Annotated in this window: 51 protein-coding genes (2 of these 51 only partly in view); 40 read left to right on the top strand and 11 right to left on the bottom strand. The window is 36.1% G+C overall.

Annotated features, from left to right (window positions below):
* Window positions 1-77 carry the start of a PA0069 family radical SAM protein gene (locus AC57AW_RS07210; RefSeq protein ID WP_496351345.1) on the bottom strand. Its footprint begins 970 nt before the window's first position, so the window shows 77 of its 1047 coding nt (coding positions 1-77); the start codon lies at window positions 75-77; its stop codon lies beyond the left edge, outside the window.
* 123 nt (window positions 78-200) lie between these two features.
* Window positions 201-395, bottom strand: coding sequence for a hypothetical protein (locus AC57AW_RS07205; RefSeq protein WP_047378034.1), 195 nt, complete (start codon window positions 393-395; stop codon window positions 201-203).
* Between the two features lie 175 nt (window positions 396-570).
* Here AC57AW_RS07205 and AC57AW_RS07200 point away from each other — a divergent pair, with 175 nt between their 5' ends.
* Window positions 571-921 (top strand): hypothetical protein, encoded by a 351-nt coding sequence (locus AC57AW_RS07200; protein ID WP_105702202.1) that lies wholly within the window; start codon window positions 571-573, stop codon window positions 919-921.
* Between the two features lie 113 nt (window positions 922-1034).
* On the opposite strand, the gene AC57AW_RS07195 is transcribed toward AC57AW_RS07200, so the two are convergent.
* Window positions 1035-3686, bottom strand: coding sequence for a hypothetical protein (locus tag AC57AW_RS07195; protein WP_496351344.1), 2652 nt, complete (start codon window positions 3684-3686; stop codon window positions 1035-1037).
* 31 nt (window positions 3687-3717) lie between these two features.
* A complete protein-coding gene (locus tag AC57AW_RS07190) occupies window positions 3718-4515 on the bottom strand; it encodes a DUF2797 domain-containing protein (RefSeq protein ID WP_496351343.1) in 798 nt (265 codons plus the stop codon).
* An 89-nt stretch (window positions 4516-4604) separates the two neighbouring features.
* Between AC57AW_RS07190 and AC57AW_RS07185 the strand changes: the two genes are divergently transcribed.
* The 10 genes from AC57AW_RS07185 to msrA all read left to right on the top strand — a co-directional run bounded on the left by AC57AW_RS07185 (window position 4605) and on the right by msrA (window position 20350).
* Window positions 4605-5633 carry a GDP-mannose 4,6-dehydratase gene (locus tag AC57AW_RS07185; RefSeq protein ID WP_496351342.1) on the top strand — a complete coding sequence of 343 codons (1029 nt, stop codon included), beginning with the start codon at window positions 4605-4607 and terminating at the stop codon, window positions 5631-5633.
* A 136-nt stretch (window positions 5634-5769) separates the two neighbouring features.
* Window positions 5770-5991, top strand: a complete 222-nt coding sequence (locus AC57AW_RS07180) for a DUF2795 domain-containing protein (RefSeq protein WP_002662059.1) — start codon at window positions 5770-5772, stop codon at window positions 5989-5991.
* A gap of 126 nt (window positions 5992-6117) precedes the next feature.
* Window positions 6118-9192 (top strand): preprotein translocase subunit SecA, encoded by a 3075-nt coding sequence (gene secA / locus AC57AW_RS07175; RefSeq protein WP_496351341.1) that lies wholly within the window; start codon window positions 6118-6120, stop codon window positions 9190-9192.
* A 150-nt stretch (window positions 9193-9342) separates the two neighbouring features.
* Entirely contained in the window at window positions 9343-11550 is a 2208-nt protein-coding gene (locus AC57AW_RS07170) for a TonB-dependent siderophore receptor (RefSeq protein ID WP_496351340.1), read from the top strand.
* Window positions 11551-11584: 34 nt separating this feature from the next.
* Window positions 11585-13744 (top strand): TonB-dependent siderophore receptor, encoded by a 2160-nt coding sequence (locus tag AC57AW_RS07165; protein ID WP_496351339.1) that lies wholly within the window; start codon window positions 11585-11587, stop codon window positions 13742-13744.
* A gap of 41 nt (window positions 13745-13785) precedes the next feature.
* Window positions 13786-14985, top strand: coding sequence for a PepSY-associated TM helix domain-containing protein (locus AC57AW_RS07160; protein ID WP_496351338.1), 1200 nt, complete (start codon window positions 13786-13788; stop codon window positions 14983-14985).
* Window positions 14985-17099, top strand: a complete 2115-nt coding sequence (locus AC57AW_RS07155; RefSeq protein ID WP_496351337.1) for a TonB-dependent receptor — start codon at window positions 14985-14987, stop codon at window positions 17097-17099. Before AC57AW_RS07160 ends, AC57AW_RS07155 begins: the two co-directional genes overlap by 1 nt.
* Window positions 17100-17149: 50 nt before the next feature.
* A complete protein-coding gene (locus AC57AW_RS07150) occupies window positions 17150-18361 on the top strand; it encodes a PepSY-associated TM helix domain-containing protein (RefSeq protein WP_496351336.1) in 1212 nt (403 codons plus the stop codon).
* Between the two features lie 79 nt (window positions 18362-18440).
* Entirely contained in the window at window positions 18441-19409 is a 969-nt protein-coding gene (locus AC57AW_RS07145) for an ROK family protein (RefSeq protein ID WP_496351335.1), read from the top strand.
* A 386-nt stretch (window positions 19410-19795) separates the two neighbouring features.
* Window positions 19796-20350: a peptide-methionine (S)-S-oxide reductase MsrA gene (msrA, locus tag AC57AW_RS07140; RefSeq protein ID WP_496351334.1), complete on the top strand. Its 555-nt coding sequence runs from the start codon at window positions 19796-19798 to the stop codon at window positions 20348-20350.
* Between the two features lie 188 nt (window positions 20351-20538).
* Here msrA and AC57AW_RS07135 read toward each other — a convergent pair whose 3' ends face one another.
* Together AC57AW_RS07135 and AC57AW_RS07130 are read right to left on the bottom strand one after the other, a co-directional pair.
* The gene (locus tag AC57AW_RS07135) at window positions 20539-22299 is read right to left on the bottom strand and encodes a RagB/SusD family nutrient uptake outer membrane protein (protein ID WP_496351333.1); all 1761 of its coding nucleotides are present in this window, start codon (window positions 22297-22299) and stop codon (window positions 20539-20541) included.
* A gap of 18 nt (window positions 22300-22317) precedes the next feature.
* Window positions 22318-25362, bottom strand: a complete 3045-nt coding sequence (locus AC57AW_RS07130) for a SusC/RagA family TonB-linked outer membrane protein (RefSeq protein ID WP_496351332.1) — start codon at window positions 25360-25362, stop codon at window positions 22318-22320.
* 329 nt (window positions 25363-25691) lie between these two features.
* On the opposite strand from AC57AW_RS07130, the gene AC57AW_RS07125 reads away from it, so the two are divergent.
* Window positions 25692-26768, top strand: coding sequence for a phosphatidylinositol-specific phospholipase C1-like protein (locus AC57AW_RS07125; protein ID WP_496351331.1), 1077 nt, complete (start codon window positions 25692-25694; stop codon window positions 26766-26768).
* Window positions 26769-26896: 128 nt separating this feature from the next.
* Here AC57AW_RS07125 and AC57AW_RS07120 read toward each other — a convergent pair whose 3' ends face one another.
* Together AC57AW_RS07120 and AC57AW_RS07115 are read right to left on the bottom strand one after the other, a co-directional pair.
* Complete coding sequence (locus AC57AW_RS07120; protein ID WP_496351330.1) at window positions 26897-28687, bottom strand: metallophosphoesterase family protein; 1791 nt, start codon at window positions 28685-28687, stop codon at window positions 26897-26899.
* A 74-nt stretch (window positions 28688-28761) separates the two neighbouring features.
* Window positions 28762-29568 (bottom strand): hypothetical protein, encoded by an 807-nt coding sequence (locus tag AC57AW_RS07115; protein ID WP_318847783.1) that lies wholly within the window; start codon window positions 29566-29568, stop codon window positions 28762-28764.
* Window positions 29569-29914: 346 nt separating this feature from the next.
* On the opposite strand from AC57AW_RS07115, the gene AC57AW_RS07110 reads away from it, so the two are divergent.
* From AC57AW_RS07110 to AC57AW_RS07050, 13 genes are all read left to right on the top strand, one after another.
* On the top strand, window positions 29915-30115 hold the full coding sequence (locus tag AC57AW_RS07110; protein ID WP_318847782.1) for a hypothetical protein: 201 nt from the start codon (window positions 29915-29917) through the stop codon (window positions 30113-30115).
* Window positions 30116-30171: 56 nt separating this feature from the next.
* On the top strand, window positions 30172-31809 hold the full coding sequence (locus tag AC57AW_RS07105) for a tetratricopeptide repeat-containing sensor histidine kinase (protein WP_496351329.1): 1638 nt from the start codon (window positions 30172-30174) through the stop codon (window positions 31807-31809).
* Window positions 31810-31819: 10 nt separating this feature from the next.
* A complete protein-coding gene (locus AC57AW_RS07100; RefSeq protein ID WP_318847780.1) occupies window positions 31820-32482 on the top strand; it encodes a DUF5932 domain-containing protein in 663 nt (220 codons plus the stop codon).
* A gap of 117 nt (window positions 32483-32599) precedes the next feature.
* A complete protein-coding gene (locus AC57AW_RS07095) occupies window positions 32600-33265 on the top strand; it encodes a response regulator (RefSeq protein WP_318847779.1) in 666 nt (221 codons plus the stop codon).
* Window positions 33266-33641: 376 nt separating this feature from the next.
* Window positions 33642-33980, top strand: a complete 339-nt coding sequence (locus tag AC57AW_RS07090) for a YegP family protein (protein ID WP_318847778.1) — start codon at window positions 33642-33644, stop codon at window positions 33978-33980.
* A 5-nt stretch (window positions 33981-33985) separates the two neighbouring features.
* A complete protein-coding gene (locus AC57AW_RS07085; RefSeq protein ID WP_496351328.1) occupies window positions 33986-35056 on the top strand; it encodes a type I restriction endonuclease in 1071 nt (356 codons plus the stop codon).
* A 13-nt stretch (window positions 35057-35069) separates the two neighbouring features.
* On the top strand, window positions 35070-35597 hold the full coding sequence (locus tag AC57AW_RS07080) for an SH3 domain-containing protein (RefSeq protein ID WP_496351327.1): 528 nt from the start codon (window positions 35070-35072) through the stop codon (window positions 35595-35597).
* A 16-nt stretch (window positions 35598-35613) separates the two neighbouring features.
* Window positions 35614-36240 carry a PH domain-containing protein gene (locus AC57AW_RS07075; RefSeq protein ID WP_496351326.1) on the top strand — a complete coding sequence of 209 codons (627 nt, stop codon included), beginning with the start codon at window positions 35614-35616 and terminating at the stop codon, window positions 36238-36240.
* 3 nt (window positions 36241-36243) lie between these two features.
* Window positions 36244-36459, top strand: coding sequence for a TM2 domain-containing protein (locus tag AC57AW_RS07070; RefSeq protein WP_496351325.1), 216 nt, complete (start codon window positions 36244-36246; stop codon window positions 36457-36459).
* A gap of 9 nt (window positions 36460-36468) precedes the next feature.
* Entirely contained in the window at window positions 36469-36870 is a 402-nt protein-coding gene (locus AC57AW_RS07065) for a DUF6804 family protein (RefSeq protein WP_496351324.1), read from the top strand.
* A gap of 5 nt (window positions 36871-36875) precedes the next feature.
* Entirely contained in the window at window positions 36876-37283 is a 408-nt protein-coding gene (locus AC57AW_RS07060) for a hypothetical protein (protein WP_496351323.1), read from the top strand.
* Window positions 37284-37289: 6 nt separating this feature from the next.
* Window positions 37290-38630, top strand: coding sequence for a beta-carotene 15,15'-monooxygenase (locus tag AC57AW_RS07055; protein ID WP_496351322.1), 1341 nt, complete (start codon window positions 37290-37292; stop codon window positions 38628-38630).
* 11 nt (window positions 38631-38641) lie between these two features.
* Window positions 38642-39541: a hypothetical protein gene (locus AC57AW_RS07050; RefSeq protein ID WP_496351321.1), complete on the top strand. Its 900-nt coding sequence runs from the start codon at window positions 38642-38644 to the stop codon at window positions 39539-39541.
* A gap of 61 nt (window positions 39542-39602) precedes the next feature.
* Here the strand turns inward: AC57AW_RS07050 and AC57AW_RS07045 are convergent, their stop codons facing one another.
* The 3 genes from AC57AW_RS07045 to AC57AW_RS07035 all read right to left on the bottom strand — a co-directional run bounded on the left by AC57AW_RS07045 (window position 39603) and on the right by AC57AW_RS07035 (window position 41498).
* Window positions 39603-40052 (bottom strand): GNAT family N-acetyltransferase, encoded by a 450-nt coding sequence (locus AC57AW_RS07045; RefSeq protein WP_047379976.1) that lies wholly within the window; start codon window positions 40050-40052, stop codon window positions 39603-39605.
* On the bottom strand, window positions 40045-40668 hold the full coding sequence (gene yihA / locus AC57AW_RS07040) for a ribosome biogenesis GTP-binding protein YihA/YsxC (protein ID WP_318847768.1): 624 nt from the start codon (window positions 40666-40668) through the stop codon (window positions 40045-40047). The genes AC57AW_RS07045 and yihA overlap by 8 nt, the downstream gene beginning before the upstream one ends.
* A gap of 68 nt (window positions 40669-40736) precedes the next feature.
* A complete protein-coding gene (locus tag AC57AW_RS07035) occupies window positions 40737-41498 on the bottom strand; it encodes an alpha/beta fold hydrolase (protein WP_318847767.1) in 762 nt (253 codons plus the stop codon).
* A gap of 272 nt (window positions 41499-41770) precedes the next feature.
* On the opposite strand from AC57AW_RS07035, the gene mraZ reads away from it, so the two are divergent.
* From mraZ to ftsZ, 15 genes are all read left to right on the top strand, one after another.
* Complete coding sequence (gene mraZ / locus AC57AW_RS07030; protein ID WP_496351320.1) at window positions 41771-42229, top strand: division/cell wall cluster transcriptional repressor MraZ; 459 nt, start codon at window positions 41771-41773, stop codon at window positions 42227-42229.
* A 47-nt stretch (window positions 42230-42276) separates the two neighbouring features.
* Window positions 42277-43170 carry a 16S rRNA (cytosine(1402)-N(4))-methyltransferase RsmH gene (gene rsmH, locus AC57AW_RS07025; RefSeq protein ID WP_318847765.1) on the top strand — a complete coding sequence of 298 codons (894 nt, stop codon included), beginning with the start codon at window positions 42277-42279 and terminating at the stop codon, window positions 43168-43170.
* A 62-nt stretch (window positions 43171-43232) separates the two neighbouring features.
* Window positions 43233-43598 carry an FtsL-like putative cell division protein gene (locus AC57AW_RS07020; RefSeq protein ID WP_318847764.1) on the top strand — a complete coding sequence of 122 codons (366 nt, stop codon included), beginning with the start codon at window positions 43233-43235 and terminating at the stop codon, window positions 43596-43598.
* The gene (locus tag AC57AW_RS07015) at window positions 43582-45573 is read left to right on the top strand and encodes a penicillin-binding transpeptidase domain-containing protein (protein ID WP_496351319.1); all 1992 of its coding nucleotides are present in this window, start codon (window positions 43582-43584) and stop codon (window positions 45571-45573) included. Before AC57AW_RS07020 ends, AC57AW_RS07015 begins: the two co-directional genes overlap by 17 nt.
* 57 nt (window positions 45574-45630) lie before the next feature.
* Window positions 45631-47091 carry a UDP-N-acetylmuramoyl-L-alanyl-D-glutamate--2,6-diaminopimelate ligase gene (locus tag AC57AW_RS07010; RefSeq protein ID WP_496351318.1) on the top strand — a complete coding sequence of 487 codons (1461 nt, stop codon included), beginning with the start codon at window positions 45631-45633 and terminating at the stop codon, window positions 47089-47091.
* Window positions 47092-47132: 41 nt separating this feature from the next.
* Window positions 47133-47510 (top strand): four helix bundle protein, encoded by a 378-nt coding sequence (locus AC57AW_RS07005; protein ID WP_496351317.1) that lies wholly within the window; start codon window positions 47133-47135, stop codon window positions 47508-47510.
* A gap of 44 nt (window positions 47511-47554) precedes the next feature.
* Entirely contained in the window at window positions 47555-48796 is a 1242-nt protein-coding gene (gene mraY, locus AC57AW_RS07000) for a phospho-N-acetylmuramoyl-pentapeptide-transferase (RefSeq protein WP_496351316.1), read from the top strand.
* Between the two features lie 82 nt (window positions 48797-48878).
* Window positions 48879-50216, top strand: a complete 1338-nt coding sequence (murD, locus tag AC57AW_RS06995) for a UDP-N-acetylmuramoyl-L-alanine--D-glutamate ligase (RefSeq protein ID WP_318847759.1) — start codon at window positions 48879-48881, stop codon at window positions 50214-50216.
* Between the two features lie 22 nt (window positions 50217-50238).
* On the top strand, window positions 50239-51477 hold the full coding sequence (locus AC57AW_RS06990) for an FtsW/RodA/SpoVE family cell cycle protein (RefSeq protein ID WP_496351315.1): 1239 nt from the start codon (window positions 50239-50241) through the stop codon (window positions 51475-51477).
* Between the two features lies 1 nt (window position 51478).
* Window positions 51479-52579 (top strand): undecaprenyldiphospho-muramoylpentapeptide beta-N-acetylglucosaminyltransferase, encoded by a 1101-nt coding sequence (gene murG / locus AC57AW_RS06985; RefSeq protein ID WP_496351314.1) that lies wholly within the window; start codon window positions 51479-51481, stop codon window positions 52577-52579.
* Window position 52580: 1 nt separating this feature from the next.
* Window positions 52581-53231: a hypothetical protein gene (locus AC57AW_RS06980; RefSeq protein WP_496351313.1), complete on the top strand. Its 651-nt coding sequence runs from the start codon at window positions 52581-52583 to the stop codon at window positions 53229-53231.
* Between the two features lie 12 nt (window positions 53232-53243).
* On the top strand, window positions 53244-54602 hold the full coding sequence (gene murC, locus AC57AW_RS06975; RefSeq protein ID WP_496351312.1) for a UDP-N-acetylmuramate--L-alanine ligase: 1359 nt from the start codon (window positions 53244-53246) through the stop codon (window positions 54600-54602).
* A gap of 29 nt (window positions 54603-54631) precedes the next feature.
* Window positions 54632-55603 (top strand): cell division protein FtsQ/DivIB, encoded by a 972-nt coding sequence (locus AC57AW_RS06970; protein WP_496351311.1) that lies wholly within the window; start codon window positions 54632-54634, stop codon window positions 55601-55603.
* Between the two features lie 88 nt (window positions 55604-55691).
* The gene (gene ftsA, locus AC57AW_RS06965) at window positions 55692-57077 is read left to right on the top strand and encodes a cell division protein FtsA (RefSeq protein WP_318847754.1); all 1386 of its coding nucleotides are present in this window, start codon (window positions 55692-55694) and stop codon (window positions 57075-57077) included.
* Between the two features lie 91 nt (window positions 57078-57168).
* Window positions 57169-57671 carry the 5' end (the start) of a cell division protein FtsZ gene (ftsZ, locus tag AC57AW_RS06960; protein WP_496351310.1) on the top strand. 1411 nt of this gene lie beyond the right edge of the window, so only the first 503 of its 1914 coding nucleotides appear in the window; it begins with the start codon at window positions 57169-57171; the stop codon falls past the right edge of the window.

The raw sequence follows: 57671 nt of genomic DNA, 5'->3' as shown, positions 1-57671 counted from the left end.
TCATAGGTATACCTGTCGAAACGATTGATAACGTTCCGCTGAGCTCCCTGACCTTTTATGAAATATTCGTTTTGCATTCTTGTGTAAAATTAGAATGGAATTTGTATAAAATAATGAGTTTTAACATTAAAGTTTTCCACAAAAAAAATCCAACACTTTCAAAAGCGATGGATTTAAACATAATTAAATATATTTTTTTACTACTTCAGTGCGTAAAATTCCACTCCATGAGTTTCATCGTCTTGATTCTTTTCATCAAAGTGTCTGTGATAGTCCGAATAGGAATCACTATATTTTTTATCTTTTTTAGTCAATATTTTTTTTATGCTGATTAAACTTAATACTGCCAAAAGACCAACTCCTCCTGCCAGTAAAACTCCAACTTCTTTTTTCATATTTTCTTTGATTTAATATTGTTACCATTGCAAAAAGTATACCTATTTATTTTTTTTAAATTATAAATTTTGTTAACATTAAACTTTATTTTTATGAAAATTATAATCTGCTATTTTTCTTATATTTAAAGATTGCAATGGTTTAATTATTGTACTTAACAAGAAAAATATTATTATGGAAAATCCAGAAAACATCGACAGAATGACGACCTTAAGCGAAGTCATGAAAACGCTTTCTGAAAGGGGAATACAGAGAGAATTCAGGATGAATGAGAATTGTGAAATGAAGTTTGAAAATTCTGAGAAAGTCTATCAGCCTGCAGAATTGGTGATTTTAAAAACATATCGTTTTGAAGGAGACAGCAATCCTGATGATAGCGCAGTGCTTTATGTAGTAAAAGATGGTGCCGGAAACCGTGGGATGATTATAGATTCATACGGAGCAGACAGCAATTATCCCGGGGAAGAGTTTGATAAGTTTCTAAGAGATATTCCTATATTGGAAAGTGATGAGTTCAATTTTTAAACTGAACCTATTCTATATTAATTCTTTAAACCATTATGCTTATTTTAATTAAAAAGACTGCTTGTGTCTAGATGGTCAGCAATCAATAGTTATATCTTAATGGTTTAAAGAAATTATTCTCCGGAATTTTCTTTTTTCTTGAATATATTGTTCAGAAAACCTTTCTTTTCCTTTTTTTCTACTTCCGGTTTCGGAGCCTCTTTTTTATTTTTGATCTCCTGCTTTATTTCTTTTACAGACTGTTTCATATCTTTCACGGAAGAAACAGCCTCTTTTACCTTTTTTTCTGCCTTTTCTACATTTTTACCAATGAGAGTTTTCTTCAATCCTTGTTCAATTCCTTTCCAGAACAGATTAAAGAAAGACTTTGTTGGGTCACGTTCTACATTTTCTACGGCAACAGCTTCAGGGAAACTGCCTGAATTTGATTTCAGAAAAACATTGGCAACGGCCGTGAGAAACCCTTTCTTCTCATGATTGTTTTTATTGAGTACCGCAATTTTCAGATCTTTATGTTTAAGATTAAAGGTTCCGTGTAATCCTGCAGGATTGCCTTTAAAATTAAAAAGCATTTCCTGAATTGTTCCTGCTGTAGCCGTCACATGAAGATAAGGTCTTATAAACGGATTGATTCCACTGGCGGGAAGATTTGTAGTTTTCCCTGAAATGGCAAAATTATCGTTCTTATCAGCAACATCGAAGCTCCAGTTTACGGAAAGGGGTGACAGATTCATGAATGAACAATTGATTTTAATGTCCACTTTTGTAGGGTTTCCTTTTATTTTAGCAGAATTCAGGTTTCTGACATTCATATTAAAGTTATTGAATATCAATTTTCCCGGCCCCATACTTTCCGGAGTATCTTCTTCATAGACCAATACCGAGTTTTTCAGATCAAGATTATTGATGGTCATCGGAATTTTAATGGATCGCAGCATTTTGGAATACAATGCTTTTATTTTTGGATCGTCTTTCGGAATTTTACTCCTGAAAATATTGGCATCTGCCGACTGGATCATAACATGGGAAGCGTTCACCATTTTATGATGAGAAAACAAATCCCACGTTCCTTCTGCAATTATTTGTCCGGCTTTTATATCATACAAATCTCTTTCAACGGGGATCATTTTGATAAACTGTACTCTCGAAACGAGAGGTTTCATTGCAAAATTATTGATCTGAACTTTATTTTTATTAAGCTTAAGAAGCCCTAAACTCATGTTGTAGAACTGTGTTTTGTAGGCCAAATTCCGAGTGGTGAGATAATAATCTTTAACCTTAAAGGATAACCCTGGTTGATTTGACTTGGGTGATAACTCAATAGCATTAAGTGTGGCATTCAAATCATGAAAAACCATGGGCTCCTTTCCGTTATCATAAGTAATATTTGAATTTTTCAAAGACATTTTCCCTATAACAACAGATTGTATGATGCCGGGTTCCGGAGTTTTATTTTGCTTCTTCTCCCCTGCTTTGACCGTTCCATTTACATTCTCTAGAAGAACATCTTTGAGATCCAGATTCACTTTTTTATTAAGAAATTCTAATTTATTAATATTAAAAGCAATGTGGTTTGTCTTTATATCAGCCGTTGTTTTTCCTGTTGACGGAGTTTCTGATGTCAGCAGAATATCCATGATTTCTCCACTTTTAGGGCTTAATGCAAAACTTCTTATGGAAATATTTTGATGATTGGAATACTGGATATCTTTTCCGGAAAGCAAAAAATCTTTATATCCGATAGGAATTACCTGTTGTGCGCTTTCTTTATTAAACATCAGCTGATTGATATTCAGATTAAGATTTCCTACAGACAAAAGTTTATTCCCATCCGGTTTATTGATCTGAACTATAGCATTATTCAGTTTTATATTTTTTAAATCAACCTCAAAACTGGAATTTTTATTAGCTTTTATTGCTTTTACTCCTGTATTATATACTGTAAAAACGGGATTTTGAAAGTCTGCATTAGTAAGTGATACTTTATTTTTTGTCAAAACCACATCTTTGAATTCCATTTTTGGAACATTAAATTCAAATAACTGGGGCTTTTTAGGATAAAACTTTTTAAACTGAGTGAAAGAAAGAAGCGGAGTCAGCCTGAAATTTTCAACTGACATCTGCCCATCACTTGTATTGATCCTACTAATGGTAATGGCATAAGTTTCATCGGGACGGAAAAAGAATTTCTCTCCTTTAATGCTGTATCTGTCAAAAACTATAGGAAGTTTATCTTCAACTGATTCTTCTGTCATCTGTAAGTTTTCTACAAACAGATCCAGTTGGTGCACAGATAAAAATTTCTGTTTGGTATGCTTAAAAACGGCAATCTTTCCTTCATTGATCCTGATATTTTCAAATAAAAACGGACTTCTTTTCTTTCCAGTTTTCCTATCAACCGGTTTTGCAAGGATGATATTTAAATTGGGTTTTGCCAGCAGGAGATCTGAAGAGCTTATTCTTTTATTAAAAATAGCATCATAAATCCCAAAACGGTTTATTTTCAGCGTATCAATAGTTCCCTGCAGTCCAATAACGTCGGTGTTTTGTGGATCTTTACTGTTGACAGAAATTCCGGAAGCAAAGATATTTCCGGTTCCTAAATCTACATCCAGGGTTTTATAAGAAACTTTATAATCAGTATTCTTTTTTATGTATTCCGGAAGCTGGGTTTTAAGCCATATATTCAGTCCGAAATTCGCAGCAAGAAGAATTCCTGCCAGGATTCCGAAACTCATCAATAGTCTTTTAACCCATTTTCTCATATTTTGTAATTTGGTTTTATTTTTTCATTGATCAATTCCTTATTTCAAGGTCAATCACATAGCCTTCATGTCCCCTTACATTGATGAAATTTCCTCCTTCAAATCCAAGATACTGTCCTTTGATTCCTGTAAGTTTTCCAGTAAATTCAGGTTTTTTATCTAATGTAAATGAAGTCACCTTTGCTGGTTTTTCAAAAGGGTAATCGAACATCCACAATTCCTCGCCCTCACTATAGAATTTCTGAAAATCTTCAGGGAAATATTCTTTTATCTTCTGTCTGAAGTCCGCAAGGTCTATTTCTCCTTCAAAATCATCCTGCAGCATTTTTCGCCAATTGGTTTTATCTGATAAATGATCTTTTAAAGCCACTTCTATCATTCCTGCTTCATAGCGGTTTTCTGTTCTTGCTATAGGTAATGCAAAAGTTGCACCCTGATCAATCCATCTCGTAGGAATCTGGGTATTTCTCGTAACTCCAACTTTTACGTCCCCTGTATAAGCCAGATACACCGTGTGCGGCTGAAGCTGAATCTGTTTTTCAACCTCCAGATCTCGTTCTGCAACTCCTAAATGTGCTGTAGAAAGCTCCGGACGGATAATGGTATCACTTGCATAAGGACTTTCAAAAAAACAGCTTTTGCAGAATCCCATCCTGTAAATAGGTTTATTTTCCCCACAGTTTACACACTGGAATCCGGTATGCCTGATACTTAACTCCTTTCCAATCAACTCATTCATATGAATCAGATCCCCTGAAAGATTGAGATAGTATTGGATTGGCTTTGCATCGTAACTTGTCATCTTTAAAATTTGCCCTTGAAACTGCATATTATATTTATATTACTTTTTTAAGTAAATTTAATGATTATATTTTTCAAAAAGTAAAATTTATATTTTTGTACTCATAAAAAATACAAATGGTTTATCTTGTAACAGGCGGTAGTGGGTTCATCGGATCTCATTTAATTGAACGATTATTAAGAAATGGACATTCTGTCATAAACATTGACAATTTTGATGATTTCTATAACTATCAAGTAAAAATTAAAAATACTTTAGAGTCAATTGGTAAAATTTCGGATTTTGAATACTCAGACAAAGAGACTGATATCCGCCAATTGATTTCACTTACTCATTCTGACCAATATTCCCTCTATTGGCAGGATATCCGAGACCAAAAAGGTCTTGAAAACATCTTTAAAAGCCACCATATTGATATGGTGATTCATCTGGCTGCACTTGCTGGTGTACGCCCTTCCATTGAGCGTCCTTTAGAATATGAAGAAGTAAATGTAAGAGGCACAATGAATCTTTGGGAACAGTGTAAGGATTTTAATATTAAAAAATTTATTTGCGCCTCCTCGTCAAGTGTTTATGGAAACAATGAAAAAGTTCCTTTTGCGGAAACAGACAATGTAGACAATCCTATATCACCTTATGCAGCTACCAAAAAAAGCGGAGAAATCATAGGACATGTCTATCACAATCTATATCATATAGATATGATCCAACTTAGGTTCTTCACGGTATATGGGCCAAGACAAAGACCAGACCTCGCAATACATAAATTTGTAAAGCTCATTTCAGAAAATCAGGAAATTCCTTTTTATGGTGACGGAAATACTGCCAGGGACTATACTTATATAGATGATATTATTGACGGTATTACCAAGTCTATCCTTTATCTGGAAACCAATTCCGAGGTTTATGAAGTGCTTAATCTAGGAGAAAATCAGGTGATCACTTTATCTGAGATGGTTGCCACTATAGAAAGTGTATTGGGAAAAACTGCCACTAGAAAAATTCTGCCAATGCAGCCTGGAGATGTCACAAAAACGAATGCAGATATTACCAAAGCAAAGGATTTAATAGGGTATAAACCGGCCACAGACTTCCAAAATGGCATAAAAAAATTTGTGGAATGGTTTTTGAGAAAACGACATTAAGTAAATTGCTGACATAGCTGCCATTCAGTTTGTGACAGTCGTTTATAAGAAAAAATTATAAAAAGAATTGAAAATCAAGTATAAAAAAGTTTATTATACAACCTATTTTTATACTTTTGCAAAAAATTAGAAAATTATGTACTGGACATTAGAATTAGCTTCATATTTAAGTGACGCACCTTGGCCAATGACAAAAGCAGAGCTTATTGACTACGCGATCAGAACTGGTGCACCTATGGAGGTAGTAGAAAACCTTCAGGCAATCGAAGACGAAGGAGAGATTTATGAATCTATCGAAGAAGTATGGAGCGACTATCCTACTGACGAGGATTTCCTTTGGAACGAGGACGAATATTAATAAAGCGATAAGCTTTAGGCTGCGTGCTTAGAGCTTTTTTGCCCTTTTTTATATATTAATTCACACGATAAGCGTGTCATTTAAAACGCTTAAAGCATCTTGCATTAAGCATAAAGCAAAAAATTTATGAGTTTTTTAAACAAAGTTCTTAAAGGGTTTTTGGGAGACAAAAAAGCGCAGGACCTAAAAGAAGTAAAAAAAGTTGTAACAAAAATCAAGGCTGTAGAACCTAACATCCAACAATTGACGGATGATGGGCTGAGACAAAAAACGGCTGAGTTTAAAGAGAATATAAAATCTGCAACCAGCAAGATCACAGCTCAAATAGAACAGACAAAAGAGCAGATAAAAAATTCAACGAACGTTGACGAAAAAGAAGCTCTTTTTTCAAAAATTGAGGTTCTAAAGAAAGAATCATACGAAATTGAAGAGAAAGTTCTTATTCAGGTTCTTCCCGAAGCTTTTGCATTGATCAAAGAAACGGCAAGAAGATGGGCTCAGAACGGAGAGATCCGTGTAACAGCAAGTGACTGGGACAGAGAACTGGCTGCTGCAGGAAAAGATTTCGTTAGCATTCAGGGAGACACAGCTGTTTGGAAAAACTCATGGGACGCTGCCGGAACTCCAGTAGTTTGGGATATGGTCCACTATGATGTTCAGTTTATCGGAGGGGTTATTCTTCACAGCGGTAAAATTGCCGAGATGGCAACCGGTGAAGGTAAAACTTTGGTAGGAACATTACCTATTTACTTAAATTCACTTCCGGAAAGAGGAGTACACGTTGTAACCGTGAACGACTACCTTGCAAAAAGAGACTCCGCATGGATGGGTCCTCTTTATCAGTTCCACGGAATGTCTATCGATTGTATCGACAACCACCAGCCGAACTCAGACGGAAGAAGAAAAGCATACAACTCAGATATTACTTACGGAACCAACAATGAATTTGGTTTCGATTACCTGAGAGATAATATGGTGACATCACCTTCAGAATTGGTACAAAGAGAATTGAACTTTGCTATCGTGGATGAAGTTGACTCTGTATTGGTAGATGATGCAAGAACACCATTGATCATTTCCGGTCCGGTTCCTCAGGGAGACAGACAGGAGTTTGATGTTCTTAAACCTTCTATCGACAGAATTGTTGAAGTACAAAAGAAAACTGTTTCTGTTATTTTCAACGAAGCGAAAAAATTAATCGCTGCAGGAAATACAAAAGAAGGTGGTTTCAAATTGCTTCAGGCATACAGAGGTCTTCCAAAAAACAGACAATTAATCAAATTCTTATCGGAAAGCGGAAACAGAGCATTGCTTCAGAAAGTTGAATCGCAATATATGCAGGACAACAACCGTGATATGCCGATCGTAGATAAAGATCTTTACTTCGTAATTGAGGAGAAAAACAATCAGGTAGACCTTACAGACAAAGGTGTTGAATACATGTCTCAAGGAAATTCTGATGCTAACTTCTTCGTTCTTCCTGATATCGGGACTGAAATTGCTGAAGTAGAAGCTAAAAATCTTTCTAAAGAGGAAGAATTTGAAGCGAAAGAAAGACTTTTCTCTGACTTTGCTGAAAAATCTGAACGTGTTCACACAATGAGCCAGCTATTGAAAGCATACACATTATTTGAAAAAGATGATGAGTATGTAGTAATTGATGGTGAAGTAAAAATCGTTGATGAGCAGACAGGGCGTATCATGGAGGGACGTCGTTATTCTGACGGTCTTCACCAGGCAATTGAAGCAAAAGAGAATGTAAAAATTGAGGCTGCTACTCAAACTTTTGCAACAGTTACGCTTCAGAACTATTTCCGTATGTACAACAAACTTGCGGGGATGACTGGTACAGCTGAAACTGAGGCTGGAGAACTTTGGGAGATCTACAAATTAGACGTAGTGGTAATTCCTACCAACCGTGTTATTTTAAGAGATGATAAACAAGATTTAGTTTTCAAAACTAACAGAGAAAAATACAATGCAGTAATTGAAGAAATTGAAAAATTAACCGCAGCAAGAAGACCTGTTTTGGTAGGTACAACTTCTGTTGAAATCTCTCAATTATTATCAAAGGCACTTCAATTAAGAAAAATTCCGCACCAGGTATTGAACGCGAAACTTCACAAGAAAGAAGCAGAAATTGTAGCAGGAGCAGGACAGCCGGGAGTGGTAACTATTGCAACCAACATGGCGGGTCGTGGTACGGATATCAAGCTTTCTAAAGAAGTAAAAGAAGCAGGAGGTTTAGCTATTATCGGTACTGAAAGACATGATTCAAGACGTGTTGACAGACAGCTGAGAGGTAGAGCGGGACGTCAGGGAGATCCGGGAAGTTCTCAGTTCTATGTATCTCTTGAAGATAATCTGATGCGTTTATTCGGTTCTGAGAGAATCGCTAAAATGATGGACAGAATGGGTCATAAAGATGGTGAAGTTATTCAGCATTCTATGATCAGCAAGTCTATCGAAAGAGCGCAGAAAAAAGTAGAAGAGAATAACTTCGGAACAAGAAAGAGACTTCTTGAGTATGATGATGTAATGAACAAACAGCGTGACGTAATCTACAAGAGAAGAAAGAATGCTCTATTCGGAGACCACTTGAAGTATGATATCACCAATATGATTTTTGATGTTGCCAATTCTATCGTTGCGAAAGGAAAAGCTAATGGAAATTATAAAGATTTTGAATTTGAAATAATCAAGCATTTCACAATGGCTTCTCCTGTTTCTGAAAGTGATTTCAGTAATAAGCAAGTTCCGGAATTAACGGATATCTTATTCAAGGCTGCTCAGGAAGATTACACAATGAAGTTGAACTTATTGAAAGAAAAATCATTCCCAATCATTGAGAATGTATATCAAAATCAAGGTTCAATGTTCAAAATGATCCAGGTACCTTTCACAGATGGACACAAAACAATGACTATCGTAGCTGATCTTAAAGAAGCTTATGATACCCAATGTGAAAGTTTAGTGAACGACTTCGAAAAGAATATCACATTATCAATCATTGATGAAAACTGGAAGCTTCACCTTCGTGAGATGGACGACTTAAGAAGATCTTCACAAGGAGCCGTTTACGAGCAGAAAGATCCGCTTGTTATCTATAAGCAGGAATCTTTCCACTTATTCAGTGAAATGATCGACAAATTGAACAAAGAAATTATTTCTTTCTTATACAAAGGAGAAATTCCAGCGTAAGAAAAAATTAACAATATTGTATAAAAACCGCTTCAGCAACAGCCGAAGCGGTTTTTTGTTATTCGGAATATATTAATTTATGATAAATATCAACTCCATTATTTATTTAGAACAGTTAAAAATAATATATTTGCAGAAAATTTGACTTTCATGAAAAATGTACTAATCTGTGCTTCTGTGCTGGGATCCGTAGTGACCTTTGCTCAAAAGAAGGATTCTGCTGATACTAAAAGCATTGATGAAGTAATTATCAACACTTATGTGAAAAAAGACAGTGAATACTCCAACAAGATGCCTTTAAAAGCAATAGAAGATCCACAAGTATATTCTTCAATTGACAAAGGAGTTCTGGAAAACCAATTGTTATTTACCGTAGATGATGCATTCAGAAATGTGGCAGGTGCACAGAAAATGTGGAGTGCAACGAACAGAGCCGGAGACGGAGGAATCTTCCTTAACTTAAGAGGTTTTGTAGCTGGAAATTCTATCAGAAATGGTATGGTAGCTCCTATTACCACTTCAATGGATGCTATTAATGTAGAAAGAATTGAAGTTTTAAAAGGACCATCTGCTACATTATTCGGAAGTAATGTAACTTCTTATGGAGGTGTTATTAACAGAGTCACCAAAAAGCCTTTTGAAACTTTTGCAGGAGCTGTTTCTGTAGCAGGAGGAAGCTATAACTATTACAGAGTACAGGCAGACGTCAATGCTCCTCTTACAAAAGATAAAAAATTATTATTCAGATTAAATACAGCTTATACTAATCAGGGAACTTTCCAAAGAACCAATGCAAAGAATTCTTTCTATGCTTTCACCCCATCTATTACTTACCGTCCTACAGATAATTTAGAGATCAATGCTGAACTGGAGATGTTTGAAACCAATTCATATCCTGAAACGGCTTTCTTCTTCTATGTTCCAAGTGCACAGCTTGGGGCAGACAGTATGGACAAACTGGAAAAATTTGGTTATAACTATAAGCAATCTTACACCGGAGAAGGCCTTAAAACTATTGGTAAAGCCAGAAACTTCTTTGGACAGGTTAACTATAAGATTAATGAACATATTAAATCTTCTACGAATGTAAGTACCTCTTATTCTTACTCTGACGGATTTAATCCATACTTCTATTTTGCTCCGAAAGGAATGGTAACAGGAGTTCCAACAGATACAGAGCTAGGAATTGTAAGAGCTGATCAGTCAACCAAAGACAGCAAAAGAACTTATTTTCAGGTTCAGCAGAACTTTAATTTTGATTTCAATATCGGAAGTGTAAGAAACAGAACTGTTGCCGGTTTCGATTATATGAGACTTAATGACAACCAATACTTTATGTTCACTAATTTCGACTGGGTTCCTTTCACAGGTACAGACTATTCTAATATGAACGGACAGACATTGGGTGCTCTATATGACAACCTGAGAAATCAACCTGATTTTGAGAAAAACAATACCTATATAAGTGCTGGTAAAAAAGACACCTATAGTGGTTATATTTCTAACGTTATTACACCGATAACTGGTCTTAATATTCTTACTTCATTACGATATGAAACGAATAACTACAAAGGTGGCCAGGTTGGGCAAAATAAAACAGCTGAATACAAGCAGGGAGCATGGTCTCCAAAGTTTGGAGTTGTTTACCAAATTCTTCCTGAGAAATTATCCGTATTTGGAAATTATCAGAACAGTTTTACTGTAAATGGATATTATACTTCAGATAAAACCGGAAACGTAACACTTTCAACTCCTGAAAGGGCCAATCAGTTTGAGGGAGGTATTAAAACGAACCTGATCAAAGGAAGAATTACTACAACTTTAAGCTACTATAATATTCAGGTAAAAAATACACTTCTTAATACTGGTGAAATGACAGGAACTGGACAGGCTGTACAAAATCAGGCAGGTCTATTGAGAAGTCAGGGAGTAGAATTGGAAGCAAACGCTTATCTGATCAAAGGGTTCTCTGTAATCGCCGGAGTAAGCTACAACGATATGAAATATACTGAAGCGGATGAAACGGTAATCGGAAGAAGACCCGCTACAGCATCATCGCCATGGTTGGTTAATTTCAATGCAAGTTATCAGTTCCTTGATGGAAAATTAAAAGGTCTTGGATTCGGAGTTGGAGGAAACTATGCCAGCGATAATAAAATTGTAAACTCTTCAACAATGGGAACTTTTATCCTTCCAAAATATCTGGTATTGAATGCTAATGCGTTTTATGATACTAAAAAATTCAGAATCGGGGTAAAAGTAGACAACTTTACCAACGAACATTACTGGAGCGGATATACCACAGCCAATGCTCAAGCCCTTGCCAACGTATTAGGAAGCTTCACTTATAAATTTTAAACTGTTAAAGAATAAATTACTCCCCTTATAAACAATGAAAAGAATAACAATAGGAGCTGCATTATTAACATCTATGTTAAGTTTTGCACAGGAAAAAAAAGACACCATCAAATCCAACGATATTGAAGAAGTAATTGTTAACGGAAGGTATTATCAGAAATATAAACTGAATGAAGTATCGGGTTCACTAAGAATTCAGACACCAATTCTTGAGCTTCCTCAGAATGTACAGTCTGTAAGTTCGCAGGTTCTTGCTGATCAGATTACATTGAACATGTCTGAAGGAATTGTCCGTAATGTTAGTGGGGCGAGAAAAGTAGAACACTGGGATAATGTGTATTCTAATGTATTCATGAGAGGAGCCAGTATTGCTACTTTCATGAACGGAATGAATGTTTCCTCTACATGGGGACCCATTAACCCTGATGCGTCTATTATAGACAGAATAGAATTTGTAAAAGGACCAGCCGGATTTATGGGTTCTATGGGAGATCCTGCCGGGTTTTATAATGTTGTAACAAAAAAACCTACCGGAAAATTTGCCAATAGTGTTCGTTTCACTACAGGAAGCTATAATCTTTTCAGAGGAGAAGCAGATCTTGACGGGGTTCTTGTGAAAAACGGAGTTTTAGATTACCGCATCAATTTGATGGGAAGCTCCAACAATTCATGGGTGGAAAATGATAAAACAAGCAAAATCATTGTTGCTCCATCTATTACTTTCAGACCTACAAAGACGACTGTATTTACAGCTCAGTACAACTATCAGTACTTAAAATTTAATCAACCGGGAGCTTACCTGATGTCTAACGACGGATATGCTTCACTGAATGTACATACTAACTTTAATGATCCCAACTTCAAAAAAACTGAAGTAAAAGATCAGAGTTTATTCTTAAGCTTAGATCAGAAACTTTTTAAAGATTGGATTTGGAGTACACAATATGCTTATATGGATCTGAATTATGACGGAGGTTCATGGTGGGGAACTTTTGACCCAGCCAATAAAAATGTTTTAAACAGAACATTAAGCAACTGGCAGGCAAAAGGAAAAAACCACATTTTTCAGACGTATGTAAGAGGAAAACTTAATACAGGAAATATTGTTCATAAAATAATTGCAGGGTTTGATTATGGAGACAGAAAGTATAATGCAGACTTTTCATCTTTTGCAGGTGGACCTTTCCCAATTGACATTTATAATGTAAATTATGGTGTAGACCCTTCAAAGCTTCCTTCTTCTGACTTTTATAGCTTAAACACCTCTGCCCCATTTTATAATGACCAGGGCGTAAAGTATACTTCTTATTATGCTCAGGATCAGATTGAAATGTTTGACAATAAATTGAGATTAACATTAGCAGGAAGATATACAAGCGGTAAAACCTATTCCGCATATCCTAACCTGAGCCCAGGGACACCTATTGTACCCGATACAGCTGGTGAGTTTACACCAAGAGTTGGAGTGAGTTATTCTATTAACGAAAACTTCTCTGCTTATGGGATCTATGACAAAACTTTTACACCACAATCCGGAACTGGGATTAACCAAACTAAAATTACAGATCCTTTCAGAGGGCAGAATATTGAATTCGGACTGAAGAAAGACTGGTTCGGAGGAAGATGGAACACTACTTTTGCCGTTTACGAAATCAGAAGGCAAAATATTCTTGTATCAGGAAATGCAAACGAAAACAATGGAGTTGCTTTTCAGGTTGCTACGGGTGAACAAAGAGCTAGAGGATTTGAAACTGATATCAAAGGAGAAATCATCAAGGGGTTGAATATTATTATCAACTATGCTTATACAGATGCAAAAACCATCAAAGACACAGACCCTACAAGAATTGGAATTCAGTCTCCCGGTAATGCAAAAAATGTACAAAATACATGGGTAAACTATAGGTTTGAAAACGGTCTTATGAAAGGCTTTGGTATTTCAGCAGGTTATCAGTATCAGGGAGGAAGACAGTCCTGGTTTGGTGTGAGTGCCACAAAAGATCAAAGTCTGCCGGATTATTTTGATACCAACTTCGGAGTTTCCTATACTGCTAAAAAATTCGATGTTAACTTTATGTTGAATAATGTTCTTAACAAAAAACTTTACAGCGGATACAGAGGAGATGGAGGAGAATACGCATGGATCTATAATGCTCCGCGCAACTGGAGAGTATCAATAGGATATAAATTTTAAAAAAATCAAAGGTTAGCCCCTCACGGGGTTAACTTTTTGCTATGAAAAAGCATCACCATAAAAAGAAGGTTTCTTCAACAAAAAAATGGTCTGCCAAGCTGCATCTGTGGTTTGGTCTGTCTGTTGGCATCATTATATTTATAGTCTCTTTTTCGGGGACTTTATATATTTTTAAGGATGAAGTACAAAACAGTCTGCGTAAAGAAGCTATTTATGTAAAAAAAGAAGATCTCGGGAAAAAGGCGTTATCCCTTAATTTACTTCGTGAGAAAGTATCACTGGAACTTAACGAAAAACATCCGCTAAGCTCGGTAGAAATCCCTTTAGACAAAAGCAAATCCTATCGTTTCCTTTATTATGATAAAAGTAAAAAAGGCTGGAATTATTTTCAACAGGTTCTCATCAACAAGCAGGCATATGTAAATCAGTATACCGGAGAAATCATTGCGGTGTATGATGAAAAATATGATGTATTTAATATTCTGAAGTATATCCATTGGGGGCTTCTGCTCAATTCCGAATGGGGGCCATTTACTGTAGGAATCCCGACCGTTCTTTTTATTATAATGCTGATTACGGGAATCATCTTATGGTGGCCCAAAAATAAAAATGCCAGAAAAGGACGTTTTTGGTTCAATTGGAAAAATGTAAAAAACTGGAAACGTAAAAACTATGACCTTCACAATGTATTAGGTTTCTATGCCTCATTCATTGCCTTATTGATGAGTGTTACAGGAATTTATTTTGCTTATCCGTATGTGAAAAATACTTTTAACCTCGCTATATCCGGTTATTGGGAAGCTCCAAAAGAAAAAGAAATCAAGTCTCCGGATTCATTGATCGTGAAAAATGAAGCTGTTTTTGATCTGGCCGCCGCACAGACAGAAAAATTGTATGCAGGCTCATCCAGCTTCAGAATCAATTTAAACGGAAAAAATAAAAAAGGAAAAGAGCTGAAGAACCTTCCCGTTACCATCTACGGACAAGACGGAAGATTCAGCGAAAGAAACCTGCTGACATTCGATAAATACTCAGGAAAGCTACTCGCCAACAAACCTCATCAAAAACTGAGCAACGCCGAAAAATATGCCAATGCTAACTATGATATCCACACAGGATCCTACTTTGGACTGTTTGGAAAAATCATCTGGTTTATTGCCGGCCTCACGTGTACATCACTTCCTGTAACCGGATTTCTGGTCTGGTGGGGAAAAAGAAAGAAACAAGGAAAGAAAATATAATGAAAAAAGCGCTTTTATCAGCTGCCTGTTTAGGAACTACTACCGTTTTTGCCCAGGTAAAAGATACATTACAAATCAAAAATGTGGATGAGGTTGTTATGACTGCCTCAAGAAAAAAAGAAAATATAAAAGAGGTTCCAAGCTCTATCACCATTGTCGGAGAAAAACAGATTCAGTCTCAGCTGACTGTTAACTCTGATATTACGAGCATCCTGCAGTATACCGTTCCCAGTTTAGGAACCAACTCAGGACAGACTTCCAATTCGGGACAGACTTTAAGAGGACGCCAGGTTTTGGTTTTGATTGATGGGATTCCACAGTCTACTCCACTTCGTAACGGAGCAAGAGACCTAAGGACTATAGACCCTTCAGCTATCGAAAGAATTGAGGTGATCAAGGGTGCTTCTTCCATCTATGGAAACGGTGCAGATGGTGGTATTATCAATTATATCACGAAAAGAAGCAAAACAGATAAAAAAATCTCTGGAATTTCACAGGTTGGTCTTACAGGACAGTCTTACGGAGGGACTTTAGGAGTAAGAGCCAGCCAGCTTTTAACCGGAAAGATCAACAAATTTGATTATACCCTTTCACTGGCTTACGAAAGAACCGGATATACAAAAGACGGAGACGGTGTTTTGATAAGCCCTACCTACAGCATTGCCAAGATGGATAACTACAACGGATTGCTGAAAATAGGATATGATATCAATGAAAACCAGAGGATCGAGGCTTCTTATATTGGCTATTCATCAAGATCAGGGCTGAATGTAGGATTAAAAACAGGAAAATACGGTATCACTCCTACCATTGGTGAAGGAGTAGGAAAAGGATTGGAAACAACTCCTCAGGGAACTCCGAAAAACCACAACATCAGAGTGAGCTATGATAATAAGAACCTGTTTGCAGGAACTTCTTTAAACATTAATCTTTATTATCAGGACTTTAAAACCGTTTACGGATACAGTGATACTTTCTTCAATGGTGGACAATCCAATGTTATTTCCCAGAAAAAAGGAGCAAGAATCAATTTGGATACCCAACTATGGAATTCTCCAAATTCTCAGGGAGAAATCATCTATGGAGCTGATATTCTAAATGATCAGACCGTACAAAAGCTGGAAGACGGCCGTTTCTGGACTCCTAATATGAATATGACCAATATAGCTCCCTTTGTATTGGCAAAAATTGATCTGTTCAAAAAGTTTACCATCAAAGGAGGTTTCCGCTACGAAAATATCAAAGTGAATGTAGATGACTTCAATACACTTTCGTCTATTAAAAGTGATGGAACATTTACTAAAAGTATTCCTGTTGAAGGTGGAAAGTTAAACTATAATGCCCTAGTAGGAAATATTGGTGTACGTTATAATGTAGAGCCTTATATCAATCTTTTTGCAAGTTTCTCCCAAGCCTACTCTATCAATGAATTAGGAAGAATTCTAAGAACCTCAACTTCTGAAACAATTAAAAACCTGGAAACAAAACCTATCATTGTCAACAATTATGAATTGGGAGCAACAGGACAACTTTCAAGCTGGCTTAATTATGAACTGACTTCTTACGTAAGTACATCCAAACTAGGGGCGTCATTCGTACAAAGTCCGGACAGAGCATTGATGATTCAGAGATCACCGGAAATTGTATATGGAGTGGAAGGATTTTTACACTTTACTCCTGTAAAATGGGTTCAGTTTGGAGGAAGTTACAGCTGGATGGAAGGGATCACTTCTATAAAAGATGACGGAGATTATTCTGCAAAAATCAACAACAGCAGAATTTCTGCGCCAAAAGTTTTAGCTTATGTTCAGGCAAGACCTGTTCCGGCTTTGTCTGTTGGTTTTGATATGCTTCATTCTTTCCAGCAAAACAGATTCGAGCCTAATGCGAAAACAGGATTGTATGCTTATGGTGAAGGATATGTTCCAGAATATACTGTCTTTAATTTCAAATCAAGCTACGAAGTGAACAACAACTGGAGAGTATCATTAGGGGTTGAAAATATTTTCAACAAAGTATACCAGCCTGCCATTTCATGGTGGACAGCAAGAGACAGTGACTTCACCAATGCATTGGGAGCGAGAGGAACCTTTATGATTGAATATAAATTTTAATTAAACTAAATAAAAAGTAAAACATATCTTTGTTTCACTTTTAGCTGTATATGAAGAAAAATCATCATCAAAAAAAGAAACCGGGATTCTTTAAAAAATGGTCTGCCAAGCTTCACCTTTGGTTCGGACTGGGAATAGGGTTTCTGATCTTTATTATCTCAATTACCGGAGCATTGTATGTTTTTAAGGATGAAGTGGAAAACTTTACCCGAAAAGATGTCATGTACCACCATGAGCAAAATATTGAACAGAAACAGGTGCTCCCTATCAGAGTCATGGAAAAAGCTGTTGCAGAACAGGTCAAAGAAAAATATCCTATTCACTGGGTCAATGTCCCTATTGATAAGAAGATGTCTTATATGTTCTTCTGGTATGAACATAATACGGATGCCTGGAATTATTTTGATGAATTTCCTATCTATAAACAAGCTTATGTAAACCCGTACACCGGGAAAGTACTGAGAGTATATGATGAGAAAAACGGTTTTTTCAATATTGTAAAAATGATCCACTGGAGCTACCTCCTGAAACAGGATTGGGGAACATATGTCGTAGGAATTCCGGTAATCATCTTTATTATTATGCTGATCTCAGGGATCATTCTATGGTGGCCTAAGAACAAAGCAGCAAGAAAGCAGCGTTTTGCCTTCAAATGGAAAAATATTAAAAGCTGGAAAAGAAAGAACTATGACCTTCATAATGTATTAGGTTTTTATGCTTCTATTTTTGCTTTAATCTTCTCCATTACAGGACTTTTTTATGCATTTTTTGTCGTTCAGGCGATGATCTATGTCATCTTTTCAGGAGGAGAAACAAAATACCCGGACTTTTCACATATCAAGACAAAAGCTCCTATTGAGCTGAGAACAGAGGGAACACTGGATAAAATTATCAATACTGTACAGACAAAATATCCGGATTCCTATGGTTTTGCTATAGATTTAGGACACCCACATATGGATGACCACGAGCATCCCAATTTTGAGGTGTATGTGAAACATCTTTCCTATTCTTATCATAAAAGCAGCAGCTTAATCTTTGATGAAAATTCGGGAGAATTGCTTCACACTCATGATCCGAAGGACAAAAACTTTGGAGAAAAGGCTGTGAGTGCCAACTATGACATCCACGTAGGAGCTATTTTAGGCCTTCCTACCAAGATTATTGCTTTTATTGTAAGTCTTATCTGTGCCTCTCTTCCGGTTACCGGATTTATGATCTGGTGGGGAAGAAAAAAGAAAAAACCGTTAAAAACAGCTTAACATATTAAATAAAACCCAGTTAATAATCCATTAATACAATCTTTTTTATAATTTTAGCCCCTAGAATTTAATAATAGAAATGTCATTAATAGATTTATCAAAACAAGTTGCCCTTGGAGTTGACATCGGCGGAACCAATACTAAGTTCGGAATCGTAAACCACCGTGGAGAAGTTCTGGATAAAGGAAACCTGAGAACTGATGCTTATGATAAAGTTGAAGATTTCATCGATGCTTTATATGAAAGTGTTCGTCCAATGATGGAAAAATATGGTACTGAAGCACACTTTGACGGAATCGGAGTAGGAGCTCCTAATGCGAACTACTATAAAGGAACCATAGAACTAGCTCCCAACCTTCCATGGAAAGGGGTAATTCCTTTCGCCGAGCTGATGACAGCAAAATTCGGTCTTCCTTGTACAGTGACCAATGATGCAAATGCTGCTGCCCTTGGGGAAATGCTTTTCGGAGCAGCCAGAGGAATGAAAGATTTTATCATGATTACCCTGGGAACAGGAGTTGGCAGCGGAATCATTGCTAATGGAAGTTTAATCTACGGACATGATGGATTTGCAGGAGAATTGGGACATACGATTGTAAAACCAGGCGGTAGAAAACACTGGAGTACGGGTTCTGAAGGAAGTCTGGAAGCCTATGCTTCTGCTACCGGAATTACCATTACAGCCAAGAAAATGAGAGCTGAATTCCCGGAATCTATGCTGAACCAGTATCCTGAAGACGAGATCAATTCTAAAACGGTATATGAATGTGCCATGAAAGAAGACCCAATTGCTATTGAGGTTTTCAGATACACAGGTCAGAAACTGGGAGAAGCCATCGCAAATTTTGTTATGTTCTCTTCCCCGGAAGCAATTCTTTTATTTGGTGGAGTAATCAAAGCAGGAGATTTTATTTTAAAGCCGGCTAAACTTCATATGGAAAGAAACCTTCTTCCGATCTTTAGAAATAAAGTAAAACTGGTATTCAGTGAACTTGACGAAGCAGATGCTGCCATCCTTGGAGCAAGTGCTTTGGTTTGGGAAAAATAACTGAAAACTATTTATATCATATAGAGCATCCTTTTTTAGGGTGCTTTTTTTGTTCACAGATTGCACAAATGATTAATCGTATTTTCTTGTGTTTATTTGTGAAAACATTCGTGTGGTTTGTATTTAAAATTCAGCATAATTGAAATGCTTCGACCCTGCTCAGCATGACATAGCTAATACTAACTGCTTTAATTATCTCCTTCATTTACCTTCAACATTTAGTTCCTAACCGTGTTTAAAATCATTTGTAGCATCTATCATTGTAATTTGAGTTTATGAGGTTAAAATCATGTTCAAATGAAAAACTTTTTCATACTTTTGATTGTCTTTTTTCTCAATATACAGAATGGAAAAAGAATTTTTTAAATAAAATAATCAACCTTAGAATGGATAATAATAATTTAGAGCAAATTACTTTTGGTGGCGGATGTTTCTGGTGTGTGGAAAGCTGCTTCAATATGCTTAAAGGGGTAAAATCTGCTATTTCAGGATATTCAGGAGGTCATAAAGACAACCCAACATATCAGGAAGTTTGTACAGGAGAAACAGGACATGCAGAAGTGGTACAGATCACTTATGATTCTTCTATTATTTCTTACGAGCAGCTGATGGATGTATTTTTCTTCCTTCATGATCCTACTCAACTCAACAGACAAGGAAATGATATCGGAACCCAATACCGTTCTGTGATTTACTATAAAGATAAAGCTGAAAAAGCAAAGGCTGAAGAAGCTATCAAAGTATCTCAGGAATCGGGAAGATGGGCAGGAACTTATGTAACGGAACTGACTCAATTCGATAAATTCTGGGCTGCAGAACAATATCATCAGGGGTATTACAATGACAATCCTACTCAACCCTACTGCAGCGCTGTTGTAGGTCCAAAAATCCAGAAGTTTAAAAAATACTATGGAGAACTGGGAATGCTGAATGCAGAATAAAATTGACCAATTTTTAAATTTTGGCTAAAGCCGGGTTGATTGTAAACATTTTATTAAACGGTTAAACGGACTAAAGTCCGTTCCTATTGATATCAACCGAATGGCTACAAACCGATATAAAATAACAGAAGCGAAGAGGAAATCTCTTCGCTTCTTGTTTACGCAAAAATAATTGTTATATGAAAAAACTAATATCCAGGGTTTTGACTAAAATCTTTTGAGGCATCAAGGGTTGCCTGAGGAATCGGGAAGATTCTTCTGTAAGGCTGGGTAGCTGCTTTGGCAGTTCCCGGCAGATCAAATTTTTCAAACCTGATCATCGCCTTTCTTCTGTACATTTCCCAATACAATTCGTATCCTGATTCTTTAAAAAGTGTATTAGCATCCAGAGAAGCAAGCGCAACTCCTGGAGCATTGTTCTTTAAAGCATCATTCGTTCTGCTTGTTCTTAATCTGTTAACATCAGCCAAAGCTCCAGATACGTTTCCGTTTCTGAAAAAAGCTTCTGCTCTCATCATATAGATCGTTCCAAGCCTGTATAATGGAACATCCATTCCGCTTGTTCCGTTGTTTCCGTAACCGGGATCGAACTCAAATTTGAAGTTTCTTACCCCTCTGTTGATCTGAGCCTGTGTAAATACCGCTTCTGAAGGATTGTCAAAATTAAGTTCCGGAGTAAAATCTGCGGCAAGCGTTGTGTTTTTTTCGGTGAATAATTTATAGACTTTAATTCTTCCGTCCGAAGTCAGGTCAAAATTACCACTGGCAAGAATTTTAGGTCCATATTGCTGACCAACCTGCAATCCTCTGTTGAAGTGAAACCATGGTTTTCCCGTTCCTTCCACTTTACTTGTTGACGGTACACTCACATCCGTTCCATCATTTCTGAACCAAGTTCCATCCTCATACTGATAGGTTCTCTGAAAACGCGGGTCGTCATGATTTCCGTTCCATGAATAATAGAATTCCGGTGTAACGCAAGATGCATTGGTTCCTCTGTTATCCGGCGAAGGTTTCTGGATTCTTTCCATAGACATATACGCCAGGTCATTATCAGCATTTCTGTTTGAATTCTTTTTCTGGACAATGGTAAAAATCATTTCCTTACTTGTATCGTTATTGATATCAAAATTGTGAAAGTAGTTTGATTCTAAGCTAAAAAAGCCTCCATTAATCAACATATCAGAATACTTGATCACCATATCCATATCATTCCCTCCTCCACTTACAGCCTGTTCCTTGAAGTTAAAAGTACCTGCTGTCTTGTTTTTTAAAACAGCTCTGTTTAGATACATATCAGCCAATAACGCATACGCTGCCTGTTTTGTAAACCTTCCTGCGTGGGTATTCTGGGTTTTAATATCTGCTAAGTTTGGGATAAGACCTTCCACTTCAGTAATTAAAGCATCAATGGTAGATTCCGCCTTTCTGATCTGAATGGGAGCGTTTAAGTTATCAGGATCTCTGTAAGGAGCCTGCCCATACAAATCGATTGTTGTATACGTATAAAACGCCAATAACCCTTTTGCTTCTGCCAAAAATAAAGTCTTATTATTGATGTTACTCTTGTTGATACTTCCTATAGCAAATATGGATTTCGTAATTCCTGAATTCAACTGATTCCAGGTATTTTTTACCACATCATTATTGGCGTCCCAGGTAAATTCGTGCATCGCTCTCCATTTTCCACCATCTCCCCAGTCACTTCCTCTTGTTGGTAATAGGGCTTCATCAGTAGAATATTCCTGTAACGCAAACACACTTCCATGGTCTACAAAAGTTCCGTCGCCAAGTTGTCCGTAAGCAGCAGCAAGAGAAGCTTCAGGATCTGCGTTTTCAGTTCCCATTACCTCATCAATTACTTTTTCATCCAGATTCGTACATCCCACTAAAGACATCACCGCGATGGACAAAACGATTTTATTTAGATTTAAAAATTTAGATTTCATGTTTTCTTTTAACTTAAATTAAAACTTAATAGTAGCTCCCAAAATGAACGTTTTTGCAGACGGATAGGTTGTGTAATCAATTCCCAACGACTGATTTCCCTGCACTTGCTTGTTGGTGTCAACAAGCGGATCGTAACCAGAATAACTGGTAATGGTCAATAGATTCTGTGCACTTACATACAGATTGATACTTTTCAAAAATTTCAATTGATTCATGTCAAAAGTATACCCTAGTCTTACATTGCTTAAACGAATAAAGTCTGATTTTTCAAGATATAAAGAAGATAACTGCGGCTGATTGGCAAAGCTTGCCCCTGAATCATAATATTTCTTCAATACGTTTCTGTCTGAAGCTAAATTGTTGATATTCAAATCCAACGCAGTGTTATTTACTAAGTACCCTCCCGTTTGACCAATGAAAGAGAATGCAAAATCAAACTTCTTGTATTTCATATAAGAATTGATCCCGAAAGTGAAGTTAGGAATAGCACCTTCGAAAATCTTTCTGTCATTCGGGTCAATCTTTCCGTCTCCGTTCAAATCTTCATATATATATTTTCCGTTGGCATCAATTCCTAAGTAATTGTACATGTAGAAAGATCCTGCTTCATACCCGTTTCTGTAGATATTGGCGGTAACGCCTGAGAGTCCTGGCCCTGAAACTTCACCGGAATTAATTCCTGAAACCGGAAGATCTTTCACCACATTATTTACTGTAGCTCCATTGATATCAAGATTCCATGTAAAGTTTTCGTTTTTAATAATTTCTGAACCTAAAGAGAATTCAAAACCTTTATTAACGATCTTTCCGTCAGCATTCAGCCAGACAAAATCTGTAGGACTTAACGGAGTGGAAGGAATAAACAATATTGGGTTTTTGGTTGTCTTGTTATAATATTCCAATGAACCGTATAATTTATTACTGAATAGGCTGAAATCCAAACCAACATTCGTTTGTGCTACAATTTCCCACTTCAGATTAGGATTGGGTGTTCTCACCACCTGAACTCCATTGATCAGATTTAAGTTATCATATAAATAATATCCTGCACTTTGTGATAACAGATAACTTGCTTTTGTAATTTTGTTGAGAACTTCCTGATTTCCGGTTTCTCCCCAGCTCCCTCTTAGTTTCAACTCGTTGATAAATGAAACATCTTTCAGAAAGTTTTCTTTTGAAATGGTCCAGCCTGCAGCAACTGATGGGAAATATCCATATTTATTGTTATCTCCAAAACGGGTAGAACCATCAGCTCTTAATGAAGCTGTTAAGAAATATTTTTTATCAAAATTATAATTTACCCTTCCGAAGTAAGACTGCAGTTCATTTTCCTGAGAAGTTCCCGGCTGCGGAATAAACACATCTCCGGAATATCCAGGGTTAATTTCCGGCGAAATCCCCGCTCCCTGATTAACAAAGTTTCTTACACCAAGATACGTAGCAGTAGCTTTAAATTTCTGATAAGAAAAACCTCCTAATACGCTGAAATTATGCCTTTTTAAACTAAGATCATAGGTTAAATAATGCTCCAAAAGAATATTATAAGAATCCAGATTGGCCTGTGAATAGATTCCTTTCGGGCTTCTGTCTGTAATGTTCGGGAACATGGTTGTATTTCTTTCCGATAAACTTCTGTCAACCCCTAAATTAAATTTATAATTCAATCCTGGTAAAATTCTCAGCGTTGCCTCAGTATTTCCTAATACTCTGAAAGTATTCGTTTTATCTTCGTAAACACTCAATAAATACAATGGATTGTAGTGAGCGTTCATATTGAAATTGGTATAATTTCCGTTTTGATCATAGACAGAACGCGTAGGATTCGCCATTAAAGCATGGATAATAAGCTGCCCGTCAGACCCGGCATTTCCTCCGTTTGGAATTCCTGTTTCTCTGATATCACTGGCAGTAAGATTTAACTTAACCTTTAGTCTTTTGTTATCAAAGAAAGACTCTTCAGCATTCAGACGGGCTGTAGTTCTTTTAAAACTGCTGTTCAGGACAATACCATCCTGGTCCATATGAGAAAGAGAAGCAAAATAATTTCCTGTTTCTGTAGCTTTTGAGAATGAAACGGAATGATTGGATGAAACGGCATTCCTGTAGATTTCGTCCTGCCAGTCTGTATTTCCGCCATGGTCATAAGATTTATCTATGCCTGCAGCTCTGTATTGATCCGCAGTCATTAAGTCTAATTTCTTAATCACTGAAGAAAAGCCCAGATACGTATCATACGTAAACATTGGCTCTCCCTTCTTCCCTCTTTTTGTTGTTACCAAAACTACCCCGTTTGAACCTCTCGCCCCATAAATGGCCGCAGCAGAAGCATCTTTCAAAACCGTAATGGATTCGATGTCACTTGTATTCAAAAAGTTAAGCGGATTCTTTGCGGTTGTATTCCCAAGTCCTACATTTGGACTTTGTGCACTTACAGGATCATTATTCAGAGGAATGCCGTCTACAACGAATAAAGGTGTACTTCCGCTTCGGATGGAACCGATACCTCTGATGGAGACATTTACTCCTGCTCCAGGTTCCCCACTCGACTGAACGATACGGACACCGGCGATTTTTCCCTGCATCAGGTTATCCACGGAAATATTCATTCCTTCTTTGAAGTTTTCGGCTTTCAGCTGGCTTACCGCTCCCGTTAAATCAGATTTTTTCTGAGAACCGTATCCTACCAGAGTTACCTCTTCAATGGAAGTTGAACCTTTTTTTGATTCTAATTTTACGGAAACCGAAGTACTGGAAATTTTCACCATCTGCTCTCCATGTCCGTCATAAGAAATGGATAAGGTCTGCCCGATATTGGCCGAAATTGAAAAATTCCCCAATGCATCGGTAGAAACAGTATCTCCGGTTTCTACAACCGTGACTTTTGCGCCTTCTACCGCTGATCCGTTCTGATCTGTTACATTTCCGGAAATGGTTTCGTTTACCTGCGAAAACACAGGATAGTTTGAAGTAAATCCTTTAGCATCAGCTTGGTGGGCCACCAAAAAAATTAATGCAATCGGGATTAACTTTTTAAACTTAAAAAAATTAATTTTGTGGTACATATCAATAAGTAAAGTAATTGCAAGACGTTACATTGCTTATCAAAAAGCCGCTGTTGTTCCCGCAACAGTGGTTTTCTTTTCAGGCAACGGTTAGTTTTTATTTCGGCATACAAAGTAAAAGGATCTACCACAAATCTATTTTAACATAATATTATCTTAAGGTCAACAAAATATAAATATCTCAATTTGAGATATTACAAACTCACTATATATCAAATATTTATACGCCTCTATTTTTTCAATATTCACAAAATTTTAAAAATTACTTAACATAATATATAAATCATCCCAACAAAGACTCCTTAATTTTGCATGTAAAATGTATCGAAATGAAAAAGGCTGTTTTTCTTGGAATCTGTTTATCTTCATTCAACCTGTTTTGGTCACAATCTCGGCAATTTGATGAATTAAAAATCAATGAAATTCAGGTTATTGGCTCCCACAATTCTTATAAAAAAGCCATTCTGCCTGAAGTTTACGCTTATTTGTTACAAAAAGACACTCAGAACTCTTTACCGAAGATTCAATATGAACACATTCCTATTCCTGAGCAGCTGGATCTTGGACTTAGAAATCTGGAAATTGATGTCTATGCAGACAGTAAGGGAGGAAAATATGCCCATCCTAAAATTCTTGATCTTGTAAAGACCAACGAATCTTTTGATCCTGAAGGAAAAATGAAAAAACCGGGTTACAAAATGATTCACATTACAGATATTGATTATCAGACATGGTATTATACCCTGGAAGAATGTCTGAAGGATTTGAAAAAATGGTCTGACAAACATCCTGATCACGATCCTGTTTTTATAACGCTCGAACCTAAAGATGGAAAGGCCAATCAATTCGGAACCGAACCGGAGCATTATACAAGTCCACTTTTTGATGATCTGGACAATGAACTGAAAAAGTACCTCGGAAAAGAGAAAATTATTACACCTGATGATATCAGAGGATCTTATAAAACGCTGAACGAAGCCGTTGTAAAGAAAAACTGGCCGAAAGTAAAAGACGTAAAGGGAAAATTCCTTTTTGTAATGGATAATAACGGAGAAAACAGAGATCTGTACGCCAAAGATCATCCTTCATTGAAAGGCAGGATGATTTTCACAAATTCTGCACCGGGAACTCCTGAATCGGCTGTTTTGTTCATGAATGAACCGAAGAAAGATGATACAATGATCAAAGACCTGGTAAAAAAAGGATATATCATCCGTACCAGAGCTGATGCAGATACAATGGAAGCCCGAAGCGAAGATTATTCAAGGTTTGAAAAAGCAAAGGAAAGTGGTGCACAGATCATTACAACGGATTATTATTATCCCAGCAAACTATTTAAGTCTAATTATAAGGTAAGTTTTGACAACAACACTTATGAAAGAAAGAATCCTTTGACAGGAAAGTAGTCCTGTTTTGCTGTTAGATTTATAATTGAGGAGGCTGTCCATGGACAGCCTTTCTTTTGTTTAAACACTAATTCTTTTCACAAATGCCACAAATATCTCATTGAATCCAAATGGAGGGTTATGAAGTATTATAACTTTATTATTTCCTTCTTTTTCAAATCTATTTCAAAATGATCTGCCGGATCTCCGTTAGAAAGCAGTGAAAGGATTTTAAAAACAGATTGCAATTGCTTAATAAATAAGTTGTCTTTCGGGTCATTCTCCTGATATAGTTTCTCCAATATCTGATACTGCTCTAGCCTTTCTTTGGGAATATCTCTTTTCGCCAGCTCATCTGCAGATTGAAATTTATATAAATCCAACAGCAAGTCATCAAAAGACCATTTTTTAAAGGATTCGGGCCTTATTCTTTTTTCTTTGAGCTGATCTTTATTTTGAATAAGCAGCAGGAGACCTTCTCCATTTAAATTTTTAGTTTTATCAATAAAATCTACTGGCCAGTCATCGGGAATCATTCTTAGCCGAACCAATTCTTTTAAATGAAAAAGCATAAAATCATGGTAGGATTTTGTTTTTAAAATGTCTTTATTCCAAAGTATTTTGGCTGTATCATGCTGTAAAGTTTCATATTCTTTTTCATATAAAGGAAACAATTCATCAAACCGCGGAACATCATTTACAACTTCGGTTTCTACTTCCATCCTATCGGGAGACTGTATGGTCAAAATTTTATAAGCGGGTAGATAAGCCGCCAATGACGGAACCTGAACGTTTACCAAAACACCCTCATCCATTTTTCTGATTCCTGTATCATTAATGTGCATATGTCCTGCAAAATGAATCTGCAAACCTGATTCAGCAAACACTTTTGCGACTTCTTCCTGAGGGACACGTTCCAACTGCCATTTTTTTTCCCCCAACAGGTTTTTAATTTCGCTGGTTGCCCCATCATTGAAATCAATCATCGGATAATGGGTAAATGCAATCAGAGTTTTGTTGTTTTTCTTTGCTTCATCAGCAACCTTCCTTACCCATTGTATCAAATGCTGTTTGTTGATCAGTACACTATTATAACCAATGCTTGCTCCTTTATAATTAGATGCATTCTCAGGGTTTTCGCTGATATTTTTCGGAACATAGGTATTGCCATCAATAGCAATCATCCAGACATCCTTCACGGGCTCAACAACATAACTTAAATCCGGAACAGAAAAACCTTTGGCTACTTCATACATTCTTTTGGAATAGCCTGCCAGCCTCAACCCTTTTTCGTAAGAATAATCTTTAAATGAGCCATGATCAAAAGGGGTACTCCAGTACAGGTCTTCTTTTTTAGGATAAAAACCAAAATCTTTCAATTCATTCAAAATTTCAAGATATCCGGACTCTGCAATATCTTTTGTAATCACTTTATCCGTTGATTTTCCAATATTCTCCTTACTGTAAATTCCAAGCGGCTTTCCATTCTTCCCAAGAAAATCATCCTTCCCTCCATCGTTTCTGAATGGTCCAACTGGATCGTGGTTTCCTGTTGTCAGGTAAAAATTAATCCCATATTTCTGGTGATACTGTTCTAAAATTGTATGAAGCCCGCGAAGGTTATAAGCCTGCCCATCATCGGAAAAATCACCGGGCATGGCTACAATTTTAATTCCATTGGCCGCAATATCATCTAGTGCTTTAAGAAATGCAAAATAGTTCTCATTGAAAATTCTTGTGGAATGCAACTGAGAATCCATCGTTCTCAGGATCGTGGGTTTTCCCGTTTTAGGATTCATAATTCCTTTAAAATCATGATCCGAAAAACTTCCATACAAATCCTGGAAATGTATGTCGGATAGAAAAGCAATCTGTACAGGTTTTTGCGCCTGAAAAAGGGCAAATACAAAAAATAATAGGGCGAATATTCCTTTGCTCATCTTAAAATAACACGAAATTAAGCGAATTGCTGTGGAATTGTTTTAATTGAATTTTAAATAATTGTGAAGGAAGATCATTCTCCTTTACCATAAGTTAAGATCATATGTCTCGTTGCATCTCTCAAACTTTTACCATTACCAGGGTTTATTCCATCCATTGTAAAAAACTCTACCGCATTATCATATTTTGTATACCATGAATTACCTAATCCGTTTTCTACTGTCAAGGTATCTGGTCTGGTAATTCTCTTAAAATATTTTAGTTTGACAGTATCAGCTGGTAATAACTGATGCTTGGGATTTTTATCATCACAAGATGTTAGTTTATATTCATCTCCGTCCCAATACATACATTGATTATCTTTCCCAGGCATTTTTAAACCACCATTTAAACTTGCAAATAAAACTAAGACAATCACACCTATTCCCATTCCGTTTTTTGCCATCTGCGGAACATTAAAAACAGGTGTGTTCGTAATGTTTATAATTATTCTAGAAAGCCTTTCTGACAAAGAATCTTCATCATTTCCAATTCTCATTTCTATCTGAGTCTCTCCATGATCTCTTCTAATTATATAATTCTCAGAAAAATCTTGAAAATTATCATAGCCCACATACCAACTTAATTGGTCTAAAGTAATAGCGTCAATAGGATAGTCTTCATTTTCATTTATCAATCTCTTATAATATCTCACAAAAGTTCTTCCATCTTTGGAAGACTCAAATTTCTCCTCTAGCTTCTGACTTAAAAAATCGAATACAGTACTATAACTGTCTGTTTCAATTCCAAGTTCTTTTTTTGCGGTTTTATATGCTGCTTTTATGAGCAATTTTCTTTTCTCAAACATACAATTTCCATAATGGATTAATATGCTGTCCAAATTAGACACATTTTAGACATTACAATTGCGGTTTCCCGTAAAAAACAGCATTTTACAAGGTTTTGCTTGTCCACTCGCTGTCTTACATAAGACAACGCACTATCGGATATTTGTAAAAGAAATCAGGGACAAAAAATAAAAAGAAAATCAAAATCCTGATTTCAAAAATCACCAGATAAAACGGAGGAAAACTCCGGGTTGGGAAGCAGATGTTTCTCCTCCGTTTTTGAAGGTTCACTTCCCAAAAAATTTAGAAGCGCTTCAATTTTTTTTTACCGTATAACACTGTCTGCGATCTGCTTCGCAGGGAAGAATACGAATGCTTTAACAATAAATTTTTTGAAAAATGATCCAATTTATTTTAATGCTATTAGGTTTAGCATTCTCAAACAATACAGCAAATGCAACAACAGCAAATGATAATAACCCAACTACTGAAACCGTTCAACCTCAAAGTGGTGCTTCAGATCCAGGAGGATCTACAGGGGAAAGTGGGGGAAGCGATACAGGAGGTGAAACAGGACAAATCATACCTCCAAGAAAATAACAAAGAAAGCGAAAGAATTATCTTTCGCTTTTTTTATTAAATTTGAAAAAAAACCATTGAAAACTCATATAACTTTTCTATTAATATTATTCCTTCTATTTTCTTGCTCAAGAAAAAAACCATCAGTAACCGATCGAATAAATTACGATAAGGGTTATGATTATTTAGAGGCATCAAAAAAAGACAGTGCATTTAAATATTTAAATAAGGCAAAAGATGATTTTATTCAAAAAGGATATCCTTCTTATGCTGGAAATTGTTTAGTATTTATGGGAGTAATCCAATGTGAAGCAGGAGATTTCTATGGAGCGCAAGAAACAGCTTTATCAGCTATTAAATTTTTAGATACAAAAAAGGATTCGGTAGAACTTGTTTCCAATTACAATAACCTTGGTGTTTCTTGCCAAAAATTAAAAGATTATAAAAGAGCTGCAGAATTTTACACCCAGGCTGCACTATATGCTCAAAATCCTATTGAACGATTCACTCTTCTTAATAATAAGGCCGTTTCATTTGTATATTTGAGAGATTACGATAAGGCAATTAATATTTACAACAAAATTTTATCCTCTTCTAATATCGATAAAGACTCTGTCATTTTCTCTAAAGTTTATGATAACCTTGCCTTTGCAAAATTTCAACAAAATTCTAAATATAATGCCGAATATGAACTGAACAAAGCCCTACATATACGAGAAAGCATAAAAGATACCGATGGACTAAATGCCAGTTTTTCTCACTTAACTGAATACTTTGAGAATCGCGATCCAACAAAAGCTCTTTTTTATGCAAAAAAAATGTTCCAGACCGCTTCAGTTAACAATAGCCCTGATGATAAATTAGAAGCCCTCCAAAAAATAATACAATTAGAAAAACCTGAAAATATAAAAACAACTTTCAGGCAATATCAAAATTTGAAGGATAGCTTAGAAACAGCCAGAAATAAGTCTAAAAGTCAATTTGCTTTAGAAAGATATGATTCTGAAAAACTAAAAAGAGAAAATGTAGAAAAGGATAATAATATTCTAAAACTTTTGATTGGAGTAGTGATATTAATTGTTGCAATCATATTTATTATAATTGGTTACAGAAGAAGACAATTAAAATTAAAACAAGAAAAAGAAATCGAAGTTAAAAACACCCAGCTTAAAATGTCTAAAAAGGTTCATGATGTAGTTGCCAATGGGATTTACCAGGTGATGACAAAGATTGAAAACCAGGAAGATTTCGACCGGAATAAAGCGCTAGACGAACTGGAATTTGTGTATGAAAAATCCAGGGATATATCCTATGATAAAATTGGAGAAGAAAAAGAATTCAGTAAAGTAATTTCAGAACTTATTGCTTCTTTTAATAATGAAACGGTAAAGACTTTTACAGCTGGAAACAGTCCTGAAATTTGGGAATCCATTTCTGCTACAGTAAAAGAGGAAGTTTACCAAATGCTTCGCGAACTGATGGTGAATATGAAAAAACACAGCCATGCCAGCCATGTGGCCGTGAAGTTTGAAAAAATAAACAATATGGTTGAAATTCAATACAAAGACAATGGGATAGGAATTTCCGGTGATCTTGTATATAAAAATGGGTTACGCAATACGGCATCCCGCATTGAGGCAATTAACGGAACGATTACTTTTGACACGAAAATTGAAAAAGGGCTGAAAGTAAATCTTTCTTTCCCTATCTCCTAAACATAAAACCATGTTCAAAAAAGTTTTAATCGTCGAAGATCAGGAAATAATGAACCAGGGAATCCTGAATACAATAAAAGAATTAAACATCCCTGATTTTGAATATGTAACATATTGTGATGAAGCTTTAGGCAGAATCAAAAAAGCTTTGGAAATAGAGCGTCCTTATGAATTGCTTATCGCTGATCTGTCGTTTGACAAAGACCATATTTCCCAGAAGCTTCGTTCCGGACAGGAGCTTATCTTTGAAGCAAAAAAAGTTCAGCCCGGATTAAAAGTAGTGGTATTTTCAGTAGAAAAGAAAGCTAAAGCAATTGATGATCTTTACAAGTTATATCAAATTAACGGATTTGTAAGCAAGGCAAGGCATGATGGAAAAGACCTGAAAAGTGCAATACGAAGAATTTTTAATGGAGAAATCGTCATTCCACAAGAAGTTCTGAATACGATGCGCCATGTTTCTTCTGAGTTTAACATGTATGATATGAAATTACTTGAGATGCTTGCCAAAGGACTAAAACAAAGTGAAATAAGTACCTATCTGAAAGAACATCGAATGACACCTTATGGCATCAGATCTATTGAAAAAAGATTGAATGAACTTAGGGATAGTCTCGGTGCAAAAAACAATATTGAGATGATTGTGATCTGCAAAGATATTGGCCTGATCTGATGATCTCTGCTGAAAAGGTCATTTTTTCTTACGCTTTACGTGAAACCGTAATGATGAAAAAATAAATGAATATACTTTTGAGGTCTTAACCTATTTTTAAAATTAAACCGTATAACCATGTTCAAAAAAATTTTAATTGCCGAAGATCATGAAAGCATCAACATTTCCGTTCAGAAAACCCTTGAAGAACTGAATATACCAACGGTAGATTATGTATATTACTGTGATGATGCTATAGGAAAAATTCAGAAAGCATTACGGGAAGAGTATTCTTATGACCTCTTGATTACAGATTTGTATTATGAAGATGATCATCACGAGCAGAAACTTAAAGATGGAAAAGACCTCATCAGAAAAGCAAAGGAGATACAGCCTGATTTGAAGATCATTGTATTCTCGGCCGAACATAAAACGGGAGTCATAGAAAATCTTTTCTCAGATTACCAAATTAATGGTTTCGTTCGTAAAGCAAGAAACGATTCAAAAGATTTGAAAAAATCTATTGCAGCTGTATACATCGGGGAAAATTATTTATCTTTTGATCTGAAGGAAGATATGAAAAAGTTCAACAGCTATGAATTTTCTACATTTGACATCACCCTCGTCTCCCTTCTTTCCAAAGGAATCTTACAGAAAAATATTCCTATACATCTAGAAGAAAGAAACATTAAGCCAGCCAGCCTGAGCAGTGTGGAAAAAAGATTAAATAGCCTGAAAGAAGACCTTCAAATAAACAGCAATGAGCAGCTGGTAGCCTTCTGCAAGGACATCGGGATCATATAAAACATAATTCATTTCACTTACAACCTTTCAATTTTTTTGAAAGGTTTTTTTATTTTTTCCCCATTTTACGGAAACCCGTAACGGACCAAAATTTAATGCTCATATTTTTGGACTGTTAAACAATAAACAATTTTTATTATGAAAAAGGAATATTACCTTAATAAAAATCAGCAGTCAAATGGAGACTATGAAGTGCATGAAAGCTCATGCCAATTTTTACCATCTTCTGAAAATAGAATTTATTTAGGCAGTTTTTATACTTGTCAGGAAGCAGTAAATGAAGCGAAAAGACGATTTCCAATTCAAAGAAACAATATCAACGGGTGTTACTATTGTTCAAATGCATGTCATACAAGTTAAATAAGAAAAGCTAATCATGGGAAAATTCATAATCACTCAAAGAGTTAACAAAGAATATCAGTTCAATCTGAAAGCCGGAAACGGTGAAATTATTCTAACCAGCGAAGGATATGTTCAGAAAGCATCCTGCCAGAAAGGAATAGAGTCAGTAAAAGTTAATTCACAGGATCTTTCAAGATACGACAGAAGAGTTGCAAAAAACGGAAAAGATTATTTCGTTTTAAAAGCAAGAAATGGTGAAATTATTGGAAACAGTCAAATGTACAGTTCCAAATCTGGAATGGAAAACGGTATTGCTTCCGTAAAATCAAATGCTCCGGCAGCAGAAATCGTTGATGAAACGTTAAAAAACTAAAAACTATGGATCTTAAAATTAAACTTGAGCAGCTGTATCAGAAAGTAATCGGTCTTAAAGACAAGATAGGAACAGAAGAAGCTACAAAAAACGCCTTTGTAATGCCTTTCATACAAATCCTTGGTTATGATATTTTCAATCCTACTGAAGTAGTACCGGAGCACGTTTGTGATATTGGAACTAAGAAAGGAGAAAAAGTGGATTATGTGATCAAAAATAATGATGAACCCATCTTCATTATTGAATGTAAACACTGGAAAGAAAGTGCAGATGCTCACAATTCGCAGCTTCACAGGTATTATCATGTTTCTAAAACGAGATTCGGAGTTTTGACCAATGGGATTGTGTATAACTTTTATACGGATCTTGAAAAACCGAATATTATGGATGAAAAACCGTTCTTCACCATTAATATTGAGGATCTAAAAGACAGTTCTATTAAAATTCTGGAAAGTTTCACAAAGAAAGATTATAACCTGGAAAGTATTCTTGATTCTGCAGAGGCATTAAAGTACATCAAAGCCATCAGAAAAGAATTCGAAAAAGAAATCGAAAACCCGTCTGACGAACTGGTAAAACTTCTGGTGAATCGTTTCTTTGAAAAACCCTTAACAGCAAACAGAATGGCTTCTTTCAAAGAATATGCTAAAAAAGCTTTAACGACTTCTATTAATGAATCCATCAGCTTCCGGTTAAAGTCAGCATTGAGCATTAATGAACAAATTGAAAAAAGGGAAGATGAAGTAAAAACATCACAACCCATTGATGAAAATAATGATTCTAAAATTGTAACTACAGAGGAAGAGCTCGAAGGTTTTCAAATTGTAAAAGCCATTCTAAGGGAGAAAATTCCATCTTCAAGAATTGCTTACAGAGATACTCTTTCCTATTTCGGGATTTTATTAGATGATAACAACAGAAAGCCACTTTGCAGATTGCATTTTAATACAACCAACAAATATCTGGAGACTTTCCACAACGGAAAAGAAGCAGGAGAAAAGATTTTATTGAATACTCTTGATGAAATCTACAATTACAGAAATCAGCTTCATCTGACATTGGAAAACTATACCTAAAAAATAAATAACCATGAGAACTTTAATATCTTTCATAATACTGATATTCAGCCTATTTCTTTTAAATTCTTGTTTTAAAGCCAATGACAATGTAGGACACGGCGGAAGATGCACGGGGTCTGCCTATTGCACTGCATGCTCCAATTGCTCAAGATGCGGACATTGCAGTGGTGGTGGAACGTGTGGAGTTTGTGGAGGAGGCTCTTCCGGAAAGAGTTCATCATCAGGGAGATCCAGTAAAAAAAATAAGTCTGAAAAACACAATCCTTCTGATTCTTATAAATCCTCAAAAGCAAAATCCAGTAAACCACCAAAAGTATTTATTGATAACGTAAATGTAAACCTTAATTCTAATAACAGATACATTGCAGGACTCGAAAGCATCAATATTTATGAAAAGCCCACATTTAAGTCTAAAATATTAGCAGCGGTACCTAGAGATACCAAATTGATAAAGCTGGCAACAGAAGGCTCATGGTACAAAGTACAAGTTAAATCAAGTGGGAAAAAAGGATATATATTCAATAAAGACATAAAATAATCAAAAACAAAATAATATGAACTTAAAGAAATTTTTAAATGAAGAACAAGATCCTCAAGCTGTTGAAAAGCTTTTAGGAAGAATCAACAGTCTTCTTACCTCACAAGAAGTTGTAGAATATATAGCTGTTCAGAAGAAACCTGTAATCAATTTATCACCAGATTGTATTGCTCTAACCAATAGAAGAATCATTTTCTGCAGGCCGAAAACCTTCGGTTTATCAATGGATTTTCAAGATTACAACTGGGTTGATATAGCTGATTGTCATATCAAGGAAGGAATTGTGGGTGCTACATTTATCATGAGAACAACAAACAGTCTTACCAATATGATGGATTATCTCCCTAAAAAACAAGCCAGAAAGCTGTATCAGTTTGCACAGGAAGTAGAAGAAAAAATGCGGGGGCTCAGACGAGAAAAAAATCTTGAAACATTGAGAGCCTCTGCAGGAGGTGTTATTGTGAATAATGCAACCCCAATTATTACACAACCACAACAATTTTATCAGGAAAAAGAGCCACTAATGATTGAGAGTGAAGATCCTTTTGCACTGTTGCAGAAACTAAAAGGTCTAAAAGAAAGTGGAATAATTTCTCCTGAGGAATTTGAAGTAAAAAAGAACGAAATCTTATCTAGAGTCTAAATTATGAAATCAAAATCTACCACCACTCTACTTGCATTTTTCCTTGGAGGATTAGGCATTCACAGATTTTACTTAGGCCAAAATGTCATGGGAATACTGTATCTGGTCTTTTGCTGGACCTTCATTCCTGCATTAATAGCATTTGTCGACTTCTTCGTCTTTATTTTTATGTCTGAAAGCCGTTTTAATTATAAATATAATCTCAAAACAGGATTTTAAACAAACATTATGAAACCATTTCTCACCTTCTGTGCGGTATGTTGTTTCGCTGGTATTTTCAAACTTCCTATAGAATATTATACTTTTCTCAGAATTCTTGTTTCCATTGGAGCTTTATTGGTTTTATACAATACTTTAAGCTCTAGACAACATTATTTCAGTATACTATTTCTAATCATTCTCATTCTTTTCAATCCCATTTTTCCTTTTTATTTATATCGGAAAAGCGTTTGGATACCGATTGATGTCATTACAGGAATTTTATTTCTGCTGATCAATTTCGTAGAAAGAAAAGAACAAAAAAAGGAAGAAGAAATTACTGAAGAAACCATAGAACAATCTGCTCCCATCCACCAAAGAACTGTTTCAAGAGACAGAATCATTAATCCAAAAATACCAAAAGAAGAATAACCATTATGGAAAACAATCAAATAACTGAAAATCTCAAAGCTCATTTTTTACGGTTGTATCAAATGGCCATCTGTGATGATGATTTCAGCGCATTGGAATTGAAAATGCTTTACAAATGTGCAGAAGAAAGGGGAATTCCATCCAAAAACCTAGACGAAATCCTTTTAAATCCTATCAATTTAAAATCATTCATGCCACAAACTATTGAGGAAAAAGTAGATTACCTCTATGATCTTACTGTAATGATCTGGGCAGACGGTATTGTTTCTCCCAACGAATATATTGCGATGCAAAAATACGTTTTGATGTTTGGCTTTTTGGAAGAAAATGTAACGGCCATTGTAGATTATCTTATTGAAGCCGTAAAAATTGGAAAGAATAAAAGCGAAATTTTATATGAATTAAAAAACTAACTCATCATGGATACCATCAGTATAAAAAATTTATTTAAACTAAAATCTGTTCCGATAGAACCCCAACAGGAACAGCTACCCAAAAATGAAATCGATGCAACCGATGAATCTTTAGAAGAAAGCAGAAAAAGAACCTATCACGAGTCCGGTTACAGAGACAGCTCGCGAACCAGTGGAAACCACTCTACTCTGTCCATATGTCTGGATGCAGTTTATTCGAAATTTCAGAACGAAGAAAAAGAAATGGTAGAAAAACAGCAAAAGCTTAAAGAATCTTACATTAACGAACAAAAAAACCGGGAAACAGAGATTAAAGCATTAATTGTTTCACAGGAAACCAAAGAAGAACAATTAAAAAATAAAAACGCAGAAGTAGAAAACCATCAACATACAATTGAAAATTTAAAAGCTGAAATTCTTGACCTTCCCAGAAACCCAGAAAAGCACAATGTAAAAGCAACAAGAGGAGCTTCTGCAAAATTCTGGATCGGGCTTTTTCTTTTGTTTCCTATCACTTTATATTTAGGAACATTTTACATTTCAACTTCTTATTCGGCTTTTTTCAAAAGTTTTGATGCAAAAAGTACAATTATCCAAAGTGTTTTAGATGCACAAGCTTTCAGTAAGGCCTGGAATGAAGGAGTTATTGAAGGAGCATTTGTTACCCTGATTCCGTTTGTATTCCTTGGACTGGGCTATTTGATTCATATGTTTTGGGAGAATAAAACAAGAGCCAATTATATCAAGCTGGGATTATTATTTATCGTAACATTCATTTTCGACTGCATTTTAGCCTACGAAATTGAATCAAAATTATATGAACTCAATAAAACCTTTGAGTCTCCACCATTCGATATCAAAATAGCTTTTACCAAAATTCAGTTTTGGGGAATTATTTTCGCAGGTTTCATTGTATATATTATTTGGGGGCTGGTTTTTGATTTTGTTATGAAAGAGCACCGTGAAAAAGACAAGATCAGGAACGAACAGGAAATCAGACAGAAAAGGGTTGAATTCTTTCAGGAAAAGATTAGTGTTTTGAAAAGAGAAATTGAAGAGATTCTTGCCAGTATCGGAACAATAAAGGAAACTGTTATCAAAACACGAGGAAGAATCGAAGAACTTCAAAATATTATTGACGGAGTTATTATTCCAACCAAAGATTACAAATTGTATGCTTCGGAATATGTTCAGGGCTGGGTCACTTTTATTGGTGAAAAAATAGCCGTATCAAGAACAGAAAAACAAACGATGATTGACGACTGCATTGCCACTTACAATACCAATCTGGAAACTGTGGGTGCTAATTCCGACAATCAAAACTTAGTGTATTTATCATCTTTATAATATCACAGATTATGAAAAAATTACTTTATTTATTAATGATCATTTCTTTGGTTTCCTGTTGCAAAGACAAAGATGACAAAACAATCACAGGAAATAAGGATTCTATTGTTGTTGACTCAAACAATATCAATGTCAGTATTTTGATTGATTTATCCGACAGGATTGATCCTAACACCAATCCAAATCCTACAATGGAATATTACCAAAGGGATACAGAATATATCAAGACCATTGAGAAAGGATTTTTAAATCATATTAAATCAAAAAGAATTATCACTTATGATGATCAGATGCAGGTTTTCTTCAACCCGGAGCCCTCAGACCCGAAAATGAATGAACTCACAAAGGAGCTGAAAGTTTCTTTCAATAAGGATATTCCAAGAAGTTATTTTGATTCCGTTGACAAAAAATATTCGGAATTACCTCTAAATATTTATCAATCAGCAATAAAAGATGGCAAATATGTAGGTTCAGATATCTGGGAATTCTTCAAAAACAAAGTGAAAGATTATTGCATAAAAGATGATCGTAGAAACATCCTTTTCATTTTGACCGACGGTTATATGTATCATCAAAATACTAAGTTTGAAGAAAAAAATGAAAGCTCATATAGAACTTCTTATTTAACAACCAAGCTTATAAAAACTAATGACTTAACCACATCTGGTTTTAAAGATACTATTGAAAAAAATGGATATGGCTTTGTAAAAGCAAATGAAAATCTGAGTAATCTCGAAGTCATTGTTTTAGGAATCAATCCAGAAAAAGGGAATCCTTTCGAAGAAGCCGTTATTAAAGAATACTGGGAAAATTGGTTTAAAGAAATGAAAATTAAAAAGTATCAGATCAAATCCGCTGATCTTCCCTCCAACCTAGAACCGATAATCTTAAAAGCGATTTCAGGGAAATAAAAAACACACTCAATATATTTAACTATTAAAAAAGCGAAGAATTAAATTTCCTCGCTTTTATTTATTTTCTTATCATTTCCGTATGCGGAATATCATCTTCCAGATATTTATTCCCCGTATCTACAAATCCGAATCCACTGTAAAATCTTAACAGGTAATCCTGCGCAGATATTTTAATTTCAGAAGTATGAAAACGATTTTCTATGGTTTCTACAGCGTATTGTATCAGCTGTTTTCCAAGGCTTTTTCCTCTTGCCTGCTCCGTAGTCAGAACTCTGCCAAAAGAAGTTTCATCATATTTTATTCCTTTATCAAAAACACGGCAATAGGCAAGCACCTGTCCGTCTTCTTCAGCCCAGATATGAACTGCTTTCTGATCATAATTATCCAGATCAGGATAAGGACAATTCTGTTCAATAACAAAAACATCTATACGGGCTTTCAGTACCGAATATAATTCCGGAACGGTAAACTCATCAAACGTTTTGATTTTCCAGACAATATTACTCATCGAAGCTTATATTATTATTTGTCAAAAACTCATTGGTCTTTTGGATAAAATCAAGAATTTTATCTCCACCCTCTTTCTTCTCTGCCGAGGTAAGATATAATTCAGGAAGGTCTTCCCAGGTTTTATGAAGTTCAGTTTTGTAATCTTCAACATTTTTAATGGCAACATTCGGCTTTAGTTTATCAGCCTTTGTAAATACAATTGAAAAAGGGATGCCGCTTTCCCCGCACCATTGGATAAATTCCAGGTCAATTTTCTGCGGATTGTGTCTTGAATCTACCAAAACAAAAAGGTTCACCAGATTTCTTCTGTTCAGAATATAGTTCGTAATCAGTTTTTCAAAATCCTTTCGCTGAACTTTTGAAACCTTTGCATACCCATAGCCCGGTAAATCGGTAAGATACCAGTTTTCATTCACCAAAAAATGATTGATCAGCTGAGTTTTTCCTGGAGTCCCAGACGTTTTAGCCAAATCTTTATGATTCATCATGGCATTGATCAATGATGACTTTCCTACGTTTGACCTCCCTATAAAAGCATATTCAGGAATATTGGGTTCAGGGCATTCCTGCCATTTTCCGCTGCTCTTTACAAACTCTGCTGTCTTGATAATCATTTTTGAATGTATTTTAGAAAAATAAACCATTAAGAAAAGCTCTTAATGGTCATTTTATATGTTATTTATTAAACTTTATCTTTTATCCAGTTGTACAGGATTTCATTGAATTCATCTGGTTTTTCCATCATGGCAGCATGGCCGCAATGGTCTATCCAGAATAAATCCGAATTAGGAATAAACTTATGCATATCCTCTGCCACTTCCGGAGGAGTTACATTATCCTGTCTCCCCCAGATCAGACACGTAGGGGTCAAAATCTTCGGAAGATCGTTCAGCATATTGTGTTTGATGGCACTTCTTGCCAGCATTACTGTTTTTATTCCTTTCATTCTGTCATTTACCACCCCGAAAACTTCATCTACAAGATCCTCTGTCGCAATCTTTGGATCATAGAAAACTTCTTCCGTTTTCTTTCTGATATAAGATCGGTCATTTTTCCTTGGAAAACTGTCCCCGAAAGTTCTTTCATATAATCCGGAACTTCCTGTAAGCACAAGATTTTTCACCAAATCTGGTCTTGCTAAAGTCAAGATAAGCCCTACATGCCCTCCCATTGAGTTTCCCATAATGGTAACCGGACCTGAAATATGACTTTCTATAAACTTGATAATATATTTTGCAATAGTGGTAAGATTCGTATTGAGTACCGGCAGATCATAGATCGGCAGCTGAGGAACATATACTTTGAAGCCTCTCTCCGAAAAAAAATCTACCATTTTATCGAAATTACTCAAACCACCCATTAACCCGTGCAACAGCACTAATGGATGTCCTTCTCCCGCTTCTACATAGGAATATTTCTTTTCTTTTTTTGTACTAAATATCATAAAACGCCTTAATAAAGCCCTGCAAAAATACAAATTAAACCTCAAAAAAATTTTGATTATCCTAATTTAAGATAAAAATAATATAATATTCTCCTTTTTAACTTTTTTTTTCAAAATCGCTTTATTATGGGCTAAATAACACTTCCAACAACCTCCTTTATATCAGTATTTTACATTATTGAAATTCAATCTCTAATAAAACTTATTAACATTGAGTCAAAAAGTGGGAAAAAGTGGGAAATTTTGGAAATTATTATATAAATTTGTCCCAAATGAAAAATTTCATTGGAACATATGAGTGTAAAATTGACGATAAAGGCCGCTTAAAAGTTCCTTCATCTTTAATTAAGCAGATGGAAGACTTCGACGATAAGACGTTTGTAGTCAAAAGATCCGTGTTCCAACCTTGTCTGGAAGTTTACCCTATGAACGCATGGGACAAACTGATGGGCAAAATTAATAAACTGAACAGGTTCATAAAAAAGAATGCTGATTTCATACGAATGTTTACGGCAGGAGTAAAGACAGTAGAATTGGATAATGCGGGAAGATTACAGATCTCTAAAGACCTGACGAATTTCGCAAATCTTCACAAAGATATTGTGATTACCAGCGCGGGAGAGCTCTTCGAAATTTGGGATAAAGAAGCCTATGAAAAGGTCATCTCAACCAACGAAACTGATTTTGCAAGTCTTGCTGAAGATGTGATGGGCTCTTTCGATGAAGAATAACTGTAGGTTATTAATTGATTATTATTAAATAAAAAACACAATTAAGCATGTATCATAACCCCGTTTTGTTGAAGCAGAGTGTAGATGATTTGGTGACGAATCCTGACGGAATATATGTGGACTGCACCTTTGGAGGCGGAGGCCACTCCAGGGAGATTTTGAGCAGACTTTCTGACAAAGGAAGATTGTTCAGCTTTGACCAGGATCTGGATGCACTTAAAAATACAATTGATGATCCTAGATTTACATTAGTTAATCAGAATTTCAGATTTTTGGAAAACTCATTATTGATGTACGGAGCTCCTCAGGTAGATGGTGTTTTGGCCGACCTGGGTGTTTCTTCACACCAGTTTGATGAAGCAGACAGAGGTTTCTCCACAAGAAGCAATGCTCCTTTGGATATGAGGATGAATGTAATGCAGAACCTTGATGCCAAAAGAGTGATCAATGAATATGAAGAAAGCGAACTTGCAGACATTTTCTATCACTATGGAGAATTAAGAGAAGCGAGAAAGCTGGCAAGAGAAATTGTTCATCACAGAAAAACAAAAAGTATAGATACTACTGAGGATTTGAAAAAGCTTTTCAGCTACATTCCGCCTCATAAGGTAAATAAATTTTATGCCCAGCTTTTTCAGGCGATAAGAATTGAGGTTAATCAGGAGCTTGAAGCATTAAAAGAAATGCTTGTTCAGGCTTACAATGTTTTAAAACCGGAAGGAAGATTAGTCGTTATTTCTTACCACTCTTTAGAAGACCGTTTGGTAAAAAGATTCCTGAAAAACGGAATGTTCGAGGGAGAACCGCAAAGAGATATCTACGGAAATTATAAAAAGGTATTCGAATTGATAAAGAGTAAAGCGATCATTCCTGACAATCAGGAAATCGAAGAAAACTCAAGAGCAAGAAGTGCCAAAATGAGAACAGGAATAAAAGTATAAATGATCAATCATAAGTGATAAGCGATATCAATTATCTTTTATCATTAATTATAAATAAAGCTTTGGCAAAAAGAACAACAAATCGCCCCCAGAAAAGACTCACTTTTATAGATATTATAAAAGGAAACTTTCTGAATCGTGATGAGATCAAAATACATTACAAGTATTTTCTCCTGTTGTTTATATTAATGATGGCCATGATTTATACCAACCATCTCGTCAATAAGAAAATTAAAATTGTCAACACCTTAAAGGAGGAAACAGAAGAATACAAATCACGAAATGCTTACGCCCAGAGTAAGCTGATCAAAGTAAAAATGGAATCAGAGCTGGGGAAAGAGGTCGCCCGGGACTCATTGATGACCCTGGAAAACCACCCTCACAAATTGCTAATAAAACTGGACAGTACAGATGCAAAAGCAAAATGAATACGATAACAAACGTAAGAAAACGTTACGATGGGGCTACCTCTTTGCAGTGGTAGCTTTGTGCGTGTTTGTAATGTTCTTGGCAAGGATCGTAATTCTTCAGAATACGAATGTTCAGGAAATCAAAGACGATTACATTAATAAAAACTATCGCGAAGCTACTTTAAAGGCTGCCCGTGGTAACCTTTTTGCGTCTGATGGCTCTATTCTCGCCACCACAGTAATGCGGTATGACATCTATCTTGACTTCAAAACGATGAAAGATACGGTGTACTCCAACAACATCGGAGCACTGACTGATTCTTTGAGCAAAATGTTCGGAAAATCCAGAGGAGAATTCAGACAGAAGTTTGACGAACAGAAGAAAAAGAAAAACCAATACTACACTTTGGCAAAGGGCCTTGATTTTGACCAATACGACAGAATCAGAAAGTTCCCGATCTTCAAAAGAGGAAAAAACAAAGGGGGATTTATTGTTGACCGAAACTATAAAAGAGAATTGGCCACATCAGAAATCGGAGCAGGAACCATTGGTATGGATAATGGTGAGCTTAAGTCCGGACTGGAAGGTGCTTTCTCAAAATATTTAACTGGAACAGACGGAAAAAGACTTGAGCAGAGAATCAATTCTTCACAATGGAAACCAATCGACTTCTGGAAAGTTAAAGAACCGGTAGACGGAGAAGATGTTTACACCACCTTAGACCTTAGAATTCAAGACATTGCACACTCTGCTCTGGAGAAACAACTGATCCATTTCGAGGCAAAACACGGCACCGTAATTGTAATGGAGGTTGAAACAGGAAAAGTACGGGCTCTTGTCAACTTAAGAAGGACAGAATCAGGAGATTATGAAGACGCTTACAACTACGCCCTAAAAGATAATATTGAGCCGGGATCCACTTTTAAAACCATTTCGCTTTTAGCAGCAATGGATGACGGTTTCATTGATGAAAACACAACCGTAAATGTAGGAAACGGTGTCTGGGTATATGCCAAACAGAGAATTTCTGACGGCCACGGCGGAGGAACTTATGATATCAGTGATGTTTTGGCGAAGTCCAGTAACGTAGGAACGTCAAAGCTGATTACAAAATATTATGCAGAGAAGCCACAGATTTTCCTTGATCACCTGAAACGTTGGAAATTATTCGACAAAATGGATATCGAACTCCCGGGAATTACAAAACCGAAAATCGTAACTCCACAGAATAAAAGATGGAATGCCGCAACACTGGCTTCTATTTCTTATGGATACTCTTCCAATATCAACCTGCTTCAATTAACTACTTTCTATAACGGAATTGCTAATGGTGGTAAGATGCTTAAGCCTTTATTCATTGATAAAATCATGAAAGACGGAAAGATGATGTATGGCGCGAAACCTGAGGTAATGGTAAACAAAATGGCATCAGAAAAGGCTATCAAAATGATGACCAGTGCTTTAACCAAAGCTGTAGAAAAAGGAACAGGACGAAGCATTTTTACCCCGAATCTTAAAATGGCAGGTAAAACCGGAACCGCAAGATTTGAATACTGGCTGCCCGGTCCTATGAAGTATAGAGCATCATTCGCCGGATTTTATCCCGCAGACGCTCCAAAATACACCTGTTATGTAATGATAAGTGAACCCAATACATCAATAGGGTTTTATGGAGGACCTGTTTCAGCACCGGTATTTAAGGAAATAGCAGGTAAAACATTCCTGAAAACACCTCAGAATATTGAAAAAGAAATGCTTGTAGACAAAAAGGTAAACCTGAGTAAAATGGTTGAACCCAATGTAAAAGTAGCAGTGAATGATAAGCAAATGCCTAATGTAGTAGGGTTAATCGGTAAGAATATTATTCCGCAATTGGAAAACTTAGGATACCGTGTCGACTATAAAGGAGTGGGACGAATTAAAGAACAGTTCCCTCTGGAAGGTACAACGATCAGTAAGAACCAGAGAATTTATTTGTCTCTGCAAAATTAAAAACAAGTGCCGCAAGGACAATTTAAACCAAAATAAGGCAAAGCCTTATTGATAAAAATGATTATAACAGAATTAGTAAACAGAATCCCAGTACTGGAAATTCACGGTGATAACAACCGTGAGGTTACAGAATTGGTAATCGACAGCAGAAAGGTTACGGAAAATGCTCTTTATATTGCAATGAGGGGAACCGTGGTGGATGGTCACTCATTCATTGCCTCTGCTATTGAAAAAGGTGCTGCAGCAATTGTTTGCGAAGAATTTCCAGAAACATTGGTTGAAAATATAACCTATGTTCAGGTAAAAGATGCATCTAAAGCTCTGGGCCACCTTGCTTCTAATTTCTACGGAAATCCTTCCCAGAAATTAAAGCTGATAGGAGTTACCGGAACAAATGGAAAAACGTCTGTTTCTACCCTTCTTTTTGATGTTTTCAAAAACCTGGGCTATGAATCTGCTTTGCTTTCCACTGTTGAAATCAGAATCGGAGAAGAAATCATTCCGGCTACCCATACTACCCCTGACGTCATTACAATCAACAGGATTTTAGCTGAAGCGGTAGAAAAAGGATGTGAATTTGCTTTCATGGAAGTAAGCTCACACGGAATCGCTCAAAACAGAATTGAAGGACTACACTTCAAGATAGCAGGCTTCACCAACCTTACTCACGATCATTTAGACTATCATAAAACCTTCGAAGAATATTTAAAAACAAAGAAAAGATTCTTTGACGGACTAGAAGATACAGCCATTGCCATCACCAATGTAGATGACAAGAATGGTAATGTCATGCTTCAGAATACTAAGGCCAAAAAGAAGTCTTATGCTCTGAAAACCATGGCAGATTATCACGGAAAATTATTGGAAGTAGATTTCAACGGCATGCTGTTGAACTTCAACGGAAAAGAATTCTGGACGACACTCACCGGAAAATTCAATGTATACAATTTGCTGCTTGTATTCGGAATAGCTGAAGAGCTTGGTTTTGAGCAGGATGAAATTCTTCAGGCAGTCAGCAAATTAAAAAGAGTTTCCGGAAGATTTGAAACCTTCAAATCTGATGGTGGAATTTTCTTTATCGTAGATTATGCACACACTCCGGATGCATTGGAAAACATTCTGGACAGCATCAACGATATCAGAACCAAAAATGAAAGATTAATCACCGTATTTGGTTGCGGAGGAGACAGAGATCACTCCAAAAGACCTGAAATGGGAAATATTGCCTCTAAAAAATCGACATTGGCAATCATTACTTCAGATAATCCGAGAACAGAAGATCCTACGCAGATCATCAAAGAAATTGAAGCAGGTATTGAACCTCAAAACTTCAGCAAGTACACTTCAATTCCGGACAGAAGAGAAGCCATAAAGATGGCCATAAAATTTGCAGAACCTAAAGATATCGTTTTGGTTGCCGGAAAAGGCCACGAAACCTATCAGGAGATAAATGGTGTAAAACATCATTTTGATGACAAAGAAGTAATTAATGAGCTTTGGAAATTAATGTCCAAATAGATTGAAAGATTAAACTCATTTAATGATTTAAAAATTTGATGATGGCGAAGAATTTTGAAAACTTTCCTGTGTATATCAAAAGTTTAGATCTTATTGAAAAAGTGTATGAGTTTCTTCAAAATCAAAGCTTTCAAAAAGAATTTGAATTTAATAACCAAATAAAAAGAGCGAGCTTTTCAATTAGCAACAATATTGCGGAAGGCTCAGAATATAATAATAACAGACAATTTATTAGATATTTAAAAATTGCAAAAGGCAGCTGTGCAGAAGTAAAAAGCATGCTGATTGTAAGTAAAAGATTAAAATTAGGTGACGAAAATAAAGCTGAAGAAATTATCACCCTTTCAAGAGAAGTTTCTTCAAACATATCAAACTTTATTAAATATTTAAGTGAAAATATTGAGAGACCCAATCTTTAAATCTTTAAATAAATTAAATTTTTAAATAATATAAAAACAGAAACATGCTATACTATCTATACGAATATCTGACCAACCATGGAATCCATGTTCCGGGATTAGGATTGTTGAAATACATTTCCTTCCGTGCCGGAATGTCCGTATTATTCTCCCTGATTATTGCTCTTGTCTACGGAAAAAGAGTAATCAATTATCTGAGAACAAAACAAATGGGAGAATTGGTACGTGATCTTGGATTGGATGGTCAAAAACAAAAAGAAGGAACTCCTACTATGGGAGGGCTTATCATTATTTTGGCAACCATCATTCCTGTATTGCTGTTTACAAGAATTACCAATGTGTATATTGTACTGTTACTGGTTTCAATGTTTTGGATGGGTGCTATTGGTTTCCTTGATGATTATTTAAAGAAAATCAAAAAAAATAAAGACGGATTAAGTGGTAAATTCAAAATTGTAGGACAAGTCGGTTTGGGCTTAATTGTCGGAATTACAATGTATTTCCACCCGGACATCACCGTTAAAAGAAAGTATGCTGATGCTAAAGTGGTTAACAGAAACAATGTAGAGCAAAACTTTATGCCTACAGAAAAAATCACTGTTTCTACTGTTCCTTTTGCAAAGAACAATGAGTTCGATTATAGCGGAATTTTATTTTGGATGAATGATAAAGATGCCCATGAGTGGGCATGGATTGTCTTTATTCCTATTGTGATCTTCATTGTAACAGCAGTTTCAAACGGTGCCAATATTACAGATGGAATTGATGGTCTGGCAGCAGGCACAAGTGCTATTATACTGCTCTCGCTGGCTCTTTTCGCCTACCTTTCCGGGAACATCATCTTTGCAGACTATCTCAATATCATGTTCCTTCCGAATATGGGAGAAACCACCATTTTTGCAGTGGCAATGGTAGGTGCAGTAATCGGATTCTTTTGGTACAATACCTATCCTGCACAGGTTTTCATGGGAGATACCGGAAGTTTGATGCTGGGAGGAGTGATTGCCGTTTTAGCCATTATTTTAAGAAAAGAATTGCTGATTCCTGTATTATGCGGAATCTTCTTAATTGAAAACCTGTCTGTAATGCTTCAGGTAGTTGTTTTCAAATACAGAAAAAGAAAATACGGGCTGGAATATGCCCAAAACAATAGACTGTTCAAGATGTCACCATTACACCACCATTATCAGAAAGAAGGGTTCCACGAAAGTAAAATCGTGAACAGAATGATCATCATCGGTGTAATAATGGCTATTGTATGTCTGATCACATTAAAAATGAGATAAAAACCAATTTAAAAATTAAAAGATTGAAACATTAAATAATTTTTTTAATCATTAAATCTTTTAATCATTAAATCAAAATAATATGAAAATAGTTGTTTTAGGAGGTGGAGAAAGCGGATGCGGCGCTGCTTATTTGGCTAAAAAGAAAGGTCTGGAAGTATTTCTTTCAGATAAAGGAGCCATTAAGGATAACTATAAGCAGTTTCTTACCGACAATGAAATTGAATTTGAAGAAGGAAATCACGATGAAGAAAGGATTTTAAATGCTGACTGGATCGTAAAAAGCCCGGGAATTCCGAAAAAAGCGGAGATCATTTATAAAATTCATGAAAAAGGAATCAGACTTTCCTCTGAAATTGAATTTGCTTCTGAATTTACAGATGCAAAGATCATCGCCATTACAGGAAGCAACGGAAAAACAACCACGACTTCCCTGATCTATTATATCCTGAAAAATGACGGATTAAATGTAGGTTTGGGTGGAAATATCGGCTACAGCTTTGCCAAGCAGGTTGCTGATGAAAACCATGAATATTATGTATTGGAGGTAAGCTCTTTCCAGTTGGATGATATTCAGAATTTCAGACCTTATATTTCTTTATTGTTGAATCTGTCTAAGGACCACCTGGATCAGTACAATTACAACTATGAAGAATATGCTTTGGCAAAATTCAGAATCACTGAAAATCAGGAAAATGATAATTTCTTCATCTACAATAAAGATGACGAAATGAGTAAAAATCTTCTTGAAAAGCTTGAAATAAAAGCCAAAATGATCCCTTTCTCGACAAAAGAGAAGTTACCGGAAGGAGGTTTCATTAATGAAGATGAAATTGTGGTAAAAATGAAAGACGAATTCGCAATGAAAGTTGACGAATTGTCTCTACTGGGAAATCACAATGTAGCCAACAGCTTAGCAGCATCTATTGCCGGTAAGATATTAAAAATCAATAATGAAAGCATCAGACATTCACTGATGACATTCCAGGCTGTAGAACACAGATTGGAGTTGGTAACTGAAATTGACAGTGTAAAATACATCAATGACAGCAAGGCAACCAACGTGAATGCTACTTACTATGCTTTGGAAAGTATGAAAACACCAACCGTCTGGATTGTTGGTGGATTAGATAAAGGAAATGACTATACCGAAATTGAAGATTTAGTCAAAAGAAAAGTGAAGGCTATTGTATGCCTTGGAATTGACAACAAGAAGATTATAGATTTCTTTAAAGATAAAAAAGAGGTTATTTATGATACTTCAAGCATGGAAGAAGCCGTGAGAATTTCAAAATCACTGGCGAAAAAAGGTGATACCGTCTTGTTATCTCCATGCTGCGCAAGTTTTGACTTGTTTAAAAGTTATGAAGACAGAGGACACCAGTTTAAACAACAGGTATTAAAAGCCAATGGCCATTAGCCAGAAGCCAATAGCATTACATATGGACGAACAGAACACAGAAAACAGATTTGAATTTCTAAAGGGCGATAAAGTACTTTGGATGGTCATCCTTGTGATCTCCATTTTCTCTATTTTCCCTGTATACTCTGCTAGTTCGAATCTGGAATATATTGTCAATAACGGGACTACAACGGGTCACGTTATCAAACACATGTTCTTTGTAGTCTTAGGATTAGTCATTATGAGGCTGGTAGGAACTATCAAATATGAATACATCGGAAAGCTCAGCAGTATCCTGCTCGGGCTGATGATTGTTTTATTGGTAGTTACGATGTTTACGGGACAAACCATTGACGGAGCCAGTGCTTCAAGATGGCTTAAAATTCCAGGAACACCAATCTCCTTTCAGCCTTCATCATTTGCCTTTTTAATGCTAATCATTTATCTGTGCAGATATTTAACCAAAAAGATCACAAGAGAAAGGCTTCCCATAGAGAATATCATGTATATTTTCGGGCCAATTCTACTTGTTTTCGTATTGGTAGCAAAAGATAACGGATCTACAGCATTAATGATTTTAATGGTTTCCGTAGTGGTTCTTGTCATAGGGCAGCTTCACTGGAAATACATTGCAGGATTTATTTCTGCTTCATTTGTAGCCATTGTATTATTCTTATTAATAGCTCTGAATACTAACATGATCGGCGGTAACCGTGTTCATACATGGATGAGCCGTGTAGAAACATTTACTTCGAGCAAAGCAAAATCAGCCGATGTAGATGATGAAAGTATAAAAGCAAAGAACTATCAGGTAATGCAGGCCAAAGCAGCCATTGTACATGGCGGAATTACCGGAATGGGACCCGGAAAAAGTGCATTGAAACAAATGCTTCCACAGTCTGCCTCCGACTTTATCTTCGCGGTTATCGTAGAAGAATATGGAGTGATTGGAGCCGCTTTTCTGATCTGTTTATACCTGATTATGATGATACGGATCGTGATGATTGCCAGTAAGATGCCGGCATTTTTCGGATCGTTGCTCGTCCTCAGTCTCGGGGTAATGATTTTCATTCAGCTTTCGGTAAATATAGCCGTTGCAGTGAATCTGATCCCGGTTACAGGACAACCGCTGCCTTTGATAAGTTACGGAGGAACCTCAATGCTGGTAACCTATTTACAGTTAGGCATTATTTTAAATATAAGCTCAAGGATTCAGATTTATGATGAAGAAGGAATGGGCAAAAAGCAAAGTATAGCAGAAATAAACGATATCGCTTAAAATGGACAAGAAACTAAAAATAGTATTATCAGGCGGAGGGACAGGAGGACACATCTTCCCGGCTATCGCCATTGCTGATGAGATCAAAAAAAGATTTCCTGACGCAGAATTTTTGTTCATTGGTGCCAACGGAAAAATGGAAATGGAAAAAGTTCCTCAGGCAGGCTACAAAATAGAAGGAATTGATATCGCAGGAATCAACAGAGGGAATCTGTTATCCAATCTGGGACTTCCTTTCAAGATTCTGAAAAGTTTATCAAAGTCTAAAAGGATAATCAAAAACTTCGCTCCGGATTTTGCCGTAGGAACAGGTGGATTTGCCAGCGGACCGGCTCTTTATGAAGCCAGCAAAATGGGAATCCCGATTTTCATTCAGGAACAGAACGCCCATGCGGGGGTAACCAATAAAATTTTAAGCAAGAAAGCTCAAGCCGTTTTTACAGCCTATCCAAAAGTAGATGGTTTTCCGGAAGAGAAAATAAAATTCCTGGGAAATCCGATTCGTTCAACTATTATTTCAGGAATGCAGGAAACTGCTCAGGCAAAAGAAAAAATGGGATTGAATAAAGACAAACTTACGATTCTGTCTGTAGGAGGTTCTTTAGGCTCCAGAACATTGAATAATGCATGGAAATCTCATTTAAAAGAAATTGTAAACAAAGATTATCAGCTGATCTGGCAGACAGGAAAGCTTGATTATAAAGACATTATAAACGAAACAAAAGATACAGACACCAGAAATATTCAGATCCTTGAATTTATCAAAGACATGGAACTCGCTTATTCTGCCGCTGACATCATCGTTTCGAGAGCTGGAGCGATTGCCATTTCAGAGCTGGCTGTAGCACAGAAGCCGGTTCTTTTGGTACCCTTCCCTTTTGCAGCGGAAGATCACCAAACCAAAAATGCCATGAATCTGGTTGAAAAAAATGCAGCCAAAATGGTGAAAGACTCTGAAATGCAGGAAAAATTCTGGAATACATTATCAGAAATCTGCGAAAATGAAACTGTAAGAAAAGAAATGTCTGAGAATCTGAAATATTTTGCCAAGCCAAATGCCGCAAAAGAGATTGTAGACGAGATATTTAAAGTAATAAAATAGAATGACAACCGAACTGTCTACCTACAGAAAATTCATTTATAAAGATGATGCGCTGGACTTGATTAAGGTTCTTGACAATCATCAGATTATTTATGAACTGGAAGATAACTCTTCAAGGCTAGGTTCTAGTTTCGGAGGAGATGCAAATACAAACGAGTTTGAGCTAAAAATTCAAAAGGAAGACTTTGAGAAAGTAGAACATTTGGAGGAAGAACTTGTAAAAAATGATGTCAATCAGGCTGATCAAAGCTACTACTTGTTTGATTACTCTAATGAAGAGCTGATTGAGATTGTCATGAAAAAAGAAGAGTGGAGCAAGTTTGATTACCTGCTTGCTCAAAAAATATTAAAAGAAAGAGGAAAAGAAGTAAATTCTGACCTTTTAAATGTAATAAAAAAACAAAGAATCCAGGATCTATCTGCTCAGGAAGCTAGCCCTAAATGGCTCATTGCCATTGGATATTTCTTTGGAATATTAGGAGGATTCATTGGGGTTTTCATTGGATACCACTTAATGAGATATAAAAAAGTACTGCCTAATGGTGAAAAGATCTATGGCTTTACAGCAAAAGATAGACAACAGGGGCAGAATATTTTAATCCTGTCAGTAATTGGTTTTATTGCCTGGACATCTATAAAGCTTTTTAATTAATAATTAGAATAAATGAACATTTTACAAACATATCAAACTTTTTACTTCGTTGGAATCGGAGGTATCGGAATGAGTGCATTAGCGCGTTATTTCAATGCATCCGGAAAAAAAGTATTGGGTTACGACAAAACCAATACAAAATTGACTCAGAATCTGATGAATGAAGGGATTGATATTGTGTTTGAAGACCTTATTGACGAAAGAATAACTTCTCTTCAGAAGGAAGATACATTGGTTATCTATACTCCAGCCATCAAAACACTTGGAATATTGGATTACTTCAATGAAAATCAGTTTGAAGTCTTGAAACGAGCTAAGGTTTTAGGATTAATTACTGAAAACACCAACTGTATTGCTATAGCAGGAACCCATGGGAAGACAACAACATCTACCCTTGTGGCGCATTTGTGCAAAGAAGCAGATCTTCCTTTCTCATGCTTTTTAGGAGGAATTTCTGAAAATTTTAAATCCAACTTCCTGTACAACGGTTCTACTTATTCTGTGGTAGAGGCAGATGAATACGACAGAAGCTTCCTGAACCTATCTCCGGATTGGGCGGTAGTAACGTCTACAGATGCAGACCACCTGGATATTTATGGAGACAAGAGCCATATTGAAGAAGGATTCAGACAGTTTGCCGCATTAGTACTTCAAGACCAACAGCTTTTTGTAAGAAAAGGAGTAGAAATTGGCAGAGGGCATCAAACGTATGCAGTAAATGAGCCTGCAGATTACTATTCTGACAACCTGCGTATGGATCATGATAAAATTTATTTTGACTTCCATACTCCTACTGAAACCATCAAGGATTTCATCTGGGATATTCCGGGAATCCATAATGTGGAGAATGCTACTGTAGCACTGGCAATTCTGCATAATTTAGGCGCAGATTTTGATACGCTGAAAAAAGCAATTGCCAACTTTAAAGGAATTAAAAGAAGATATACCAAACATATTTATCAAAACGGTAAAATTTATATTGATGATTATGCCCACCACCCTACAGAAATCAATGCTGTAATAGACTCAATCAGAACGTTTTACCCTGATAAAAAACTAGTGGTAGTTTTTCAGCCCCATCTTTTCAGCAGAACAAAAGATTTCGCGGACGGGTTTGCAGAAAGTTTAAGCAAGTCTGATGAACTTATCCTGCTTGATATCTACCCTGCAAGAGAACTTCAGGAGAACTTTGAAGGAATTACGTCAAGCTGGCTGCTGGATAAAGTAACATTAGATGAAAAAGAAGTATCGACATTATCCGATGCTTTTGAAAAAATAAAAGAAAAAGATTTTGATATTCTTCTTACCGTAGGCGCAGGAAATATAGATACCCTGTATGATCCTATCTGTGAGTGGATAGAGAAAATTTGATTTAAACGCTGTGCTCACGAAGAAAAAATATGAAAAATAAATACAGAATATTAAAAATTGCGGTCACTGTAATCATCCTTGGATTGTTACTGAGTTTCTCGTTGAAGAGATTCAGCCACCAACAGATTACGGACAACAAGATTTCTGTAAAAATGAGTGAGAAAACTCCTGTTTATTTCGTTGATGAAAAAGATATCAGGGAGATTGTAAAAAAAGAAAACCCATCAGGAAAAGTGGGAGATCTTAATATTCCTTCTCTGGAGAAAAGAATCAATTCTCTTCCGGCAGTTGATAGTGCCAATGTCTATCTGAACCTGAACGGAAAACTGAATCTGGATATCAAGCAGAGAGTTCCTGTTTTCAGACTTAATAAGGACGGAAAAGACTTTTATGTAGATGAAAAAGGAATTGAATTTCCAATCTCAAGAACGTATTCTCATCCATGTATGCTGGTAACCGGAGATGTACAGCCGGATGAATATGAAAAACTGGCAGAGCTGGTAGGAAAGATAGATAAGGATGATTTCAGTAAGAAATATTTTATTGGGATTTCAAAAAGCAAAGAAAGCTACAATCTTCTGACAAGTGAAGGAAATTACCGGGTAGAGATCGGGGATCTGGATAATATTGATTTTAAAGTAAAAGGATTTAAAACCTTTGTGGAAAAATACCTTGTATATCAGGATCCACAGAAGTACAGCATGGTTTCTGTAAAATACCAGAACCAGATTGTTACTACTTTAAACCCTTATTTTAAAGAAAACGACAGTATTTTAAAAGCGGGAAAACTAGAACTGGCAAAGGCTCCTACTCCAATGGCTGCAACAAAGAGGACAGAGGCCAAACCAAAGACTTCGGAAGCAAAAAAAACAAGCTCTACCCAGGCAAAACCGAAAGAGAGCACAAAACAGAAAACACATACAAAAGAGACGAAAAAAACAGAGAAAAAATCAACCGCTAAGGCATTGTCCAAGCCAAAGGCTAAAGTAAAAATAGAATAAAGTCCTCTCAGGACATTCAATACACAAATAGGAGATCATCCTTAAGAGAAAAAAAGGAAAAAGTAGAAAAAATCAAATCGATATAAAAATGGAAAATCAAGAGTATTCAGTAGGTCTGGACATCGGGACAACAAAGATAGTCGCGATTGTCGGAAGAAGGAATGCACACGGGAAAATAGAAGTTCTCGGTGTAGGAAAAGCTAAAAGTCTTGGTGTTCATAAAGGGATTGTGAATAATATTTCACAAACTATCAATTCAATCAAGGCTGCAGTATCCGAAGCACAATCCAGTGCTGGTGTTCCTATCCGCAAAGTTACGGTAGGTATTGCAGGAAAACACATTCGTTCTCTGCAGCACTCCGATTATATTATGCGTGAACATCCTGATAAATTTATTACAGACGATGACATTGAAGCATTAAAAGATCAGGTGAAAAAGCTGGTCATGCTTCCTGGAGAAGAAATTATCCACGTACTTCCTCAAGAATATAAAGTGGATTCCGAGGGTGAAATTCAGGAACCCGTCGGAATGCATGGAAAGCGTTTAGAAGCCAACTTCCACGTTGTAGTAGGCCAAATGGGCAGCATCAGAAATATTGCAAGATGCGTTCGTGAAGCCGGATTAGAAATGGAAGCTCTTACTTTAGAACCATTGGCATCTTCAGAAGCTGTTCTTACAAAAGAAGAAAAAGAAGCCGGTGTTGCCATTGTTGACATTGGTGGTGGTACAACAGATATTGCGATATTTAAAGATAATATCATTCGTCATACCTGTGTGATTCCATACGGAGGCGGAATTATCACCGAAGATATCAAAGAAGGTTGTTCCATTATAGAAAAACATGCAGAACAACTTAAAGTAAAGTTTGGTTCGGCTGTTCCCGAATTAGAAAAAGATAGTACTTTTGTAACCATTCCGGGGCTTCACGGTAGACCAGACAAAGAGATTTCTTTAAAAACTTTAGCACAGATCATCAATGCAAGAGTAGAAGAAGTGTTAGAAATGGTCAATACAGAGCTGAAAGCTTACGGTGCTTTTGAACAAAAGAAAAAGCTTATTGCCGGAATCGTTCTTACAGGCGGTGGTTCAAACTTAAAACATCTTCGTCAGCTGGCCAATTATACCACTGGTTTTGATAGCAGAATTGGTTTTGCGAATGAATATATTGCCAACGATAAAAATCAGTACCTGAAAGGCCCTGAATTTGCTACGTCTATCGGATTGCTGATGGAGAGTTTAAAGATCAGAGACAAAAAGCAGAATGCTGATGAAATCATAGAAGTTGTTACAGAACAGCCAAAGCAGGAAACCGCTTCAGCGCAGACAGAAACTGTACAACCGGTTCAGCAGGCAGCCCCCGTTCAGGAGCAGCGCTCTTTTGAAAATGAAAGACAGGAGAACAGAAAGGCGAAATTGACCTTCGGGCAGTCGCTTATGGAAAAAGTAAAAAAATTCTTTGAAGAAGTAGAGTAAATTATAAATGATGAGTGGTAAGCGATAAACGATCTTTTCCTTATCAATTATCATTGATCAATTATCAATTATAATTATTAAAAATATAGTTATGGAAAATATAGGTACACAAGGATTTTCATTTGATTTGCCAAAAGGAAATTCATCCATCATAAAAGTAATCGGTGTAGGGGGCGGTGGAAACAACGCTCTGAAGCACATGTACGAGAAAGGAATTCACGGGGTAGACTTTGTGATTTGTAATACAGATGCCCAAACCTTAGATAATAACCCTGTTGCTAATAAAGTACAGCTGGGAACTACGATCACAGAAGGTCTTGGAGCTGGTGCAGACCCTGAAGTTGGAGAGAAATCTGCAATCGAAAGTATTGAAGATATCAAGGCTGCTATGGGACAAAACACCAAAATGGTGTTCATCACTGCCGGAATGGGTGGTGGTACCGGTACCGGAGCTGCTCCTGTTATTGCTAAAGTAGCAAAAGACATGGGAATTCTAACGGTAGGGATTGTTACCGTTCCTTTCAGTTTTGAGGGCAAAAGAAGACTTGATCAGGCTGAAAACGGTCTTGATAAACTAAAAAATAATGTTGATTC

Source organism: Chryseobacterium sp. BGA-UO-ETr-SB22 (assembly GCF_059567885.1).
This window is presented reverse-complemented; position numbering and strand designations above follow the sequence as displayed.

Excerpts from the sequence above, each read along its gene's own strand:
- AC57AW_RS07145 (WP_496351335.1), top strand. The coding sequence starts at position 18,441 with ATGTCATTAATAGATTTATCAAAACAAGTTGCCCTTGGAGTTGACATC.
- AC57AW_RS07055 (WP_496351322.1), top strand. The coding sequence starts at position 37,290 with ATGGATACCATCAGTATAAAAAATTTATTTAAACTAAAATCTGTTCCG.
- AC57AW_RS07150 (WP_496351336.1), top strand. The coding sequence starts at position 17,150 with ATGAAGAAAAATCATCATCAAAAAAAGAAACCGGGATTCTTTAAAAAA.
- mraZ (WP_496351320.1), top strand. The coding sequence starts at position 41,771 with ATGAAAAATTTCATTGGAACATATGAGTGTAAAATTGACGATAAAGGC.
- rsmH (WP_318847765.1), top strand. The coding sequence starts at position 42,277 with ATGTATCATAACCCCGTTTTGTTGAAGCAGAGTGTAGATGATTTGGTG.
- murC (WP_496351312.1), top strand. The coding sequence starts at position 53,244 with ATGAACATTTTACAAACATATCAAACTTTTTACTTCGTTGGAATCGGA.
- AC57AW_RS07085 (WP_496351328.1), top strand. The coding sequence starts at position 33,986 with ATGGATCTTAAAATTAAACTTGAGCAGCTGTATCAGAAAGTAATCGGT.
- AC57AW_RS07185 (WP_496351342.1), top strand. The coding sequence starts at position 4,605 with ATGGTTTATCTTGTAACAGGCGGTAGTGGGTTCATCGGATCTCATTTA.
- AC57AW_RS07155 (WP_496351337.1), top strand. The coding sequence starts at position 14,985 with ATGAAAAAAGCGCTTTTATCAGCTGCCTGTTTAGGAACTACTACCGTT.
- yihA (WP_318847768.1), bottom strand. The coding sequence starts at position 40,668 with ATGATTATCAAGACAGCAGAGTTTGTAAAGAGCAGCGGAAAATGGCAG.
- AC57AW_RS07170 (WP_496351340.1), top strand. The coding sequence starts at position 9,343 with ATGAAAAATGTACTAATCTGTGCTTCTGTGCTGGGATCCGTAGTGACC.
- AC57AW_RS06980 (WP_496351313.1), top strand. The coding sequence starts at position 52,581 with ATGACAACCGAACTGTCTACCTACAGAAAATTCATTTATAAAGATGAT.
- AC57AW_RS07205 (WP_047378034.1), bottom strand. The coding sequence starts at position 395 with ATGAAAAAAGAAGTTGGAGTTTTACTGGCAGGAGGAGTTGGTCTTTTG.
- AC57AW_RS07015 (WP_496351319.1), top strand. The coding sequence starts at position 43,582 with ATGCAAAAGCAAAATGAATACGATAACAAACGTAAGAAAACGTTACGA.
- AC57AW_RS07065 (WP_496351324.1), top strand. The coding sequence starts at position 36,469 with ATGAAACCATTTCTCACCTTCTGTGCGGTATGTTGTTTCGCTGGTATT.
- AC57AW_RS07005 (WP_496351317.1), top strand. The coding sequence starts at position 47,133 with ATGGCGAAGAATTTTGAAAACTTTCCTGTGTATATCAAAAGTTTAGAT.
- AC57AW_RS07080 (WP_496351327.1), top strand. The coding sequence starts at position 35,070 with ATGAGAACTTTAATATCTTTCATAATACTGATATTCAGCCTATTTCTT.
- AC57AW_RS07110 (WP_318847782.1), top strand. The coding sequence starts at position 29,915 with ATGATCCAATTTATTTTAATGCTATTAGGTTTAGCATTCTCAAACAAT.
- AC57AW_RS06990 (WP_496351315.1), top strand. The coding sequence starts at position 50,239 with ATGGACGAACAGAACACAGAAAACAGATTTGAATTTCTAAAGGGCGAT.
- AC57AW_RS07200 (WP_105702202.1), top strand. The coding sequence starts at position 571 with ATGGAAAATCCAGAAAACATCGACAGAATGACGACCTTAAGCGAAGTC.
- AC57AW_RS07010 (WP_496351318.1), top strand. The coding sequence starts at position 45,631 with ATGATTATAACAGAATTAGTAAACAGAATCCCAGTACTGGAAATTCAC.
- AC57AW_RS07100 (WP_318847780.1), top strand. The coding sequence starts at position 31,820 with ATGTTCAAAAAAGTTTTAATCGTCGAAGATCAGGAAATAATGAACCAG.
- msrA (WP_496351334.1), top strand. The coding sequence starts at position 19,796 with ATGGATAATAATAATTTAGAGCAAATTACTTTTGGTGGCGGATGTTTC.
- AC57AW_RS07120 (WP_496351330.1), bottom strand. The coding sequence starts at position 28,687 with ATGAGCAAAGGAATATTCGCCCTATTATTTTTTGTATTTGCCCTTTTT.
- secA (WP_496351341.1), top strand. The coding sequence starts at position 6,118 with ATGAGTTTTTTAAACAAAGTTCTTAAAGGGTTTTTGGGAGACAAAAAA.
- AC57AW_RS07130 (WP_496351332.1), bottom strand. The coding sequence starts at position 25,362 with ATGTACCACAAAATTAATTTTTTTAAGTTTAAAAAGTTAATCCCGATT.
- AC57AW_RS07195 (WP_496351344.1), bottom strand. The coding sequence starts at position 3,686 with ATGAGAAAATGGGTTAAAAGACTATTGATGAGTTTCGGAATCCTGGCA.
- murD (WP_318847759.1), top strand. The coding sequence starts at position 48,879 with ATGAAAATAGTTGTTTTAGGAGGTGGAGAAAGCGGATGCGGCGCTGCT.
- AC57AW_RS07070 (WP_496351325.1), top strand. The coding sequence starts at position 36,244 with ATGAAATCAAAATCTACCACCACTCTACTTGCATTTTTCCTTGGAGGA.
- AC57AW_RS07050 (WP_496351321.1), top strand. The coding sequence starts at position 38,642 with ATGAAAAAATTACTTTATTTATTAATGATCATTTCTTTGGTTTCCTGT.
- AC57AW_RS07135 (WP_496351333.1), bottom strand. The coding sequence starts at position 22,299 with ATGAAATCTAAATTTTTAAATCTAAATAAAATCGTTTTGTCCATCGCG.
- AC57AW_RS07180 (WP_002662059.1), top strand. The coding sequence starts at position 5,770 with ATGTACTGGACATTAGAATTAGCTTCATATTTAAGTGACGCACCTTGG.
- ftsA (WP_318847754.1), top strand. The coding sequence starts at position 55,692 with ATGGAAAATCAAGAGTATTCAGTAGGTCTGGACATCGGGACAACAAAG.
- AC57AW_RS07045 (WP_047379976.1), bottom strand. The coding sequence starts at position 40,052 with ATGAGTAATATTGTCTGGAAAATCAAAACGTTTGATGAGTTTACCGTT.
- AC57AW_RS07090 (WP_318847778.1), top strand. The coding sequence starts at position 33,642 with ATGGGAAAATTCATAATCACTCAAAGAGTTAACAAAGAATATCAGTTC.
- AC57AW_RS07060 (WP_496351323.1), top strand. The coding sequence starts at position 36,876 with ATGGAAAACAATCAAATAACTGAAAATCTCAAAGCTCATTTTTTACGG.
- murG (WP_496351314.1), top strand. The coding sequence starts at position 51,479 with ATGGACAAGAAACTAAAAATAGTATTATCAGGCGGAGGGACAGGAGGA.
- AC57AW_RS07075 (WP_496351326.1), top strand. The coding sequence starts at position 35,614 with ATGAACTTAAAGAAATTTTTAAATGAAGAACAAGATCCTCAAGCTGTT.
- AC57AW_RS07160 (WP_496351338.1), top strand. The coding sequence starts at position 13,786 with ATGAAAAAGCATCACCATAAAAAGAAGGTTTCTTCAACAAAAAAATGG.
- AC57AW_RS07190 (WP_496351343.1), bottom strand. The coding sequence starts at position 4,515 with ATGCAGTTTCAAGGGCAAATTTTAAAGATGACAAGTTACGATGCAAAG.
- AC57AW_RS07035 (WP_318847767.1), bottom strand. The coding sequence starts at position 41,498 with ATGATATTTAGTACAAAAAAAGAAAAGAAATATTCCTATGTAGAAGCG.
- AC57AW_RS06970 (WP_496351311.1), top strand. The coding sequence starts at position 54,632 with ATGAAAAATAAATACAGAATATTAAAAATTGCGGTCACTGTAATCATC.
- AC57AW_RS07165 (WP_496351339.1), top strand. The coding sequence starts at position 11,585 with ATGAAAAGAATAACAATAGGAGCTGCATTATTAACATCTATGTTAAGT.
- mraY (WP_496351316.1), top strand. The coding sequence starts at position 47,555 with ATGCTATACTATCTATACGAATATCTGACCAACCATGGAATCCATGTT.
- AC57AW_RS07125 (WP_496351331.1), top strand. The coding sequence starts at position 25,692 with ATGAAAAAGGCTGTTTTTCTTGGAATCTGTTTATCTTCATTCAACCTG.
- AC57AW_RS07095 (WP_318847779.1), top strand. The coding sequence starts at position 32,600 with ATGTTCAAAAAAATTTTAATTGCCGAAGATCATGAAAGCATCAACATT.